Annotated in this window: 57 protein-coding genes, 1 tRNA gene, 1 pseudogene and 1 riboswitch (2 of these 60 running past the window's edge); of the genes and pseudogenes, 38 read left to right on the plus strand and 21 right to left on the minus strand. The window is 63.7% G+C overall.

The genetic code is table 11. The annotated features are described in order from the left end of the window. The 3 genes from MAFF_RS30400 to MAFF_RS30410 form a co-directional block, all read left to right on the plus strand. Window positions 1-411 carry the end of a DnaJ C-terminal domain-containing protein gene (locus tag MAFF_RS30400; RefSeq protein ID WP_010914862.1) on the plus strand. Its footprint begins 519 nt before the window's first position, so only the last 411 of its 930 coding nucleotides appear in the window; the start codon falls outside the window, past its left edge; it ends in the stop codon at window positions 409-411. 105 nt (window positions 412-516) lie between these two features. Beyond that, window positions 517-1,335: an enoyl-ACP reductase FabI gene (gene fabI, locus MAFF_RS30405; RefSeq protein ID WP_010914863.1), complete on the plus strand. Its 819-nt coding sequence runs from the start codon at window positions 517-519 to the stop codon at window positions 1,333-1,335. Between the two features lie 52 nt (window positions 1,336-1,387). Next, on the plus strand, window positions 1,388-1,975 hold the full coding sequence (locus MAFF_RS30410) for a histidine phosphatase family protein (RefSeq protein ID WP_010914864.1): 588 nt from the start codon (window positions 1,388-1,390) through the stop codon (window positions 1,973-1,975). A 48-nt stretch (window positions 1,976-2,023) separates the two neighbouring features. On the opposite strand, the gene MAFF_RS30415 is transcribed toward MAFF_RS30410, so the two are convergent. Beyond that, window positions 2,024-2,284, minus strand: coding sequence for a DUF1344 domain-containing protein (locus tag MAFF_RS30415; RefSeq protein WP_010914865.1), 261 nt, complete (start codon window positions 2,282-2,284; stop codon window positions 2,024-2,026). A 184-nt stretch (window positions 2,285-2,468) separates the two neighbouring features. Between MAFF_RS30415 and aroC the strand changes: the two genes are divergently transcribed. The 3 genes from aroC (at window position 2,469) to MAFF_RS30430 (ending at window position 5,337) form a co-directional block, all read left to right on the plus strand. Continuing rightward, a complete protein-coding gene (gene aroC / locus MAFF_RS30420) occupies window positions 2,469-3,584 on the plus strand; it encodes a chorismate synthase (protein ID WP_010914866.1) in 1,116 nt (371 codons plus the stop codon). 76 nt (window positions 3,585-3,660) lie between these two features. Continuing rightward, a complete protein-coding gene (gene ribB, locus MAFF_RS30425) occupies window positions 3,661-4,761 on the plus strand; it encodes a 3,4-dihydroxy-2-butanone-4-phosphate synthase (RefSeq protein ID WP_010914867.1) in 1,101 nt (366 codons plus the stop codon). Between the two features lie 33 nt (window positions 4,762-4,794). Next, entirely contained in the window at window positions 4,795-5,337 is a 543-nt protein-coding gene (locus MAFF_RS30430) for a GNAT family N-acetyltransferase (RefSeq protein WP_010914868.1), read from the plus strand. A 36-nt stretch (window positions 5,338-5,373) separates the two neighbouring features. On the opposite strand, the gene MAFF_RS30435 is transcribed toward MAFF_RS30430, so the two are convergent. Beyond that, window positions 5,374-6,597, minus strand: a complete 1,224-nt coding sequence (locus MAFF_RS30435) for an MFS transporter (protein WP_010914869.1) — start codon at window positions 6,595-6,597, stop codon at window positions 5,374-5,376. Window positions 6,598-6,716: 119 nt separating this feature from the next. Here MAFF_RS30435 and MAFF_RS30440 point away from each other — a divergent pair, with 119 nt between their 5' ends. Both MAFF_RS30440 and MAFF_RS39485 read left to right on the plus strand, forming a co-directional pair. Beyond that, window positions 6,717-7,325, plus strand: a complete 609-nt coding sequence (locus MAFF_RS30440) for a TetR/AcrR family transcriptional regulator (RefSeq protein WP_010914870.1) — start codon at window positions 6,717-6,719, stop codon at window positions 7,323-7,325. A 95-nt stretch (window positions 7,326-7,420) separates the two neighbouring features. Next, a complete protein-coding gene (locus tag MAFF_RS39485) occupies window positions 7,421-8,404 on the plus strand; it encodes a hypothetical protein (protein WP_010914871.1) in 984 nt (327 codons plus the stop codon). Between the two features lie 86 nt (window positions 8,405-8,490). On the opposite strand, the pseudogene bluB reads toward MAFF_RS39485, so the two are convergent. Continuing rightward, window positions 8,491-9,150: pseudogene (gene bluB / locus MAFF_RS40930) on the minus strand (5,6-dimethylbenzimidazole synthase); the annotation flags it as partial. Between the two features lie 48 nt (window positions 9,151-9,198). Next, window positions 9,199-9,378, minus strand: a riboswitch (cobalamin riboswitch). A gap of 121 nt (window positions 9,379-9,499) precedes the next feature. On the opposite strand from bluB, the gene MAFF_RS30450 reads away from it, so the two are divergent. The 6 genes from MAFF_RS30450 (at window position 9,500) to MAFF_RS30475 (ending at window position 14,465) form a co-directional block, all read left to right on the plus strand. Beyond that, entirely contained in the window at window positions 9,500-10,426 is a 927-nt protein-coding gene (locus MAFF_RS30450; RefSeq protein ID WP_010914873.1) for a histone deacetylase family protein, read from the plus strand. A gap of 3 nt (window positions 10,427-10,429) precedes the next feature. Next, complete coding sequence (locus MAFF_RS30455; protein ID WP_013532792.1) at window positions 10,430-10,681, plus strand: exodeoxyribonuclease VII small subunit; 252 nt, start codon at window positions 10,430-10,432, stop codon at window positions 10,679-10,681. A 99-nt stretch (window positions 10,682-10,780) separates the two neighbouring features. Further along, the gene (locus MAFF_RS30460; RefSeq protein WP_010914875.1) at window positions 10,781-11,047 is read left to right on the plus strand and encodes a DUF2277 domain-containing protein; all 267 of its coding nucleotides are present in this window, start codon (window positions 10,781-10,783) and stop codon (window positions 11,045-11,047) included. 40 nt (window positions 11,048-11,087) lie between these two features. Further along, window positions 11,088-12,008 carry a pirin family protein gene (locus MAFF_RS30465; protein ID WP_010914876.1) on the plus strand — a complete coding sequence of 307 codons (921 nt, stop codon included), beginning with the start codon at window positions 11,088-11,090 and terminating at the stop codon, window positions 12,006-12,008. 101 nt (window positions 12,009-12,109) lie between these two features. Continuing rightward, a complete protein-coding gene (gene dxs, locus MAFF_RS30470; RefSeq protein ID WP_010914877.1) occupies window positions 12,110-14,023 on the plus strand; it encodes a 1-deoxy-D-xylulose-5-phosphate synthase in 1,914 nt (637 codons plus the stop codon). Window positions 14,024-14,171: 148 nt separating this feature from the next. Then, the gene (locus MAFF_RS30475) at window positions 14,172-14,465 is read left to right on the plus strand and encodes a hypothetical protein (RefSeq protein ID WP_010914878.1); all 294 of its coding nucleotides are present in this window, start codon (window positions 14,172-14,174) and stop codon (window positions 14,463-14,465) included. On the opposite strand, the gene MAFF_RS30480 is transcribed toward MAFF_RS30475, so the two are convergent. Continuing rightward, the gene (locus MAFF_RS30480; protein ID WP_010914879.1) at window positions 14,462-14,863 is read right to left on the minus strand and encodes a GFA family protein; all 402 of its coding nucleotides are present in this window, start codon (window positions 14,861-14,863) and stop codon (window positions 14,462-14,464) included. The two genes, MAFF_RS30475 and MAFF_RS30480, sit on opposite strands and share 4 nt — an antisense overlap. Before the next feature lie 173 nt (window positions 14,864-15,036). Here MAFF_RS30480 and MAFF_RS30485 point away from each other — a divergent pair, with 173 nt between their 5' ends. From MAFF_RS30485 to MAFF_RS41530, 4 genes are all read left to right on the plus strand, one after another. Then, window positions 15,037-15,801 (plus strand): TlyA family RNA methyltransferase, encoded by a 765-nt coding sequence (locus MAFF_RS30485; protein WP_010914880.1) that lies wholly within the window; start codon window positions 15,037-15,039, stop codon window positions 15,799-15,801. Beyond that, complete coding sequence (locus MAFF_RS30490; protein ID WP_010914881.1) at window positions 15,798-17,036, plus strand: class I SAM-dependent RNA methyltransferase; 1,239 nt, start codon at window positions 15,798-15,800, stop codon at window positions 17,034-17,036. The genes MAFF_RS30485 and MAFF_RS30490 overlap by 4 nt, the downstream gene beginning before the upstream one ends. A 140-nt stretch (window positions 17,037-17,176) precedes the next feature. Beyond that, on the plus strand, window positions 17,177-19,546 hold the full coding sequence (locus MAFF_RS30495; protein ID WP_010914882.1) for a caspase family protein: 2,370 nt from the start codon (window positions 17,177-17,179) through the stop codon (window positions 19,544-19,546). Window positions 19,547-19,918: 372 nt separating this feature from the next. After that, on the plus strand, window positions 19,919-20,044 hold the full coding sequence (locus tag MAFF_RS41530) for a hypothetical protein (protein WP_425280322.1): 126 nt from the start codon (window positions 19,919-19,921) through the stop codon (window positions 20,042-20,044). 127 nt (window positions 20,045-20,171) lie between these two features. Here the strand turns inward: MAFF_RS41530 and MAFF_RS30505 are convergent, their stop codons facing one another. The 4 genes from MAFF_RS30505 to MAFF_RS30520 form a co-directional block, all read right to left on the minus strand. Beyond that, on the minus strand, window positions 20,172-20,876 hold the full coding sequence (locus tag MAFF_RS30505) for a transglutaminase-like cysteine peptidase (protein WP_244420653.1): 705 nt from the start codon (window positions 20,874-20,876) through the stop codon (window positions 20,172-20,174). Window positions 20,877-21,089: 213 nt separating this feature from the next. Continuing rightward, window positions 21,090-21,365 carry an AbrB/MazE/SpoVT family DNA-binding domain-containing protein gene (locus MAFF_RS30510; protein WP_010914885.1) on the minus strand — a complete coding sequence of 92 codons (276 nt, stop codon included), beginning with the start codon at window positions 21,363-21,365 and terminating at the stop codon, window positions 21,090-21,092. 25 nt (window positions 21,366-21,390) lie between these two features. After that, window positions 21,391-22,803, minus strand: coding sequence for a metalloprotease TldD (tldD, locus tag MAFF_RS30515; RefSeq protein WP_010914886.1), 1,413 nt, complete (start codon window positions 22,801-22,803; stop codon window positions 21,391-21,393). 173 nt (window positions 22,804-22,976) lie between these two features. Beyond that, entirely contained in the window at window positions 22,977-23,537 is a 561-nt protein-coding gene (locus tag MAFF_RS30520; RefSeq protein ID WP_032929369.1) for an invasion associated locus B family protein, read from the minus strand. Between the two features lie 376 nt (window positions 23,538-23,913). On the opposite strand from MAFF_RS30520, the gene coxB reads away from it, so the two are divergent. The 13 genes from coxB (at window position 23,914) to MAFF_RS30585 (ending at window position 34,178) form a co-directional block, all read left to right on the plus strand. Continuing rightward, window positions 23,914-24,798, plus strand: coding sequence for a cytochrome c oxidase subunit II (coxB, locus tag MAFF_RS30525; protein WP_080512127.1), 885 nt, complete (start codon window positions 23,914-23,916; stop codon window positions 24,796-24,798). 38 nt (window positions 24,799-24,836) lie between these two features. Beyond that, window positions 24,837-26,489 (plus strand): cytochrome c oxidase subunit I, encoded by a 1,653-nt coding sequence (gene ctaD, locus MAFF_RS30530; protein WP_010914889.1) that lies wholly within the window; start codon window positions 24,837-24,839, stop codon window positions 26,487-26,489. Between the two features lie 74 nt (window positions 26,490-26,563). Further along, window positions 26,564-27,508: a heme o synthase gene (locus MAFF_RS30535; RefSeq protein ID WP_010914890.1), complete on the plus strand. Its 945-nt coding sequence runs from the start codon at window positions 26,564-26,566 to the stop codon at window positions 27,506-27,508. Between the two features lie 2 nt (window positions 27,509-27,510). Next, window positions 27,511-27,669 carry a hypothetical protein gene (locus tag MAFF_RS38460; protein ID WP_080512128.1) on the plus strand — a complete coding sequence of 53 codons (159 nt, stop codon included), beginning with the start codon at window positions 27,511-27,513 and terminating at the stop codon, window positions 27,667-27,669. Further along, the gene (locus MAFF_RS30545; RefSeq protein WP_044549752.1) at window positions 27,669-28,301 is read left to right on the plus strand and encodes a cytochrome c oxidase assembly protein; all 633 of its coding nucleotides are present in this window, start codon (window positions 27,669-27,671) and stop codon (window positions 28,299-28,301) included. Before MAFF_RS38460 ends, MAFF_RS30545 begins: the two co-directional genes overlap by 1 nt. Before the next feature lies 1 nt (window position 28,302). Then, window positions 28,303-29,181, plus strand: coding sequence for a cytochrome c oxidase subunit 3 (locus MAFF_RS30550; protein WP_010914893.1), 879 nt, complete (start codon window positions 28,303-28,305; stop codon window positions 29,179-29,181). Window positions 29,182-29,273: 92 nt separating this feature from the next. Beyond that, window positions 29,274-29,765 carry a L,D-transpeptidase family protein gene (locus tag MAFF_RS30555; protein ID WP_010914894.1) on the plus strand — a complete coding sequence of 164 codons (492 nt, stop codon included), beginning with the start codon at window positions 29,274-29,276 and terminating at the stop codon, window positions 29,763-29,765. Window positions 29,766-29,786: 21 nt separating this feature from the next. Then, a complete protein-coding gene (locus tag MAFF_RS30560; protein ID WP_032929373.1) occupies window positions 29,787-30,173 on the plus strand; it encodes a DUF983 domain-containing protein in 387 nt (128 codons plus the stop codon). Beyond that, the gene (locus tag MAFF_RS30565; protein WP_010914896.1) at window positions 30,170-30,925 is read left to right on the plus strand and encodes an SURF1 family protein; all 756 of its coding nucleotides are present in this window, start codon (window positions 30,170-30,172) and stop codon (window positions 30,923-30,925) included. Before MAFF_RS30560 ends, MAFF_RS30565 begins: the two co-directional genes overlap by 4 nt. A gap of 105 nt (window positions 30,926-31,030) precedes the next feature. After that, window positions 31,031-32,041 carry a 4-hydroxy-3-methylbut-2-enyl diphosphate reductase gene (gene ispH, locus MAFF_RS30570; RefSeq protein WP_010914897.1) on the plus strand — a complete coding sequence of 337 codons (1,011 nt, stop codon included), beginning with the start codon at window positions 31,031-31,033 and terminating at the stop codon, window positions 32,039-32,041. Between the two features lie 5 nt (window positions 32,042-32,046). After that, complete coding sequence (locus tag MAFF_RS30575) at window positions 32,047-33,009, plus strand: homoserine kinase (RefSeq protein ID WP_010914898.1); 963 nt, start codon at window positions 32,047-32,049, stop codon at window positions 33,007-33,009. Window positions 33,010-33,019: 10 nt separating this feature from the next. Then, window positions 33,020-33,553 carry a ribonuclease HI gene (gene rnhA, locus MAFF_RS30580; protein WP_010914899.1) on the plus strand — a complete coding sequence of 178 codons (534 nt, stop codon included), beginning with the start codon at window positions 33,020-33,022 and terminating at the stop codon, window positions 33,551-33,553. Window positions 33,554-33,593: 40 nt separating this feature from the next. Next, window positions 33,594-34,178, plus strand: a complete 585-nt coding sequence (locus MAFF_RS30585) for a histidine phosphatase family protein (RefSeq protein WP_010914900.1) — start codon at window positions 33,594-33,596, stop codon at window positions 34,176-34,178. Window positions 34,179-34,182: 4 nt separating this feature from the next. Here the strand turns inward: MAFF_RS30585 and MAFF_RS30590 are convergent, their stop codons facing one another. From MAFF_RS30590 to MAFF_RS30600, 3 genes are all read right to left on the minus strand, one after another. Further along, window positions 34,183-34,659, minus strand: coding sequence for a DUF2938 domain-containing protein (locus MAFF_RS30590; protein WP_044549758.1), 477 nt, complete (start codon window positions 34,657-34,659; stop codon window positions 34,183-34,185). Window positions 34,660-34,752: 93 nt separating this feature from the next. Then, window positions 34,753-35,235: a peroxiredoxin gene (locus tag MAFF_RS30595; RefSeq protein ID WP_010914902.1), complete on the minus strand. Its 483-nt coding sequence runs from the start codon at window positions 35,233-35,235 to the stop codon at window positions 34,753-34,755. A gap of 87 nt (window positions 35,236-35,322) precedes the next feature. Beyond that, window positions 35,323-36,129 (minus strand): protein-disulfide reductase DsbD domain-containing protein, encoded by an 807-nt coding sequence (locus tag MAFF_RS30600; protein WP_010914903.1) that lies wholly within the window; start codon window positions 36,127-36,129, stop codon window positions 35,323-35,325. Window positions 36,130-36,300: 171 nt separating this feature from the next. Here MAFF_RS30600 and MAFF_RS30605 point away from each other — a divergent pair, with 171 nt between their 5' ends. After that, window positions 36,301-36,909: a YqgE/AlgH family protein gene (locus MAFF_RS30605; RefSeq protein WP_027046619.1), complete on the plus strand. Its 609-nt coding sequence runs from the start codon at window positions 36,301-36,303 to the stop codon at window positions 36,907-36,909. 21 nt (window positions 36,910-36,930) lie between these two features. Here MAFF_RS30605 and MAFF_RS30610 read toward each other — a convergent pair whose 3' ends face one another. From MAFF_RS30610 to thrC, 4 genes are read right to left on the minus strand one after another with little or no spacing between them, the layout of a single operon-like run. Continuing rightward, entirely contained in the window at window positions 36,931-39,819 is a 2,889-nt protein-coding gene (locus MAFF_RS30610; RefSeq protein ID WP_032929377.1) for an EAL domain-containing protein, read from the minus strand. Between the two features lie 3 nt (window positions 39,820-39,822). Then, window positions 39,823-40,419 (minus strand): GNAT family N-acetyltransferase, encoded by a 597-nt coding sequence (locus MAFF_RS30615; RefSeq protein ID WP_010914906.1) that lies wholly within the window; start codon window positions 40,417-40,419, stop codon window positions 39,823-39,825. Between the two features lie 15 nt (window positions 40,420-40,434). After that, a complete protein-coding gene (locus MAFF_RS30620; RefSeq protein WP_010914907.1) occupies window positions 40,435-41,727 on the minus strand; it encodes a M16 family metallopeptidase in 1,293 nt (430 codons plus the stop codon). Between the two features lie 14 nt (window positions 41,728-41,741). Then, window positions 41,742-43,139: a threonine synthase gene (gene thrC, locus MAFF_RS30625; protein WP_010914908.1), complete on the minus strand. Its 1,398-nt coding sequence runs from the start codon at window positions 43,137-43,139 to the stop codon at window positions 41,742-41,744. A gap of 128 nt (window positions 43,140-43,267) precedes the next feature. Between thrC and MAFF_RS30630 the strand changes: the two genes are divergently transcribed. After that, window positions 43,268-43,996 carry a hypothetical protein gene (locus MAFF_RS30630; RefSeq protein WP_044549762.1) on the plus strand — a complete coding sequence of 243 codons (729 nt, stop codon included), beginning with the start codon at window positions 43,268-43,270 and terminating at the stop codon, window positions 43,994-43,996. A gap of 42 nt (window positions 43,997-44,038) precedes the next feature. Here MAFF_RS30630 and MAFF_RS30635 read toward each other — a convergent pair whose 3' ends face one another. After that, window positions 44,039-44,728 (minus strand): HAD family hydrolase, encoded by a 690-nt coding sequence (locus MAFF_RS30635; protein ID WP_010914910.1) that lies wholly within the window; start codon window positions 44,726-44,728, stop codon window positions 44,039-44,041. Window positions 44,729-44,904: 176 nt separating this feature from the next. On the opposite strand from MAFF_RS30635, the gene MAFF_RS30640 reads away from it, so the two are divergent. Next, complete coding sequence (locus MAFF_RS30640; protein WP_010914911.1) at window positions 44,905-46,038, plus strand: site-specific DNA-methyltransferase; 1,134 nt, start codon at window positions 44,905-44,907, stop codon at window positions 46,036-46,038. A 41-nt stretch (window positions 46,039-46,079) separates the two neighbouring features. On the opposite strand, the gene MAFF_RS30645 is transcribed toward MAFF_RS30640, so the two are convergent. Then, entirely contained in the window at window positions 46,080-46,718 is a 639-nt protein-coding gene (locus MAFF_RS30645; protein ID WP_010914912.1) for an HAD family hydrolase, read from the minus strand. Between the two features lie 9 nt (window positions 46,719-46,727). Continuing rightward, window positions 46,728-47,861 carry an A/G-specific adenine glycosylase gene (gene mutY, locus MAFF_RS30650; RefSeq protein ID WP_080511979.1) on the minus strand — a complete coding sequence of 378 codons (1,134 nt, stop codon included), beginning with the start codon at window positions 47,859-47,861 and terminating at the stop codon, window positions 46,728-46,730. Between the two features lie 55 nt (window positions 47,862-47,916). On the opposite strand from mutY, the gene MAFF_RS30655 reads away from it, so the two are divergent. The 3 genes from MAFF_RS30655 (at window position 47,917) to smc (ending at window position 52,900) form a co-directional block, all read left to right on the plus strand. Next, a complete protein-coding gene (locus tag MAFF_RS30655) occupies window positions 47,917-48,426 on the plus strand; it encodes a DUF721 domain-containing protein (RefSeq protein WP_032929382.1) in 510 nt (169 codons plus the stop codon). Between the two features lie 154 nt (window positions 48,427-48,580). Beyond that, window positions 48,581-49,324: a DsbA family protein gene (locus tag MAFF_RS30660; protein ID WP_032929383.1), complete on the plus strand. Its 744-nt coding sequence runs from the start codon at window positions 48,581-48,583 to the stop codon at window positions 49,322-49,324. A 117-nt stretch (window positions 49,325-49,441) separates the two neighbouring features. Continuing rightward, window positions 49,442-52,900: a chromosome segregation protein SMC gene (smc, locus tag MAFF_RS30665; RefSeq protein ID WP_010914916.1), complete on the plus strand. Its 3,459-nt coding sequence runs from the start codon at window positions 49,442-49,444 to the stop codon at window positions 52,898-52,900. A gap of 48 nt (window positions 52,901-52,948) precedes the next feature. Here smc and MAFF_RS30670 read toward each other — a convergent pair whose 3' ends face one another. The 3 genes from MAFF_RS30670 to MAFF_RS30680 all read right to left on the minus strand — a co-directional run bounded on the left by MAFF_RS30670 (window position 52,949) and on the right by MAFF_RS30680 (window position 53,981). Then, the gene (locus tag MAFF_RS30670) at window positions 52,949-53,317 is read right to left on the minus strand and encodes a hypothetical protein (protein ID WP_044551543.1); all 369 of its coding nucleotides are present in this window, start codon (window positions 53,315-53,317) and stop codon (window positions 52,949-52,951) included. 117 nt (window positions 53,318-53,434) lie between these two features. Then, window positions 53,435-53,509 (minus strand) — tRNA-Gln (locus MAFF_RS30675). 127 nt (window positions 53,510-53,636) lie between these two features. After that, the gene (locus MAFF_RS30680) at window positions 53,637-53,981 is read right to left on the minus strand and encodes a VOC family protein (protein WP_010914918.1); all 345 of its coding nucleotides are present in this window, start codon (window positions 53,979-53,981) and stop codon (window positions 53,637-53,639) included. Window positions 53,982-54,206: 225 nt separating this feature from the next. Between MAFF_RS30680 and ppdK the strand changes: the two genes are divergently transcribed. Beyond that, window positions 54,207-54,850: the 5' end (the start) of a pyruvate, phosphate dikinase gene (gene ppdK, locus MAFF_RS30685; RefSeq protein ID WP_010914919.1), read on the plus strand. The gene runs 2,035 nt beyond the window's last position; 644 of the gene's 2,679 nt are visible here — the first part of the coding sequence; the start codon lies at window positions 54,207-54,209; its stop codon lies beyond the right edge, outside the window.

The following is a 54,850-nucleotide window of genomic DNA, read 5'->3' on the forward strand; positions in this document are numbered from 1 at the left end:
GATGGCCGCAAGGTGGCGGTCAAGCTGCCGGCCTTTGTCGAAGATGGCCAGACCATCCGGCTGAAGGGGCAGGGCGAGCAGGGGCCGGGCCAGCCCGGCGACGCGCTGGTCAAAATCCATATCCGCCGGCATCCGCGCTACCGCATCGAGGGTCGCGACCTGCATGCCGATGTGCCGGTGTCGCTGGCGGATGCGGTGCTGGGCGCCAAGGTGCCGGTCGAGACACCGACAGGCAGGCTGGCGGTCAACGTTCCCGCCTGGTCGAGCTCGGACAAGGTCCTGCGGCTCAAGGGCAGGGGCCTGCCGGAAAAGGCCGGCGGCCATGGCGACCTCTACGCCCATGTCCGCATCATGCTGCCGGAGGGCGGCGACAGCGCTCTCGAGGCGTTGCTGCGTGGTCAAAAAGGCTGATCCAGCGCTCTTGTCCCCCGAACTGTCCGGTTTGAGCGCTTGAAGGGGCTGTGTGCCTGTGCGATAGGCACTCCACAAAGCACAAACCTTGCGGAGAGCGCTCACATGGCGGGTGGACAGGGCCTGATGGCCGGCAAGCGCGGCCTTATTCTTGGCATCGCGAACAACAGGTCGATTGCCTACGGCATCGCCAAGGCATGCGTCGACCATGGCGCCGAGATTGCGCTGACCTATCAGGGCGAGGCGTTCAAGAAGCGCGTCGAGCCGTTGGCGGCGGAACTGGGCGCCTTTGTCGCCGGCCATTGCGACGTCACCGATTCGGCGAGCCTCGACGAGGTTTTCGCCAATGTCGCCAAGCATTGGGGCAAGCTTGATTTCCTCGTCCATGCCATCGCCTTCTCCGACAAGGACGAACTGACCGGCCGCTATGTCGAGACGACGCGCGACAACTTCCTGCGCACCATGGACATTTCGGTGTTTTCCTTCACCACCATCGCCAAGCGTGCCGAGGCGCTGATGACCGAGGGCGGTTCATTGCTCACGCTGACCTACTACGGCGCCGAGAAGGTGATGCCGCACTACAACGTCATGGGCGTCGCCAAGGCCGCGCTCGAAGCCAGCGTGCGTTATCTCGCCGTCGATCTCGGCGGCAAGAAGATCCGCGTCAACGCCATATCGGCCGGCCCGATCAAGACGCTGGCGGCCTCGGGCATCGGCGATTTCCGCTACATACTGAAGTGGAACGAATACAATTCGCCGCTGAAGCAGACGGTCACGCAGGAGGAGGTCGGCGATTCCGGCGTCTATTTCCTGTCCGACCTGTCGCGTGGCGTCACCGGTGAGGTGCACCATGTCGATTCCGGCTATCACGTGGTCGGTATGAAGGCGGTCGACGCGCCTGATATTTCGACGGTCAAGGAATAACGCCCTCCGCTCATCCTCCGCCAAGGCCCTGGCCCGACCTCCGGAAGACCTGATGTACCCGCTGGTTTATATCGTGCGCCACGGCCAGACCGCGTGGAACGCCGAGGCCCGGCTTCAGGGGCAGGCCGACACCGATCTCAATGCCCTTGGCCGCGAGCAGGCGACCGGAAACGGGCGTCGGCTGGCCGAACTTGTCGGCGATCCCGGGGATTTCGATTTCGTCGCCAGCCCGATGCGGCGGACGCGCGAAACGATGGAACGCATCCGCGCCGCGATGAAGCTCGATCCGCTCGCCTATCGAACCGATACCAGACTGATTGAAGTCAATTTCGGTGACTGGCAGAGCTTTACCTTTGCCGAGCTGGAGACGCAGTCTCCCGGAGCCAAGCGGTCACGCGCACGGGACAAGTGGAACTTCCAGCCGCCCGGCGACGGTGCGGAGAGCTACCAGATGCTGCTCGAACGGGTGAAACCCTGCTTCGACGAGATCGACCGCAAGACGGTCTGCGTGACGCATGGCGGCGTCATGCGCACCCTGTTCCGTTTCGTGCTTGATATGGCCGAGGACGAGGCCGCGAACCTGGAAATACCGCAGGATCGCGTGCTCAAACTTGAAGGCCAGAGCCTCGAGTGGCTTTAGAGGCGCAACGCCAAGCGCTCTCGAAGTCCATTCAAATAGGTTAAAACCCTAGTTCGTGTCGCTGTCCGGCAACTGCATATCGGTCACGACATTCTCGCCATTGGTGACGTCGTAAGCGATGACGATGTCCATGCCCGGCTTCAGCGAGTCGAGATCGGTTTCGGCGTTCAGCTTGTAGGATTTGCCGTCGTCCAGCGTCAGGGTCAGCGCGTCCTTGTCGATCTTCTTGATCAGGCCTTCGGTCTGTCCGGCGAAGGCGGCGGTGGAATAGAGCAGGGTGGCGGCAACAGCGCCAATCAGGGTACGCATGATCGTCCTCTTTGGTCATTGCGCCGGCACTGTGGCGGCGGATCCTCAACGGCGGATGGAAGAAAGCAGAAACCAGCCGAATGTGTCAAAACTTAAACGGCAGGGATGACAGTTTGACCACCGCAAAAAACGCCAATAGAAGGCAGGCATCAACCGGCTCCGCTGCCGGGCAGGGCACTTTTCCATGTCTCACAACACGTTCGGCCACCTTTTCCGCGTCACCACCTGGGGCGAAAGCCATGGCGCAGCGCTTGGCTGCGTGGTCGACGGCTGCCCGCCCGGCATCCGCTTCACGCGTGATGAAATCCAGGCCGAACTCGACAAGCGCCGGCCGGGCCAGTCGCGCTTCGTGACCCAGCGCCGCGAACCCGACGAGGTGAAGGTGCTGTCGGGTTTCGTCCTCGACGAGGACGGCGAGACGATGATCACCACCGGCACGCCGGTCTCGATGCTGATCGAGAATGTCGACCAGCGATCGAAGGACTATGGCGAGATCGCCCGCCAGTACCGGCCGGGCCATGCCGACTACACCTATGATGTCAAATACGGCATCCGCGACTATCGCGGCGGCGGCCGCTCCTCCGCCCGCGAGACCGCGGCCAGGGTCGCCGCCGGCGCGCTCGCCCGTAAGGTGGTGCCCGGCATGGTGGTGCGCGGAGCCCTGGTCTCGATGGGCGAAAAATCGATCGACCGCGCCAATTGGAACTGGAATTTCATCGGCGACGCGGAGAATCCGTTCTTCACGCCCGATCCCGCTTCGGTTCCCGTTTTTACGCAGTATCTCGACGGTATCCGCAAGGCGGGATCTTCGGTCGGCGCTGTGATCGAGATCGTCGCCGATGGCGTTCCGCCAGGGCTCGGCGCGCCGATCTATGCCAAGCTCGACCAGGACATTGCGTCGGGCCTGATGTCGATCAACGCCGTCAAGGGCGTCGAGATCGGCAATGGTTTCGAGGCCGCCCGCATCACCGGTGAGCAGAATGCCGACGAAATGCGCATCGGCAATGACGGCAAACCGGTGTTCCTCTCCAACAATGCCGGCGGCATCCTCGGCGGCATCTCGACCGGTCAGGCGATCGTGGCCCGCTTCGCCGTCAAGCCGACCTCGTCGATCCTGACGCCGCGAAAGTCGATCGACAAGGACGGCAACGACGTCGAGGTGATGACCAAGGGCCGCCATGATCCCTGTGTCGGCATCCGCGCCGTGCCGATCGGCGAAGCGATGGTTGCCTGCGCGATTGCCGATCACTATCTGCGGCATAGGGGACAGACGGGGAAGGGAATAGGCAGTAGGGAATAGGCAGTAGGCCGCCCGAAACAGCCTTTTTCTTCCCTACTGCCTACTCCCTAATCCCTGCGAGCGAAGCGAGCATCCCATGCCTTACGACCAGAAGAAGATTGTCGAAGCCATCCGCGCTTTCGAACGCGGCGAGATCGTCGTCGTCATGGATGATGACGGGCGCGAGAATGAGGGCGACCTGATCGTCGCCGCCGTTCACTGCACGCCGGAAAAGATGGCCTTCATCGTGCGCAACACCTCCGGCATCGTCTGCACGCCGATGCCACGCGAGGAAGCCAAGCGGCTCAACCTGCAGCCGATGGTCGCCGACAATGATTCAGCCCACACCACCGCCTTTACCGTCAGCGTCGATTTCAAGCATGGCACGACGACAGGCATTTCGGCCGACGACCGCACGCTCACCGTGCGCAACCTCGCCAACGGCAATGTCGGCGCCTCCGATTTCGTCCGTCCGGGTCACATCTTTCCGCTGATCGCGCGCGAAGGCGGCGTCCTGATGCGTTCGGGCCATACCGAAGCGGCGGTCGATCTCTGCAAGCTCGCCGGCCTGCCGCCGATCGGCGTCATTTCCGAACTGGTCAATGATGACGGTACCGTCAAGCGCGGCCCCCAGGTGCAGGCTTTCGCCGAAGAGCATGGCCTGAAGCAGGTATCGGTCGCCGACCTCATCGCCTACCGCCAGCGCAAGGAAACGCTGGTCGAACGCGTCGCCTGCTCCGATATCGACACGCTTGGCGGCAAGGCGCAGGTCTTCACCTACACGCTGCCCTGGGACACGATGCATCACGTTGCCGTCGTCTTCGGCGACATCCGCGATGGCGAGGAGGTGCCGGTGCGGCTGCATTCCGAGGATGTGGTGACCGATGTCTTCGGCACCAGTCATCGCCTGGACGGCATCATGAAAGCGATGGGCGAGCGCAAGCGCGGCGTCATCGTCTATCTCAGAGAGGGCTCCGTCGGTGTCGCGCATCAGGAGCGCAAGCGCCCGCTGAGCGGCGACCGCGAGGATCATGAAGAGGCCCGCCGGCGCGAGAACGAATGGCGCGAGATCGGCCTCGGCGCGCAGATCCTGAAGGATCTCGGCATTTCCTCGATCAACCTGATCGCCTCGCGCGAGCGTCATTATGTCGGCCTCGAAGGGTTTGGCATCCACATCGCCAAGACCGAGATCCTCTGAGGGGTAACCGACCCCTTGCCGGGAGATGACGGCATGAACGCGTCATTGCCTCTGAGCCAGCGCAACGGACGGCTTTTGCTGCGCCGACCAACGAAGGCCGATCTGGATTTCCTGGTGGATCTCTTTTCGCGCCATGAACTTGTTGCCCATCGCCCCGATCCTGTTGCGGACACGCCTCAGCAGAGCGCCGCCAGGCTAGCCCGCGACATCGGCCATTGGGACAGGCACGGCTTTGGCCGCTGGGCGGTCGAGGTCGAAGGAAAGCCGGTCGGCTTCGGTGGCGTCACCGTATCGGCGGATTTTGACGGCCTGAACTTGTCCTGCCACCTTCATCCCCAGAGCTGGGGACATGGCTATGCCACCGAACTGGTCAGGGCGGCGCTGGATGCCGCGTTCGGCCCCCTGCATGCCGAGCGGGTCATCGGCCTCGTTCGGGTCGCCAACCCGGCATCACGTCGGGTGCTGGAGAAATGCGGCTTCGCCTTCGAGCAGGAGGTGATGTTGCACGGCGCGCCAACGATGCTTTTCGCGCTGCCACGACCGCACTGGATGCGTATTTCCGATCCTGCCGCATAGGGCGGAACACCCGGCCCGCAGCAGGAGCCGAGCGCGCTATTCCGCGGGAACGGCGGCTGCTTCGCATCCGTCCATGTCGCATTTGTGGGTGGCCAGGATGCGCTGGCCGAGCAGCACGGTGGCGAGCGCGATCGTGCCTGATGCCACCGAGACCCAGAACCCGTTCTGGGCGCCGAACGCATCCACCACGGCGCCCGCGGCGAAGGAGCCCAGCGCCATGCCGATGCCGATCCCGGTGGTCACCCAGGTGATGCCCTCGGTCAGCATCGCTTCGGGCACATGCCGTTCGATCAGGCCGAAGGCCGTAATGAAGGTTGGCGAGATCGCCACGCCGCTGATGAAGACAGTCAGCGCCAGAAGCGGCACGCTGCTGGCGGTGAGCGGCAGCAGCGTGCCGAGCGTGACGAGGGCGACCGCGATGGCAAGCTGGCGTTGCAGCGGTGCCTTCAGGTTGAGCGCGCCGACAATGATGCCGAGCACGAACGACCCCAGCGCGTAGACGCCGATGACGAGGCTGGCGGCGCCGGGCTGGCCGAGCTCTTTTGTGATGGCCACCGTGCTCACTTCCGTCGTCGCGAAGGTGGCGCCGATGAAGATCAGGGCAAAGGTGATGATCTGCACTGGCCGCAGGCGGATCGCCGAGCCGCTCGAGCCATGGTCCACCGGGCGCACTTGCGGCTCGGTCGATCTCTGCAGGATGAACGCGGTCGAGCCCAAGGCGAGGAACAGTGTGCTCGCCAGCATGCCTGCTTCCGGGAACAGGGCGGCGCTGAGGCCGACCGACAGCGATGCCCCGGCGATATAGACCAGTTCATCCGCCGCCGATTCGAAGGCGAAAGCGGTGTTCATCTCGGGCTGGCCCCGGAAAAGCTCGGTCCAGCGCGCGCGCACCATGGCAGGCATACTGGGCATGGCCGCCGCCAGCAGCGCCGACACGAACAGCGTCCAGACCGGCCAGTCCTGATTGGCGGCCGAAACCAGCGTGATGAAGGCGAGCACGGAGATGATTGTCGTGGGCACGACGATCCGCGTCTGGCCAAGGCGGTCGACCAGTCTTGATATCTGCGGCGCCAGGAATGCGTTGGCAAGCGCGAATGTCGCCGAGACAGCGCCCGCCAGCCAGTATTCGCCGCGCGTCTGCGACAGCATTGCCACGATGCCGATCGGCGCCATGGCGATCGGGAGGCGCGCCATGAAGCCGGCGGCTGCAAAGCCCTTGGCTCCAGGGGCGCGGAAAATTTCCGAATAGGGGTTCTGCATGGGGTTCCTCGACAAAGGACGGTTTGACAATTACATACGAAGCGTATGAGGATTAGATAGAGCATACGTCGCGTATGTCAATTGGCATACGAAGCGTATGTGAATAGGACCAGACGGAAATGCACAGACCCCGCAAGGAAATGATCGCCGAAACGCGCGCCAAGCTGATCGCCGCGGCCCGCCAGGCCTTTGGCACGATCGGATATGCCGAAGCGTCGATGGATGATTTCACGGCATCGGCCGGGCTGACGCGCGGCGCCCTCTATCACCATTTTGGCGACAAGAAAGGACTGCTGGAGGCGGTTATCGCCGAAATCGACGGCGAGATGGCGGCCCGGGTGAATGAGGTGGCGTCGAGAGCGCCGACCCGCTGGCAGCATTTCGTCGACGAATGCACGACCTATATTGAAATGGCGCTGGAGCCGGAAATCCAGCGCATCATATTCCGCGACGGTCCGGCCGTGCTGGGCGATCCGGCGCAATGGTCGAATGCCAATGCCTGCGTCGGCTCAATGACCGATCATCTGACCGCGCTGCAGCGGGAGGGGGTGGTCGTCCCGGGCGTCGACCCCGAGACCGCCGCACGGCTGATCAACGGGGCGAGCAGCCAGGCGGCGCAGCGGATCGCCAATTCGAACGACCCCGAAGCGACGTCGAAGATCGTGGTTGCAGCGTTCAAGCAACTGCTCGAGGGACTGCTCAGAAAACCAGCTTCGCAACAGAACTAAAACCCCCGTCGGGCGCTCCGCTAATCACAGCCCGCGATTGACAATCCCGGGGGTGAGCGCATCCTTCCCAGCCATCTCTGAGGGGAGATTCGGGCATGTGGGATTTCGATATCGGCAGGTCGGTGTCCATCATGATGCGGACCTGGCCTTTCATTGTCTTTCGCATGATCATCTATTTCGGCATCACGCTGGCCTATATCGTGGCGACCGGCACCGGTGCGTCGGTCGGCTATGGCGTCGGCCATATCTCCACCGATCCCGACGGGCCGATGTCCTTTGCCCTATGGGGCGGCGTGGTCGGCTTTGGCGTCGTCTCGATCGCCGTCTACTGGATCCGCGAATACATCCTCTACGTCGTCAAGGCGGGCCATATCGCCGTCATGGTCCATCTGATCGACGGCCGGGATGTTCCCGACGGCCAGAACCAGATCGCCTATGCCAGGCAGGTCGTGACCGAGCGTTTCGCCGAGGCCAACATCCTTTTCGTCGTTGACCAGTTGGTCAAGGGCGCCATCCGCGCCATCACCGGCCTGCTCGGCGGCATCGCCGCCTTCCTGCCCATTCCGGGCCTGAGCGGCCTCGTCTCCTTCATCAACACGGTGATCCGCCTGTCGCTCACCTATGTCGACGAGATCATCCTCGGCTACAACATCCGCATCAATTCGTCCTCGCCGTTCGAGACGGCCCGGCAAGGCGTCGTGCTCTACGCGCAGAACGGCAAGACCATGGTCAAGAACGCCGTCTGGCTGGCGGTCATCATGTGGGGCGTCTCATTCGTCATCTTCCTGCTGATGCTGGCCCCGGCCGCCGCTATTCTTTTCCTCATGCCAGGGCAACTCGCCGGCTGGGCTTTCGTGCTCGCCATCGTCTTTGCCTGGGCCTTCAAGGCCGCGTTCATCGAGCCCTTCGCCATCGCTTGCCTGATGCAGGTTTATTTCAAGACCATCGCCGGCCAAGTGCCTGATCCGGCCTGGGATATCAGGCTGGCCGAGGCGTCGTCGAAGTTCCGGGAGTTGAAGGACAAAGCGCTGGCCTCCTTCGGCGGCTCGCGCTGGGGCACGGCCGGCGCGACGCACTGATCGGCGGGATTCGCCTGCGCAGCAGCAACGGTGTTGAGGCGCGCCACCGCCGACTTGAGTGGCGCTTCACCTTGCCCGCAAAAAGTCTCGCTCATGATCAGTTCGGGCAGCGGCAGCCGCCGGCCCCAGCCATGTGTTTCCAGGTCCGGTTTGGGTGCGAACTCGGAAACCCGGCCGACGCAGAGATAGGCGATCGGCGTCACGTGCTCGGGAATGGCCAGCAGGCTTTTCAACGCTTGCGGCTCGATGATGCTGACCCAGCCGACGCCGACGCCTTCGGCGCGTGCGGCCAGCCAGAAATTCTGCACCGCGCAGACCGTGCTGTAGAGATCCATCTCCGGATTGTGCCAACGTCCCAGCGGCGAGTTTTTTGAGCGCTCGCGGTCGCAGGTGATGCAGATGTTGAGGGCGCTTTCGCAGATGCCTTCAAGCTTGAGCTTGCGGTAGAGCGCCCGTCTTTCCACATCGATTTCAGGCAATTCCTGTTCGCGCGCGGCCAGGAACAGGTCGCGCACCTCAGCCCGTCGTGCGGCGTTGCGAATGACGATGAAGTTCCATGGCTGCATGAAGCCGACCGACGGTGCATGGTGGGCGGCAAGCAGCAGCCGCGCCAGCACCGCGTCGTCGAGCGCGTCGGGCAGGAAATGGCTGCGCACGTCGCGCCGGGTGAACATGGCGCGGTAGACCGCGTCACGCGCCATCTGGTCAAATCCGTCACCGACAGGAGCGGTCATGTGTTCCGGCATCGCTCGTCCCCTTGCGATTGCAATCAATGTCGTCCGCCTGACCATGCGGATGACGATGCCTGCCAGGCCGGTCTTCTGGCTCGGGATCAACCCGCGTCCGGTGCCTTCCCGTCATCGACAGTGGCATTTACCGGCGCGGTCCCCCTTACAGCGTTGGGCACGCCACGGAGTTCAACCGTGTTCCCGATTCTCCCGCTTGCGGCGGGCACCAGGCAGTGGCGGCGACCTTACGCCGAAGCCGCGGCCGCGCCAATCCCCGCAGCGACGCCAATGGACGCAGGCGCGATTTTCCCCAGTCATCAGGCTGCAATGCATGGCCATCGCGGCGCCGGGGCACTAGATAGGGAGCATGACAACCCGTCTCTACACGCATCCGATCTTCCTCGAACACATCACACCGCCCGGTCACCCCGAGCGGCCGGACCGCTTGCGCGCCATCGAGCGCGTGCTCGACGACGAGGCCTTTGCCGCGCTCGATCGCGTCAAGGCGCCGGAGGGCGACGAGGCCACCATCCTCTACGCGCACCCCGCCGATTTCGTCGCCCGTGTGCGTGCCGCCATTCCCGAAGAGGGCATTGCCCGCATCGATGCCGACACCACCGCCAGCCCGAAGAGCTGGCAGGCGGTGATCGCCGCGATCGGCGCCGCCAACGCGGCCGTCGACGACGTCTTCGCAGGCCGCGCCGACAATGTCTTCGTTGCCGCGCGGCCGCCTGGCCACCATGCCGAGAAGACGACGGCCATGGGCTTCTGCTTCTTCAACACAGCGGCGATTGCCGCGCGCTATGCGCAGAACAAGCATGGCGCCGAGCGTGTCGCCGTCGTCGACTGGGATGTGCATCACGGCAACGGCACGCAGGATATTTTCTGGGACGATCCCTCGGTGCTCTATTGCTCGACGCACCAGATGCCGCTCTATCCGGGCACGGGCGCGAAGACCGAGACCGGCGCCGGCAACATCGTCAACGCGCCCTTGGCGCCGCAGACCGGCAGCGAGGTGTTTCGCGATGCCTTCCTGTCGCGGGTGCTGCCGTCGCTCGACAATTTCGCGCCCGACCTGATCATCATCTCGGCCGGGTTCGACGCGCATCACCGCGACCCGCTGGCCGAGATCAACCTGACCGAGGACGATTTCGACTGGGCGACCGGCCAGCTGATGCAGCGCGCCGCGCGCCACAGCGGCAACCGGCTCGTCAGCCTGCTCGAGGGCGGCTACGATCTGCAGGGACTGGCATTTTCGGTCGCCGCTCATGTCGGGCGACTGATGAAAGGATGAATGATGGCTGGTGAAACCAACGAAGACGTCAAGGCGATGAGCTTCGAACAGGCACTCGACGCGCTGGAGAAGATCGTCGATGATCTGGAGCGTGGCGACGTGCCGCTCGACCAGTCGATCCGCATCTACGAGCGCGGCGAGGCGCTGAAGGCGCATTGCGACCGGCTGCTGAAGGCCGCCGAGGACAAGGTCGAGAAGATCAGGCTGTCGCGCGACGGCAAGCCGGTCGGAACCGAGCCGCTGGACGCGGATTGAGGCACGGAACAGCCTTACCGGTTTTTGGACACGATCGTGGTTGAGGATTAAGCTCGTCCCGATTGAAACGGCTCCAGGACAAGAGGAGATACGGAAGCGATGTGCAGAAACATCAAGACCCTGTTCAATTTTGATCCGCCGGCAACCAATGACGAAGTCCGCGACGCGGCCCTTCAGTTCGTCCGCAAGCTGAGCGGAACGACACGGCCGTCGAAACAGAACCAGCATGCGTTTGACCACGCCGTCGAAGCCATTGCGGCATCGGCGCGAGAGCTTCTCGATTCGCTCGAAACCAACCAGCATCCACGCAATCGCGAAGAGGTGGCGGCCAAACTGCGGGCAAAGGCGGCGATCCGCTTTGCCTGATGCGGCCAGAGCGGTCATCGACCGCTGACGAGGAGAGTTCATGAGCTTCTTTCCCGGGAAAGACCCTGAAGCCGGCGACGCCTTTGCCAGCGACCAGATCGAGTTGATGGTCATCCCGAACGCCAAGGACATTGGCGGCTTCGAGGTGCGCCGCGCTCTGCCGACCGCCAAAAGGCGGCTGGTCGGGCCTTTCATCTTCTTCGACCGCATGGGCCCGGCGATCCTGCGCGCGGGCCAGGCGCTTGACGTCCGTCCGCATCCGCATATCGGGTTGTCGACGGTGACCTATTTGTTCGACGGCAAGATCCGGCATCGCGATTCACTCGGCACCGAAATGGTCATCCAGCCCGGTGACGTGAATTTGATGACCGCCGGCCGCGGCATCGTGCACTCCGAGCGCACGCCGGAGGAATTGCGCGGCGCGCCGATGTCGATCTCCGGCCTGCAGACATGGCTGGCATTGCCTGACAACAAGGAGGAAGTCGCGCCGGTGTTCGAGAACACCGCTGCCTTGCGGTTGCCCGAGATCGATGCCGAAGGCGTCCGCGGCCGCATCGTCATCGGGGATTTTCAAGGGTTGCGCTCCCCGGTACGGGCCGACACCGAGACGCTTTACGCCGACCTCAGACTGGCGCCTGGCGCCAGCGTGAAGATTGCCGCCGATGCGGAAGAGCGCGCCATCTACACGCTAGAAGGCGAGGTTGCGATTTCGGGCGACGTCTTCCCGGCTGAACGGCTGCTGGTGTTCCGGCCCGGTGATGAGATCATCATATCGTCGCAAACCGGTGCGCACTTCATGCTGTTCGGTGGCGCCTCGCTCGGCTCGCAGCGCTATATCTGGTGGAATTTCGTCTCCTCGTCCAAGGAGCGCATCGAACAGGCTAAGCAGGAATGGAAGACGGGCCGCTTCGATATCGTTCCTGGAGATGAGAAAGAGTTCATCCCGCTGCCGGAAAGCTGAGGAAGTCGGCGAGGGGACCTGATTGATCCGCGTCATCGACACGCATTTACTTTCGCCGGCCGGCGGCCTATCTCGCCGTTGAACAGAAAGCCTGAGCTCCCGTGAACGCAACGCCGCATACGCCGCTTCTCGACAAGGTCCGCATCCCGGCGGATCTGCGCGCGCTTGACGAGAGCGAGCTGCCGCAACTGGCGTCCGAGCTTCGCCTCGAACTGGTCGACGCGGTGTCCCGCACCGGCGGCCATCTCGGCGCCGGCCTCGGCGTGGTCGAACTGACGGTGGCGCTGCACTACGTCTTCAACACGCCGGACGACCGGCTGATCTGGGATGTCGGCCACCAGGCCTATCCGCACAAGATCCTGACCGGCCGCCGCGACCGCATCCGCACATTGCGCCAGGAGGGCGGCCTGTCCGGCTTCACCCGCCGCGCCGAGAGTGAATACGATCCCTTCGGCGCCGCCCATTCCTCGACGTCGATATCGGCTGGCCTCGGCATGGCCGCCGCTCGCGACCTCTCCGGCGGCCGCAACAATGTCATCGCCGTCATCGGCGACGGCGCCATGTCGGCCGGCATGGCCTATGAGGCGATGAACAATGCCGGTGCGCTCGATGCCCGGCTCATCGTCATCCTCAACGATAACGACATGTCGATCGCGCCGCCCACCGGCGCCATGAGCGCCTATCTGGCGCGCCTCGCCTCGGGCAAGGCCTATGCCGGCCTGCGCGATTTCGGCAAGAAGCTGACATCCTATCTCGGCAAGCGCGCCGATCGTGCGATCACAAGAGCGGTCGAGCATGCGCGCGGCTATGTCACCGGCGGCACGCTGTTCGAGGAGCTCGGTTTCTACCACATCGGCCCGATCGACGGCCACAATCTCGAGCATCTGATCCCGGTGCTGAAGAATGTCCGCGACAATGGCGAAGGCCCGGTGCTGATCCATGTCGTCACCCAGAAGGGCAAGGGCTATGCGCCGGCGGAGGCTGCGGCCGACAAATACCACGGCGTCAACAAATTCGACGTCATCACCGGCGCGCAGGCCAAGGCGCCGGCCAACGCACCGGCCTACACCAAGGTGTTCGCCGAAAGCCTGATTAGAGAAGCCCGCGAGGACGACCGGATCGTCGCCGTCACCGCCGCCATGCCGAGTGGGACGGGGCTGGATCTGTTCGGCGAAGTGTTCCCGTCACGGACCTTCGACGTCGGCATTGCCGAACAGCATGCGGTGACCTTTGCTGCCGGTCTCGCGACCGAAGGCTACAAGCCGTTTGCGGCAATCTATTCGACCTTCCTGCAGCGCGCCTATGACCAGGTCGTCCATGATGTCGCCATCCAGAAACTGCCGGTGCGTTTCCCGATCGACCGCGCCGGCTTCGTCGGTGCCGATGGCGCCACCCATTGCGGTGCTTTCGACACAACTTTCCTGGCAAGCCTGCCGGGCTTTGTCGTGATGGCGGCCGCCGACGAAGCGGAGTTGCGCCACATGGTGCGCACGGCGGCAGCCTATGATGACGGCCCGATCGCCTTCCGCTATCCGCGCGGCAATGGCGTCGGCGTCGACATGCCGGAGCGCGGCGAGGTTCTCGAACTCGGCAAGGGCCGCGTCGTTCGGGAAGGCAGCAAGGTGGCGCTGCTGTCCTTCGGCACGCGCTTACAGGATTGCCTGATCGCTGCTGAGGAACTCGGCGCGGCGGGGCTTTCCACCACCGTTGCCGATGCCCGCTTTGCCAAGCCGCTCGACGAGGATCTGATCCGGCGGCTCGCCCGCTCGCACGAGGTTCTGGTGACGGTGGAAGAGGGCGCCATTGGCGGCTTCGCCAGCCATGTGCTGCAGTTCCTCGCCCATGAAGGACTGCTGGAAAGCGGCTTGAAGGTGCGCCCGCTGGTGCTGCCTGACGTGTTCACCGATCACGCCAAGCCGGAAAAAATGTATGCCGATGCCGGGCTCGATGCCGCCGGCATCGTGCGCACCGTTTTCACCGCGCTCGATCATACGGCCCGCGCCCAGCGCGCCTGACTCAAAACCTCTAGCGCTTGAATCAGTTTGCCGGCTTGATTTCGTAACGCATTGTTAACACTGCTGTTTGGCGTTTTGCTTACCGTGTCCCTTGGCCGTTTTTCAACGGCGCCCTGCTAGATCGGCGTCAGGCAGGGAGACAAAAACAATGAAGACGCTTCTGTGCGGCGTGGCCCTCTTGGCCACTATAGTCGCGCCGGCCGCCGCCGAGACGCGCTATGACCGCAATCTCGAAAAGGCGGCGCTGGGCATCATTGCCAGCAAGATGGGCGATATTCGCGGTGGCTTTTCCTACAAGCAGGTGCCGCAGCTTGTGGTCCTGCCGGATCCTGTTCCGCCGCCCGCCATCGCCACCGAGCATCCTGCCGTGCAGGCATCAGGGGGTCGCGACGACGGTTTGTCCCCGGCCGTCGAGCGCCAGGTGTCCCGCACCATCTTCTAGAACCACATATCGCGCACGCAACGCCCGTCGCGGGGCAGGTCGTCATATGTGTCCAGGCCATCTAAATGATCGATCGGCAGATCGGCGACCGCCTCGGGCGGCGCCAGCCGCACATTGACGGCAATGCGTGTTCGACCAGATTCCTCGGCGCGCAAACCACGCCAGGCGAGCACGCAGGCGCAGGTCGGGCAGAACAGGATTTCGAGTGACGGCGTGTTCTTTCCGGCGCGCGTGTAGCTGCCCATCGGCCCTGAAACGCGAATGCGTTCGTCGACATAGTCATAGGCCCAGAGCACGCCATAGCGACGGCAGAGCGTGCAGTTGCAGGCCGTCACCGGTCCGGGATCGCCTTCCAGGGTCCAGTGGGTTGCGCCACAATGGCAGGTTCCCGTCAGCATTCGTTCTCCTCCGAGTTCTGACAGCAAACGGCTCTCCCCCTTAACATTGTGCCGGACGCAAAGCGATTCCTGTAGGCCGCGGAGCGGCTTGATGCATTCGATTGCGTGCGGCGATGTTCTTCGTTCCGTCCCAATGTCCTTGCCTTCGCTGCCGGCTTTCGCCATGAAGGCAGATGAACTCGCCTCTGCCAGCCAGCACCCGCCAGCGGCTCGACGACCTGCTCGTCCAGCGCGGCCTGTTTGCCAGCCGTTCGCGTGCCCGCGACGCGGTTGAGCGCGGCACGGTGACGGTTGACGGGGTCATGGCCCGCAAGCCCGGTCAGAACGTTTCGCCGCAATGCCTTGTTGCCATCGATGATCCGGCGCAGGGCTATGTCTCGCGCGCGGCGCTGAAGCTCATCGGCGGGCTCGATCACTTCAGCCTCGACCCAGCCGGCCGCGAGGCACTCGACATCGGCGCTTCGACCGGCGGCTTCACCCAGGTGCTGCTGGAGCGTGGCGCATCCCATGTCATCGCGATCGATGTCGGGCACGGCCAGATGCATCCCGATGTCGGCAAGGACCCGCGCGTGACGGTCGTCGAAGGGTTGAATGCCCGCGATCTCACCGCCGCGGATCTTGCCGGCCGCAATCCAGATTTCATCGTCTCCGACGTCAGCTTCATCTCGCTGAGACTGGCGCTGCCGCCGGCGCTTGCCCTCGCTAAGCCTGGTGCTGCCGCGGTCTTTCTGGTCAAGCCGCAATTCGAGGCGGGTCGCGAAGCGATCGGCAAGGGCGGCCTGTTGAAGGACCCCTTCGATGCCGCCCGCGTGGCCGGCCTGCTGCAGGATTGGCTGGATGCAGTTCCCGGCTGGCGTTCGCTCGGCCTGCATCTGTCGCCGATCGAAGGCGGCGACGGCAATCGCGAATTCCTGCTTGGTGGGATCAAGGATCGATGAGCGCGCGCTTCACCGTAAAAAAGCTTGGCGCCCAGGGCGACGGCATTGCCGAGACCGAAAGCGGTGACCTGTTCATCCCCTTCACGCTGCCCGGCGAGAGCGTCACCGCAGCGCGCGAACGGGATCGCGCCGCGTTGATGGCAGTGCTGGAGGCCTCGCTGCTGCGTATCGAGCCCGCCTGCCGCCATTTCACCGAATGCGGCGGCTGCGCCCTCCAGCATTTCGAGGCCGAAGCCTATCGCCAGTGGAAACGCGACAAGGTGGTGCACGCCCTGAAGGGCATCGATTGCAGCATCGACGAACTGGTCGCCTGCGCGCCGCACACGCGCCGCCGTGTCGTGCTTGCCGCCCGGCGCAGCGAGACGGGCATGCTGCTCGGCTTCAACCGTCATCTGTCGCCGGAAATCATTTCCATATCGGAATGCCCGATCTCGCTGCCCGAGATCGTCGCGGCGCTCGACCGGTTGAGGGCGCTCGCCGATTTGATTTGCGCCACCACCAAATCGTTCCGGATGGCGGTCACCGTGACGGGTTCGGGCCTCGATGTCGCGGTGTACGAGTCCGGCAAGCTCGGCGAACACCAGCGCCGCATCGCCTCCAATTTTGTCCTGGCGCAAGGCTTTGCCAGGCTGTCCATCGATGACGAGATCATCATCGAACCGAGGAAGCCCGTGGTCATGTTCGGCAGCGTTGCTGTCGCCGTGCCGCCCGGCGCCTTCCTGCAGGCGACCGAGGCAGCCGAGCAGGCCATGGCCGAGATCGTCGGCACACATCTGAAACGCGCCAAGAAGGTCGCCGATCTTTTCGCCGGTTGCGGCAGCTTTGCCTTGCGGTTGGCCGCGAAGTCGGAAGTCCATGCGGTGGAGGGCGATGCGGCGGCTCTCTCGGCGCTTGATCGGGGGGCACGATTCGCGACCGGCCTGAAGCGGGTGACGGGCGAGCGCCGCGACCTGTTCCGCCGGCCCCTAACGTTCAAGGAGTTGAACACCTTCGACGGCCTTGTCTTCGATCCGCCGCGCGCGGGTGCCGAGGACCAGTCGAAGCAGATCGCCCGCTCGGATGTTCCCTTCGTTGCCGCGGTGTCCTGCAATCCGGTGACGCTCGCTCGCGACCTGCGCATCCTCATCGACGGCGGCTATCAAGTGAAGAGCGTGACGCCGATCGACCAGTTCCTGTGGTCGTCCCATGTCGAGGCGGTCGCCCTGCTGGATAAGCCCAGGAGAAGGCGCGGCTGAGACCGGCCGTGATCACGTTTCGTTGAGGCCGGGCACTTCGGCCTCTCCCGGCCCAAACCGGCCGGATTGACGCCGCAAAGCCGCCTTCTTGTACCAGCCTAGTCCGGCCGGGCGGAAGCATCGGCACTCTTACCTGACGGATGATCGTAATGCGGACGGTCTCGAAACTCCTCGCTTTCTTCCTTGCCCTCGCCATTTTCGCGTTCGGGTCGACAGCCCTGGCGCTGGCGCAAAGCCAAAAGCGCCTTGCCTTCGTCATCGGCAACGCCGCCTATCCCTCGGGCTCGCTGGCGACGCCGGCCAACGACGCCGGCCTGATCGCCCAGACATTGCAGGCGGCGGGGTTCGACGTGGTCGGCGCGCGCGACGTCGACCAGGAATCGCTGCGTGGCGCCTATCGGGATTTCCTCGCCAAGGCGACGGCAGCCGGTCCCAACGCCGTTGTGTTTGTCTATCTGGCCGGCCAGGGCTTGCAGTTCGAGGGCGAGAACTATTTCGCACCCGTCGATGCTCAGATCGCCAACGCCGCTGACGTGCCGATGGCCGCGGTGCGGATCTCCGACCTCACCAAGCCGCTTGCAGCGCTGCCGACCAAGGTCAATATCGTCGTGCTCGACGCGGCGCGGCCAAACTCCTTCGCGAAGTCGAACCAGCCGCTGGCCGGCGGCCTTGCGCTGGTCGATCCCGATCCGAACATGCTGATCGCCTTCAACACTGCCCCAGGCACTGTCGCGCCGGAAGGCAAGGGCCCGTACGGCGCCTATGCGCAGGCGCTTGCCGAGATGATCAGGGAAGGCGGCCTGCAACTGGGCGACGTCTTCGACCGCACGCGCCTGCGCGTCAACGAGGTGACGCAGGGCGCGGAATTGCCCTGGAACGCCTCCAAGATCACGCTGCCTTTCCTCTTCTTCGACCGCGGGCCGGACGCCCCGCCGCCGCAGGTGTCGTCAGCCGAGGTCGGCACCATCCGGACCAGGGATATCCGCGACTTCGATGCGCATGATGCCTATATCGCGGCTCTCGATCGCGACACGATGCGCGGCTACGAGGACTTTCTGGTCGCCTATCCCCACGACCCCATGGCCAGGCGCGCGCGCGCGATCCTGGCGGCGCGGCGCGAGGCGATCACCTGGCGCCAGACCTGGCTGAGGGACACGCCCGAAGCCTACTGGTCCTATCTCGATCGCTATCCGCATGGCCCGCACGCCTGGGATGCTCGCCGCAGGCTCGAGCATTTCGATGCCGCGCTTGAACCGCCGCAGGGTTTTGCCGTCTACGCCTACGACGTGCCGCCGCCATCGCCCGATGAGATCGTCTATGTCGACCGGCCCGTGCTCTATTTCGACGACCCGGAGTTCGACTTCGCGCCACCGCCGCCCGTGGCGGTCATCTTCCTGCCGCCGCGGCCGCGCGACTTCATCGAACTGGCGCCACCGCCGCCGCCGGCCGGAATCTTCCTGCTGCCGACGCCTGTTTTCGTGCCGGTGCCTGCCTGGGTGAATCCGCCGCGTGATATCTCCCCGCCGCCGAACGACGTCATCTTCAACAACATCCACAACACCACGATCGTCAACAACACGACGATCAATGAGAACAACAACCGGGGCGGTGGCCTCACCACCGGCCAGAAACTCACTGCTGGCGCGGTGGGCCTGGGTGCGGCCGCGCTGGCAACAAAGGTGGCGTTGCCGGCCTTCCTGCAGAAAAAGGAAGCCGTGCTGTCCAAGCAGAATCCGGGTGGCCTCCCGCTGAAGCCGGGGCAGGGTGGCCAGCAGCCGGGCGGTGTCACGCCCCCGTCGAAGACATTGCCTGCCAACGAGCTGACGGGTCATGCCTTGCCTGGCGCCGACGGTAACACGCTGCCGCTGGTCAATGGCAAGCCGGTGCTCAATGGACAGAACCTGCCCAACAACCCGAACCTGCCGAAGAACAAGTCCAGGAAGCTCCTGAACAATCAGGCCACGGCAGGTGGAAACGCCGTGACCGGCAACCCGGTGGTGAATGGGCAAGGCGGGGCCAATGGCCAGGGCAATGGGCAAGGCTGGAATGGCACCGGCAAGACCGGCAAAGATGCCAAGTTGCGCAAGATCCCGGGCGCCAATGGCACGCCCGCGGCGAATGGGGTGAACAACCCATCGGCGCTGAATGGCCAGAATTCAGGCCAGAACCCGCCCAACGGCAAGTTCAAGAAGCTTCACAATCAGGGCGGCGGCCAGGCGAACGCCCAGGCCAATGGGCGAGGCAATGAGGCCCAGGGCAATGGCAACGGGCCGAAATTCCACAGATTGCCTGCCAGCGGAAACGGTGGTGGCAATGTCCAGCAGAAATTCAAGGTCAACAACGGCAACCCGCAGCTGAGGGTGCAGGGTCAGCCCAAGCCGCGGAGGCCGGAGTTCCACGCCCAGCCGAACCAGCCGGTGCAGCGGCAGGCACAGCCAAGGCCGCCGCAGCCGCCGGCCGTCAAGAAGCCGTCTTGCGGGCACACCAATGAGCCTGCTTGCAAGAAATAGCGCATGTCGCCCAGAGGTGGTCCGGCTTGGGTCGGGACACGCATGAGACAAAGGCTTGAAACCCGTCGCGAGTCGCCTTGTGTGAGGTGACCCGGCCGTGTCGGCCGGCGACAAACATGGCTGAGCCGCGGCGGCTATCCGCGATCAGATCACAACTGCGTGGTTGGCCACGGCCAAGATTGCGCAGTGCCTCGGCTCGCTGATACCCAGTCAGCGCCGGGGGGCTTCAACGGAGTGAGCACAATTGCAAGCCTTCTGACGTCCATCGCCCTGGCCGGGTTCATTGCGACGGGAGTCGCCGCAGCGACGACCACGACTGCCCCGGCCGCCGCCACAACGGCCGCCCCGGCGAAGAAGCCAGCGGCGTCTGCCATGACGCCGCAGAAGACCGCGATTTCCAAGCAATGTTCCGCACTTGCGGACGCCAAGAAGCTCCACGGCAAGGCGCGCGAGAAGTTCCGGGCCGACTGCAAGAAGAACGGTGGCAAAGCCACCTGATCAACAGCTGATTTCGGCTGTCGCCCGCCTGCCCTGGCGAGGAGGCTGGCGGCAGTTCCCCAAAATATGAATCGGGTTTTCGTCTTGAGCTGGGTCTGGCGCCTGGACCGCTGCGGTGAAAGGTTGCTCAGTCTACGAGCTTGGCAACGTTCGTGAGGGTTTGCGGCGTACCGCCCCGCCGGTTGATCGACACCCAGATATTCGGGTTCTGCTGCGACTGGCGTTTCACGAAGTAGTAGCCGGTCGCGTTCCACGGCCTGATTTCGTCGACCAGATTGTCGAGGACCAGATCGCCCTTGTCGGTTTTCACCGTCAGGATGGTGTGGCCTTCATTGTCGAGGTCGTGCACCACTGTCATCAGCAGCGCCTGCCGGGGAAATCCAGCCTCCTGAAGAAGCTTGCGCTTGTAGAGTGCGTAGATCTTGCAGTCGCCCTTGCCGTCAACCGGGTAATCCCAATGGTCGGCCATCGTGCCCCAGTGGTCGAAATTGCTGACGGGCTTGATGGAACTGTTCGCCTTCTGATTTATCCGCTTCAGAGTGCGCAAGTTCTGCGCCGTCAGCTTGACATTCGTGGCCGGCAGCGCAGGGACCCTGCACTCTTTTGGCCGGCGATGGCAGAAATCCACCCAGCCGTAGGGGACGCTGGTGGGGCCGCCAACCGCGACGCTGAGTGACCCAGCCGTGGATGGCTGCGTCTTCCCGAACAATGTCGACTGCTTGGGCAGGGTGGATTGCGCTGACGCCGGGCTGACATCCAGCGAGGTTGCGCCGATCAGCGAAACACAACCCAGCAGGAAAGAGGAAGTCAGGACGCCGAGGGAACGCAGCACTGGCAACACCACCGCACGAGAGCACCGGTCAAAGGTAATGTGGCGACGGCGCGGCATCAATTAAACATTTAAGAAGGCGTTAACATGTTCGTGTTCGCGGCCTGCGAACGCGCCGTCGCGCCGGCACAAGGCAGTGCGCTAGGCCGTCATCGCACACTTCTTGCACGTCCCAAGCCCCCGTCGCTTGCCAGGGACCGAAAGACGACATTGGCATCAATCGCGGGCTTGCCGCCGCCGTGTCTCGGCGAGAACGCCCGCATCCATCTCCTCAAGCGTCTTCGGCCTGCCGCTGTGGGGCAGGGAACCAAAGACGTCCTGAGGCCGGGTTGCGGCGAAGGTAGGTGCCGGCTTCAAGAGAACGCCTTCAGGCGTGTCTTCGACCACCAGGCGGGTACCGGCGCCCCATTCCCTGCGTTTGCGGATGGCGCTCGGCAGGATCACTTGCCCCTTGGTTGAGACGGTGGTGGTGAGCTTTTCGGAGTCGGCCATCAGAGTTTATCTCGATGCATTCCCATCAAACCCTGGTGCCGCCCACCGTCATTTGGTTCATCCTCAGATGCGGCTGGCCGACGCCGACCGGCACGCCCTGTCCGGCCTTGCCGCACATGCCGATGCCATTGTCGAGTTTCATGTCGTTGCCGACCATCGAGACGCGGTGCATGGCGTCAGGCCCGTTGCCGATCAGCATCGCGCCCTTGATCGGCTGCGTCACCTTGCCGTTCTCGATCATGTAGGCCTCGGTGCAGCCGAATACGAATTTGCCCGACGTGATGTCGACCTGGCCGCCGCCGAAGGAGACGGCGTAGATGCCGTTCTTGACCGAGGCGATGATCTCGTCCGGCTCCATGTCGCCCGACGTCATGTAGGTGTTGGTCATGCGCGGCATCGGCTGATGCGCATAGCCTTCGCGCCTTCCGTTGCCGGTGGCCTTCATGCCCATCAGCCGGGCGTTCTGCCGGTCCTGCATGTAGCCGACCAACTTGCCGTCCTCTATCAGCACGTTGCGGGCCGATGGCGTGCCTTCATCGTCGACGGTGAGCGAGCCGCGCCGCTCCGGAATGGTGCCGTCGTCGACGACGGTGACGCCCTTGGCGGCGACCTGCTGGCCCAGCAGGCCGGCGAAGGCCGAGGTCTTCTTGCGGTTGAAATCGCCTTCCAGCCCGTGCCCGACGGCTTCGTGCAGCATCACGCCCGGCCAGCCGCTGGACAGCACGATGTCGAATGTGCCGGCCGGAGCTGGGATGGCCTCGAGATTGACCAGCGCTTGCCGCAGCGCTTCCCTGGCGGCATGCTTCCAGCTGTCCTCGATCAGGAAGTCGCCGAACGCCTTGCGTCCGCCCATGCCGTAGGAGCCGCTTTCCTGGCGGTCGCCGTCGCCGACCACGACCGAGACGTTGATGCGGACCAGCGGCCTGATATCGCGTACCACCTGGCCGTCGGCGCGCACGATCTCGACATGCTGCCAGGACGCGGCGAGCGAGGCCGTCACCTGGCGCACGCGCGGATCCTCGGCACGCAGCCAGGCGTCGATTTCCTGCAGCAACTTCGCCTTGGCCTCGAAGGAGGGCGAGGGGATCGGGTTCTCGTCGCCGTAGAGATGGCGGTTGGTGCGGGCAGGCGCGGCGGCAAGCGTACCGGAATAGCCGCCCTTGACGGTCGAGACCGCCGCGGCCGCGCGCAGCAGCGAGGCTTCGGAGAGGTCGCTCGAATGGGCGTAGCCGCTGGCTTCACCCGCGACCGCACGCAGGCCAAAACCCTGGTCGGTGTTGAAATTGGCGGTCTTCAGCCGGCCATTGTCGAACATCAGCGCCTCGCTCTCGCTGTATTCGAGAAACAGTTCGCCGTCATCGGCGCCGTTGATGGTGTCGGCAACGATCTGCTTGATGCGATCGTCGGAAATATCGAATTGGCCGATCAGGCTGTTCATGGCGCGTCCGTCCGTGGGAAGATTGCTTTCCCCCGATGTAGGCGCGAAGCCGCGCCCGCACAATCGGCAATGACGATCGGCGTCGGCGAATGACGACGGCCAGCCGATGCGGCATTCAGATGCGGCATTCAGGAGAGCTGCGTCAGAACCTGGTTCTGCGCCAAGCTCCCGGATCAGGGAAGGGCGGCGAAGCCGTCGGCGAAACCCTTGAGGTCGACAGGGATGCCGATGCCTTCTTCAGGCGTCTGGAAGACGATGAACGTCGCCGACGTACCGGTCTTCAACGTGTCGAGCAGCGGCTTTTCGAGGATGACCTCGGCATAACAGCCGTCCTGGAAGCAGCGCACGAAATAGGCGCGGCCGATGTCCTTGCCGTCGACATTGAGGCCGAGCCCGTTCGGCAAAAGCACGCCGAGCGGCGCCAGCACGCGCAGGATCTCGGCCTTGTTGTCGGCGGTGCGCAGCACGACCACCGACAGTCCCATCTCCGGACGGTCCTCGGCGACGACATTCTGCATCATCACGCATTGTTCAGAGGTGGCGCCGGCCGGCGTGTCGCAGATGATCGACCAGGCGCCATGCGTCGAGCGCACCGTGCCGCTCGGCTGGGCGGCATTGGCCTGACCGGCGACGAACAGACCAGCCGCGGACAAGGCGGCAAGAAACATGGCCTTGACCAAGGTGCTCGAAAGCCCCGGTCTCGTATGCCCCAGTCTCGAAAGCCAAGAGTTCATGACGGCTCCATTGCGAATCACGGCACTTTAAGCCGCGCCAATGCCAAGTAAAGGACGAGACCGCTGCCGAACTGTCCCGAAACAGGCAATACAGCGCTTTTCCCTGCCAAATTCGCCTGAATTACGACGCATCGCGCACCATGCCAACATGAGGCGGGCGGCCTGCCGAACATACGCGATTCGCCGCCATCGCCGCTGCCCCGGAAGAGCCATCTCAGCTTGCGCGCAAAAATGCCGCACAGTTTCCTCCGCTCCTTTCTTGCGGAGGGAAAAAGAGTATGGTTTGAACCAGCTTGAGACTGTCGGGATTCCCGTCCCGGCATTGTTCGTTATTCTCGTTGGCACGGCCGCGAGGAACTGGGAGACGAAGAGGGCGATGAGAAATTTCCTAGCAGACGCCAAGTTTCTAGCCAGTGCTGGGGCTGCCACCGCGCTTTTCGCGGGCACGTCCGCCCATGCAGACCAGCCCGTGGCGTGGGAGACGACTTTCCAGGCGCCGGCGACCGACATGATGCGGCAGATCGAATGGTTCGGGAACTACACGATGTGGTTCATCGTCCCGATCACCATTCTGGTGCTGCTTCTCCTCGCCTACTGCATCGTCAGGTTCCGCGCGAGCGCAAACCCGGTTCCCTCCAAGACCAGCCACAACACGCTGATCGAGGTGATCTGGACCGTCGGCCCGGTCGTGATCCTGCTCTGCCTCGCCATCCCCTCGTTCCAGCTCCTGACTGCGCAGTACACTCCGCCGGAAGAAGCCAAGCTGACCGTCAAGGCGACCGGCAACCAATGGAACTGGGACTACGAATACCAGACCGACAACACGCTCTCCTTCAATTCGGCCATCCTTCAGGATGGCGATCGCGCCAAGGCCGGCAAGGAAGACCGCAAGGTCTATCCGCGCCTGCTCGCCGTCGACAACGAGCTGGTGGTGCCGGTCAACACGATGACGCGCGTGCTCGTCACCGCGACCGACGTGATCCACTCCTTCGCCATGCCGTCCTTCGGCATCAAGATCGACGCCATTCCGGGGCGCACCAACGAGACCTGGTTCAAGGCGGAGAAGGAAGGCCTCTATTATGGTCAGTGCTCGCAGCTTTGCGGCAAGGACCACGCCTTCATGCCGATCGCCATCCGTGTCGTCTCCGACGCGCAGTTCAAGACCTGGCTGGCTGCGGCCAAGACCGATCTGCCCGGCGCCAACAAGACGCTGATGGCCGAGGTCGATGGCCAGAACAAGGTAGCGGCCGCCGGCAATTGATGCCGCGGGTTAGCAAGATTTAGGGAACGGAGCGGAACATGGCAGACGCTGCAGCTCACGACGGCCACGACCACAAGCCTTATCATGGCTGGGTGCGCTGGGTCTATTCGACCAACCACAAGGACATCGGCACGCTCTACCTGATCTTCGCGATCATGGCCGGCATCATCGGCGGCGCGCTGTCGGTCGCCATCCGCATGGAGTTGCAGGAGCCTGGCATCCAGATCTTCAGCGGTCTGGCGCAGATGGTCTACGGCATGAACGGTGACGCCGCGATTGATGGCGGCAAGAGCATGTACAATGCCTTCGCCACCGCGCATGCGCTGATCATGATCTTCTTCATGGTCATGCCGGCGTTGATCGGCGGCTTCGCCAACTGGATGGTGCCGATCATGATCGGCGCGCCCGACATGGCGTTCCCGCGCATGAACAACATCTCCTTCTGGCTGCTGCCGCCGGCCTTCATCCTGCTGCTCACCTCGATGTTCGTGCCGAGTGCGCCGGGCGCCTTCGGCGTCGGCGGCGGCTGGACGCTCTATCCGCCGCTGTCGACCTCGGGTCAGCCCGGACCGGCCATGGATCTGGCGATCCTGTCGATCCACATTGCCGGTGCCTCGTCGATCCTCGGCGCCATCAACTTCATCACCACCATCTTCAACATGCGCGCTCCGGGCATGACGCTGCACAAGATGCCGCTGTTCGCCTGGTCGGTGCTGGTCACCGCCTTCCTGTTGCTGCTGTCCCTGCCGGTCCTGGCCGGCGGCATCACCATGCTGCTCACCGACCGCAATTTCGGCACCACCTTCTTCGCCCCCGATGGCGGCGGCGATCCGCTGCTGTTCCAGCACCTGTTCTGGTTCTTCGGTCATCCGGAAGTGTACATCCTGATCCTGCCGGGCTTCGGCATCATCAGCCACATCGTCTCGACCTTCTCGAAGAAGCCGGTGTTCGGTTATCTCGGCATGGCCTACGCCATGGTCGCGATCGGCGCCGTCGGCTTCATCGTCTGGGCGCACCACATGTATACGACCGGCCTGTCGCTCGACACGCAGCGCTACTTCGTCTTCGCCACCATGGTCATCGCGGTGCCGACGGGGGTGAAGATCTTCTCCTGGATCGCGACGATGTGGGGCGGGTCGATCTCGTTCAAGACGCCGATGCTGTGGGCGCTGGGCTTCATCTTCCTGTTCACCATCGGTGGCGTCACCGGCGTTCAGCTGGCCAATGCCGGCCTCGACCGCTCGCTGCATGACACCTATTTCGTCATCGCCCACTTCCACTACGTGCTGTCGCTGGGCGCGGTGTTCGCCATCTTCGCCGGCTGGTACTACTGGTTCCCCAAGATGACCGGCTACATGTATTCGCCCGTCATCGCCAACACCCACTTCTGGGTCACCTTTGTCGGCGTCAACCTGATCTTCTTCCCGCAGCATTTCCTTGGCCTCGCCGGCATGCCGCGCCGCACCATCGACTATCCGGACGCGTTTGCCGGCTGGAACTACGTGTCGTCGATCGGCTCCTATATCTCGGCCGTCGGCGTGGCGATCTTCCTCTACGGCGTGTTCGAAGCCTTCCAGAAGAAGCGCATCGCCGGTGCCAACCCATGGGGCGAGGGCGCCACCACGCTCGAATGGCAGCTGCCTTCGCCGCCGCCGTTCCACCAGTGGGAGCAGTTGCCGAAGATCAAGTAAGGCGGCTCCCGCCCGAATACGAAACCGCCGGCCCGCCGGCGGTTTTGGCCAACGGAATGATGGACTGAGTACGCATGGCCCTAGTCGACGAAACCAGCATTGACGAAGCGGGCTTCCGCATGTCGGAAGCGACGGCGGGCGATTTCTTCGCCCTGCTGAAGCCGCGCGTCATGTCGCTGGTGGTGTTCACGGCCTTTGTCGGGCTGGTCGCCGCCCCGGTGACCATCAACCCGCTGCTGGCGGTGATCGCCATCCTGTCGATCGCCATCGGTGCCGGTGCCTCGGGCGCGCTCAACATGTGGTACGACGCCGACATCGATGCGGTGATGACCAGGACCGCAAGCCGTCCGGTGCCGTCCGGCCGCATTCAGCCGCACGAGGCGCTCAGCTTCGGCCTGGTGCTGTCGGTGCTGTCGGTGATGACGCTTGGCGTGTTGGTCAACTGGCTTTCGGCGACGCTGCTGGCCTTCACCATCTTCTTCTATGCCGTCGTCTACACGATGTGGCTGAAGCGCTGGACGCCGCAGAACATCGTCATCGGCGGCGCGGCCGGTGCCATTCCGCCGGTGATCGGTTGGGCCGCGGTGACCGGATCGGTCAGCCTCGAAAGCATCGTCCTGTTCCTGATCATCTTCCTGTGGACGCCGCCGCATTTCTGGGCGCTCGCGCTGTTCAAGTCCGGGGACTATGAGCGTGCCGGCATCCCGATGATGCCCAATGTCGCCGGCCACGCGTCGACCCGCCGTCAGATCTTCGCCTATGCACTGGTGCTGGCCCCGGTCGGCGTGGCGCCGTGGCTGCTCGGCTATACGACGCCTTTCTATGGCGTGGCCGCCATGCTGCTTGGGCTTGGCTTTGTCTGGTATGCGTGGAAAGTGCTCGGCATGGCCGATGACGACCGCGCCATGAAGCCGGCCAAGGCGCTGTTCGCCTATTCGCTGCTTTATCTCTTCGCCATCTTCGCTGCCTACCTGGCCGACAGCGTTGTCGAACGCGCGCTTGCCATGGGTGGGGCATGATCATGGTCGAGGAAAAGCTTGAGACGGTCACCTTGACCGAGCGTCAGAGGAAGGCCCAGCGCAGCCGGTCCATCGCGATCGGCGTGGCGCTGGCGGTGCTTGTCGTCATTTTCTACATCGCCACGATCATCAAGTTCGGCCACAATCTGGGCACGATGTGATGAGCGTCGAGATGTCCAAAAAGCCGGCCGGCAAGAACAGCAACCGCATCGTCGCGGCGGTGTGCCTTGCCTTCTTCACCGGTATGATCGGCATGGCCTATGCCGCCGTGCCGCTCTACAAGATGTTCTGCCAGGCGACCGGCTATGGCGGCACGACGCAACGTGTCGAGAAGCAATATGCCGGCCGCGTGCTCGACCGCGAGATCACCGTGCGCTTCGACGCCAATATTGCCGGCGTGCCGTGGGAATTCCAGCCGGTCCAGCGCTCGATGACCATGAAGATCGGCGAGACCGTGCAGGCGCATTATCAGGCGACCAACAAGTTCGATCGCCCCGTCACCGGTCGCGCCACCTTCAACGTGCAGCCGGAACTGGCGGGTCCGTATTTCAACAAGGTCGAGTGTTTCTGCTTCACCGATACGTCGCTGAAGCCCGGCGAGACGGTGGACATGCCGGTCCTGTTCTATGTGGACCCCGATATCGTGAATGTGCCGGAACTGAAGGACGTGAAGACGATCACGCTGTCCTACACGATGTTCCCGGTCGAGAAGAACAAGCCGGTTGCCTCTTCGGAGCCGGTCCAGGGCACCAGCAAGATAATTTCAGATACCGAAGCAAATCTCGGGGGTTGATATGGCAGACGCGCACGCAAAACATCACGACTATCATCTCGTCGACCCGAGCCCGTGGCCTTTCCTGGGCTCAATCGGCGCGCTCGTCATGGCCTTTGGCGGTGTCGCCCTGATGGAATATCTGAAGGGCGGATCGTTCCCGATCTTCGGTCACAACATTGCCAATCCGTGGCTGTTCTTCATCGGTCTGGTGATCGTCCTCTATACCATGTTCGCCTGGTGGTCGGACACCATCAAGGAAGCGCATGAGGGTCACCACACGCGCGTCGTGTCGTTGCATCTGCGCTACGGCATGATCATGTTCATCGCCTCGGAGGTGATGTTCTTCGTCGCCTGGTTCTGGGCCTATTTCGACGCCAGCCTTTTTGCCGGCGAGGTGCAGAACTATGCACGCCACACATTTACCGGCGGTGTCTGGCCGCCGAAGGGCATGGAGGTTCTCGATCCCTTCCATTTGCCGCTCTACAACACCATCATCCTGCTCCTGTCGGGCACCACGGTCACCTGGGCGCACCATTCGCTCATCCATGGCGATCGCAAGGGCCTGATCAACGGCCTGGTGCTGACCGTCGGCCTGGGCATGCTGTTCACCATGGTGCAGGCCTATGAGTACATACACGCTCCGTTCGGCTTCAAGGATTCCATCTACGGCGCCACCTTCTTCATGGCGACCGGCTTCCACGGTTTCCATGTCATCATCGGCACCATCTTCCTGCTGGTTTGCCTGATCCGCGCGATGAAGGGCGATTTTACCCCCAAGCAGCATTTCGGCTTCGAGGCGGCCGCCTGGTACTGGCACTTCGTCGACGTGGTCTGGCTGTTCCTGTTCTCAGCGATCTATGTCTGGGGATCGGCTGGCGCGGTGATCGAAGGCCACTGATCCAATCTTTAGGATTTCGATTTTCGGGAAGGCGGCCGCGGCGACGTGGCCGTCTTCTTCTTTTCGGCGCAATGATCGCCGATCGATTGCCGATGCGGCTGACAATTCGCTGGACAATTTGCGCATTCATCCTCCTGGCGTTTCCGGCCCTTGCGGCCGAGAAGGTCGATTTGGTGCGTGTCCACAAGGCGGAGCGGCGGCTGGAACTGATCGGCGACGGCAAGGTCCTGCGCAGCTACGGCATTGCACTTGGCAGTGATCCCGTCGACCACAAGCACCAGGAGGGCGACCAGCGCACGCCCGAGGGGCGCTATATGCTCGACTGGCGCAACCCCAACAGCATCGCGCACAGATCGATTCACATCTCCTATCCCAATGCCGACGATCTGGCGGCGGCGAAGGCGCGCAATGTCGACGCCGGTGGCATGATCATGATCCACGGCCAGCCCAATGGTTTCGGCTGGTGGGGCTGGCTGCTTCAATTGGTCGACTGGACGGATGGCTGCATTGCCGTTACGGACTCCGACATGGACGAAATCTGGGCAATGGTGGCCGATGGGACACCGATCGAGATCGAGCAATAGCGATGAGTGGCGGCCCTATCCATGAGTGAAGACAAGGCGATCTGGCCTCCGATCGATCCGATTTCGGCCGGCCTGCATGGCCGCTGCCCGCGCTGCGGCGAAGGGCGGCTGTTTTCCGGCTTCCTCACTGTCGGCAAACGCTGCGTCAATTGCGGCCTCGATTATTCCTTCGCCGATGCCGGCGACGGACCGGCGGTCTTCGTCATCCTGATCATCGGCTTCATCATCGTCGGCCTGGCACTCTGGGTTGAGGTGACGCTGAGCCCGCCGCTGTGGCTGCATCTGCTGGTCTGGATCCCGCTGGCCCTGGTCCTGTGCCTGACGGCGCTGCGGCTGATCAAGGGCGTGCTGCTCACTCTCCAATATGCCAACAAGGCGGCCGAAGGCCGGCTGGACCACGGCGAATGAGCGAGGCATCCATCAGGAGTGCCGGCCGTTCGCGGCCACGATCGGCATTGCTGCTCGGCCTTGGCCTGGTGCTGCTTTTGATCCTGCTGGTGCTCGGCACCTGGCAGGTCCAGCGCCTGCACTGGAAGGAAGGTCTCCTGCAGACCATCGACCAGCGCACGCATTCGGCGCCGCTGCCGCTGGCCGAAGTCGAGAAGGAATTCGCCTCGACCGGTGACGTCGACTACACGCCGGTCACGGTCTCCGGCACGTTCCTGCATTCGGGCGAACGGCATTTCTACGCGACCTGGGAAGGTGACGCGGGCTTCAACGTCTACACGCCGCTTGCCCTCGACGACGGCCGCTTCGTGCTGATCAATCGTGGTTTCATACCCTATGATCTGAAAGACCCGGCCAAGCGCGCCGAGGGGCAGATCCAAGGCAAGGTGACGATCACCGGGCTTGCCCGCAATCCGCTGCCGGCAAAGCCGTCGATGATGCTTCCCGACAATGACGTGGCGAAGAACATCTTCTACTGGAAGGACCGCGACGCCATGGCGGCGAGCGCCGGCCTGCCGGCCGGGTTCACGCTGGTGCCGATCTTCATCGATGCCGATAAGACGCTCAATCCCGGCGGTTTGCCGATCGGCGGCGTCACCATCATCGACCTCCCGAACAGCCATCTGCAGTATGCGATGACCTGGTATGGGCTTGCAGCAGCACTCGCCGCCGTGCTCATCCTGCGGCTTCGCCGTCCCGCGAAAGAGGAATGAACGCAAGCAGCGCCCCCCTTTCTACCGACACCCTTGACAGGGCCTGCTCTTGACAGAACGGGGGTAGGCACCTCATTTCGGCGCTGACGAACCGGCCAGGATTTAATGCTTCAGACAACCAACAAGCCTCCGCTGACGATCCGGCTCTGCCAGCCGCGCGGTTTCTGCGCCGGCGTCGACCGTGCCATCCAGATCGTCGTGCTGGCGCTGAAGAAGTACGGCGCGCCGGTCTATGTCCGCCACGAGATCGTGCACAACCGTTACGTTGTCGAAGGGCTGCAGAGCCTCGGCGCCGTCTTCATCGAGGAACTCTCCGAGATTCCGGCTGAACACCGGCGGTCGCCGGTTGTCTTCTCGGCGCACGGCGTGCCGAAATCAGTGCCGGCGGACGCGCAGGCGCGCAACCTGTTCTATCTTGACGCCACCTGTCCGCTGGTCTCCAAGGTGCACAAACAGGCAATGCGCCATCAGCGGCTTGGCCGCCATGTGCTGTTGATTGGCCATGCCGGGCACCCCGAGGTGATCGGCACGATGGGGCAATTGCCGGAGGGCGCTGTAACGCTGGTCGAGACCGAGGCCGATGCCGCCAGGCTCGTGCCCGCCGATCCGAAGGCGCTTGGCTTCGTCACCCAGACCACGCTGTCGGTCGAGGACACAGCCGGCATTATCCGTGCGCTGCGGGAGCGCTTTCCCGATCTGCAGGCGCCGGCGGCGGAATCGATCTGCTACGCCACCACCAACCGCCAGGAGGCGGTCAAGGACACCGCCCCGGGCGCTGATCTCTATCTGATCGTCGGCGCCCCCAATTCCTCCAATTCGCGCCGCCTCGTCGAAGTGGCGGAGCGTGCCGGCGCCACGATGTCGCTTCTCGTGCAGCGCGCCGCCGAAATTCCGTGGAATGACATCGGCACCATTTCGACGCTCGGCCTGTCGGCGGGGGCATCGGCGCCGGAGATCATCGTCGACGAGATCATCGACGCGTTCCGCCAGCGCTTCGATGTCACCATCGACCTGGCCATCACGGCCACTGAAACAGAGGATTTTCCGGTCATGCGGGTACTGCGCGATGTCGAACTGACGCCGGCCGACATGGCCTTCGTCAATGGGGCCGCGTAAGGCAGATGGCGGTCTATACCGACGTTGCGGAGGGCGAACTTGGCGCTTTCCTGAAACACTACCCCGTCGGCGATCTCCTGTCCTACAAGGGCATCGCCGAAGGCACCGAGAATTCGAACTTCCTGCTGCACACCTCCAGCGGCTCCTACATATTGACGCTCTATGAAAAGCGGGTCGAGAAGGCGGATCTGCCGTTTTTCCTCGGGCTGATGGGCCATCTCGCCAACAAGGGCGTGTCCTGCCCGCTGCCGGTGACCGCGCATGACGGCAGCGTCATCGGCACGCTGGCCGGCCGGCCGGCCGTCATCATCACCTTTCTCGAAGGCCTCTCACTGCGGCGGCCGACGGCGACGCACTGCGCCGAGGTCGGCAAGGCGCTGGCCGCCTTGCACCTGGCCGGCGCCGATTTTCCGATGACCCGCCCGAATGCGCTCGCCATCGACGGTTGGCGCAAGCTGTGGAACGCGGCCCGCGACCGGGCCGACGAGGTCGAACCGGGCCTGGCGGCCGAGGTCGACGCCGACTTCGCCGATTTCGAGCGGAACTGGCCGAGGGGCCTTCCTGCAGGCATCATCCATGCCGATCTGTTTCCGGACAACGTCTTCTTCCTGGGCGAAAAGCTGTCCGGCCTGATCGATTTCTATTTCGCCTGTGACGACCTCTACGCCTACGATGTCGCCACCTGCCTCAACGCCTGGTGTTTCGAGAAGGATTTCTCCTTCAACCTCACCAAGGGCAAGGCACTGCTCGCCGGCTATCAGAGCGTGCGCCCGCTGAGCGGAGAGGAAAAGGCGGCATTGCCCATGCTGTCGCGCGGTTCGGCGCTGCGTTTCATGCTGACCCGGCTCTACGACTGGCTGACCGTTTCCGATGGCGGCCTGGTCATGAAACGCGACCCGACCGAATATATCAGGCGGATGCGGTTCCATCGGGCGATCAAATCGGCTTCGGAATATGGATTGGCCTGATATGGGTATCATGAGCAAACAGGTTGAAATCTTCACCGACGGCGCCTGTTCGGGCAATCCCGGCCCTGGCGGCTGGGGTGCCATCCTGCGCTTCAACGGGACCACCAAGGAGCTTTCCGGTGGCGAGGCCGAAACGACCAACAACCGCATGGAGTTGCTGGCCGCCATCTCGGCGCTGAATGCGCTGAAGGAGCCTTGCACTGTCGAGCTTCACACCGACAGCAAATACGTCATGGACGGCATTTCCAAGTGGATCCATGGCTGGAAGAAGAACGGCTGGAAGACCGCCGACAAGAAGCCGGTCAAGAACGGCGAACTGTGGCAGGCGCTGGACGAAGCCAACCGGCGTCACAAAGTCACTTGGAACTGGGTCAAGGGGCATGCCGGCCACACCGAGAACGAACGCGCCGACGAGTTGGCCAGGGAAGGCATGGCGCCGTTCAAGAAGGGCTCGTTCAAGCCGGCGGCATCGGCGCCGAAGCCGGATGCCCAGCTGAAGCAGCCGGTAGCCACGAAAGCGCGTCGTTCGACTCAGAGCTATTGAGTTTCGGCGGCCGGTCCGCTTTCAGGCAGGAACCTCGATCATGCCGATCCTCTACTATGTCACGCATCCCCAGGTTCAGATCGACGCCGCCATTCCCGTGCCGGAATGGGAACTGTCCGAAGTTGGACGAGCAAGAGCCGTCGCCATTCTCGATCAGCCATGGATCGGCGCAATCCGGCGCATCGTGTCGTCGGGCGAGCGCAAGGCAATAGAAACGGCCGAAATCCTGGCAAGCCATCTCCACCTTGCGGTCGAGGTCAGGGAACGGATGCATGAGAATGACCGGTCCGCGACCGGCTTTCTGCCGCCGCCGGAGTTCGAAGCGGTCGCCGATCAGTTCTTCGCCGACCCGCATGAAAGCGTTCGCGGATGGGAGCGGGCCATCGATGCGCAGCACCGTATCGTGAGCGAAGTCGCAGCCGTGCTCTACGGCAATGACGCTGGTGACATCGCTCTTGTGGGCCATGGAGGCGTTGGGACACTCTTGCTGCTGTCTCTCAGCGGGCGGGAGATCAGCCGCGAGGCGGATCAGCCCGCGGGCGGCGGCAATTTTTTTGCCTACGATATCGGTGCGCGCCGCGTCGTCCATGGATGGCGGCCGATCGACAGGCCGGAACAGTCCTAGACCCTCAGCGGATCAGCAGCGCCGTGCCCCAAAGCCCGAGCGCGAAGACCGTGTGGGAGACCAGGTTGAGCGCACGGATCCGCATGGGATTGGGCCGCTTCGAGGCTGCCCATCCGGCACCCATGCCTGGCGCCAGCAGGAACCAGCCGGCGCCGACGGTTACGATCCCGAGGATGAAGGCCGGCAGGAAGGTCGGTGCGGCCAGCCAGCCGGTTCCGGCCAGCACGACCAGGATGATGCCGTAGACGATGCCGACGAAATAGTGAAACACCCAGCCCAGCGCCACTTCATGCGCGTAAGGCTCTGCCTCGCCGATATCATCGTGAAACACCTTGTCGCCGAGATGCCAGACCCAGCGCCCGACCGGTCCCCAGTTCGGCCGTGGCTGGCCGAATGCCTTGTGAAGCAGGATCGCCCAGAGATCCATCAGTACCGTGGCGCCGATGCCGATCGCGACAGCGCGCCAGAAGACGTCAAACATCGTTGGAATCCCCCCGAAAGCGGGCATTCTCAAGCGCAAGCGGTCGTCGGGCGAGGCCGGCCGTGCGGTCTCGTCCGACGCGACCGTTGAAGCTTAGAGCTGCCCGAGAATATGGGCCGCGCCGGACTCGTCGACGCCGGGCTTGGTCTCGATATTGAGCGCGGTGACCTTGCCGTCGTCGACGATCATCGAAAACCGCTTCGAGCGTAGCCCCATGCCGCCTGCGGAAAGGTCGTTGTCGAGGCCGACCGCCTTGGCGAAATCAGCACTGCCGTCGGCGAGAAACAGGATCTTGTCCTCACCGCCGGTGAAACGTGCCCAGGCGCCCATGACGTGAACGTCGTTGACCGAAACGACGGCGATGGTGTCGACGCCGCGGGCCAGGATGGCGTCATGGTTTTCGAGATAGCCGGGCAGATGGTTGTTGCTGCAGGTCGGCGTGAAGGCGCCGGGAACACCGAACAGAACCACCTTCTTGCCCGGGAAAATCTCGGCCGAGGTGATCGCCTTGGCGCCGTCGGCGGTCATCGTCTTGAAGGTCGCTTCAGGCAGCTTGTCGCCAACGGAAATGGTCATGAGTTCCTCGCTTGGGGAATGGGAAGGAAGAATGCATGCTTGCGTAGCGAACTCGGCGGCGTCCTGCAACCGTTCGGGCAAGCTGGATCAAGGGAAAGGCAGCAGCCCTTCGACGGCGCCCGCCGAACTCGTCAGCGTGTAGTGAAGCCCGCCATCCGTTGGCGTTGCCGAGGGGCGGTCGAGGATCGGCACGGTGAAGATCAGCTTGCCGTCCTTTTCGCTGCGCGAAGGGGCGCCGAACATGTAGTCCCGCTCGCCGGCGACGAAGAAATCCGCGGCCTCGGGGTCACCGGGAAAACTCGCCTCGACAACCAGCGTCTCGTGATCGCCCGGCAGGACATTGATGCCGAAATCCGATCTCGCGGGTGCCGGCAACGCCGCGAAACTCGCCTTCACCAGGGCCGCGTCGTCCGCATTGTCGGGGTCGGAACCAGGGTCGACCGTCAGCCGCGTCTGCACCGGTATGCAGATCGTTTCGCAAATGCCGAGGAAGACGTCGGCGTCGATGACGGCCGAATCCTTCGCCGTCGACAGCGTGAACACCACAGGCAGCGAGACCGGATAATTGTAGCCTGCCCATTTGCCATAACCATCGTCGTGGCGTTGGGGTGCCGGAAACGAGAGTGTGGCATCGGCAATATTGGTGCTGGCCGAAACATTGAGCTGCGGCGGCACACCGGCGTCGCCCGGATCGCGCCAATAGGTCTTCCAGCCCGGCTTGAGCGCGATGTCGAGAACGCCCTGGATGCGGCCGGCCTCGTCGGGTTTGCCCGATGTCACCAGCCGCACCTTGCCGCCTTCGCTATTGTACCAGGCGGACGAGGAGGCGGAGGCGGGGAGAACGCTCGCCGATCCGATGGCGGCGCCGAGCAGCAGGATTTTCAAGCTTTGCATGGCGGTGATTTGATCGTCCGTTCGTGGCCGCGCAATGTTCTCACGGCTTTGTTGATATCATATTTGCGTGACCTTCGCGGGCAAGCCGTCGCGGCCTAGCACCATGAGCTTTGGTCGAATCCGGCGCGGCGCATCTTTTCGGCGCCCGGGAAACACGGTACCCTCCCTGTCATGGATTTGTTGCGCCACAAAAAGACGGCTGCTGGACGCGGCTTTCTCGACGATCAGTTCCTGATTGCCATGCCCGGCATGAAGGACGACCGTTTCACGCGCTCGGTCATCTACATCTGCGCGCACAGCGATGAAGGCGCGATGGGCCTGATCATCAACCAGACACAGCAGATGCTGTTTCCGGATCTGTTGGTTCAGCTCGGCATCATGAACGAGCAGGAGGCGATCCGCCTGCCGGCGCAGGCGCGCGATTTCGTCGTGCGCAACGGCGGGCCTGTCGACCGCAGCCGCGGCTTTGTCCTGCATTCGGGCGATTACCGCGTGGAATCGTCGCTGACCGTTTCCGACGATATTTGCCTGACCGCGACGGTCGATATATTGCGCGCCATATCGTCGGGCCGCGGCCCGCGTCACGCGCTGATGGCGCTCGGTTATTCCGGCTGGGGCGCCGGCCAGTTGGAAACCGAGATCGCCGAGAATGGCTGGCTGACTTGTCCGGCCAGTCCCGAGCTTCTCTTCGACGCTGACATCGAGCGCAAATACGATCGTATCCTCGCCTCGATCGGCATCGATCTGGCGCATCTCAGCCTGGCCGCCGGACACGCCTGACCTATCACGCCGACGCAGCCTCTAAGCCTGCGTCAGCGGATACTGTTCCTTCAACGTCTTCAGCACCTGATCGCCCGGCATTGGCGCGCCGAACATGAAGCTCTGCACATATTCGCAGCCCATCTGGCGCAGTTCCAGCGCATCGCGTTCGTCCGAAATGCCCTCGGCGACCACCGACAGGCCGAGCTCATGCGCCATGTTGACCATGGATTTGAGCAGCACGGCGCGCTTGGGCGTGTTGTCGTCGACAAAACTCTTGTCGATCTTGATCGTGTCGAACGGGAAGCGCGTCAGGTAGGCGAGCGAGGAATAGCCGGTACCGAAATCGTCCAGCGACAGGCCGATGCCGAGCTGCTTCAGCTTGGTCAGCACATGCGCGGTCTGTTCGGGATTGTCCATCACCAGCGACTCGGTCAGTTCGAGCCGGAAGCAGCGCGGCTTCAGATTGGCCCGCGCGATGACCGAGCGGACATCGCTGACCAGGTCGCGACGGATGAGCTGGCGGCTGGACAGATTGACCGATACCGACAGCGGCGCGTCGCCGATCTGCTTTTGCCATCCGGCCAGGTCCTCGGCGGCCTGCTGCATGGCGAACAGCCCGAGCTGCACGATCAGCCCGCAGCTTTCGGCGACCGGAATGAAATCCGCCGGCGGGATCATGCCGCGGCGCGGATGGTCCCAGCGCAGCAAGGCTTCGAAGCCGGCGACGCTGCCGTCCTCCAGCCGCACGATCGGCTGGTAGGCAAGGGTGAATTCGCGCCGCTCGATGGCGCGCCGCAAATCGGATTCGAACTGCAGCCGGTCGGTGCCGACGGTGCGGAAAGCCGGGCGGAACGGCTCGATCCTGTCGCCGCCGAAACGCTTGGCCTGGTGCATGGCAAGTTCGGCGTCCTTGACCATGTCCTCGGCCGAAGTCTGCGCTGATGTCCAGGTGATCAGGCCGATCGAGGCGGTCAGCACGATCTCGCGCTTGGCGAAGGTGATCGGGTTGTTGATCGCATGCTTGATGGCGTCCGCCACACCGGCGATGCGGGCGGGGTCCTGTTCGGACAAAAGCATCAGCGCGAACTGGTCGCCGGCAAAGCGCGACAGCGAATCCTTCGGCTTCAACAGCCGGTGCAGGCGCCGAGCGATGGTCAGCAGGATGGTGTCGCCGGCCGAGATGCCGAGCCCGTCATTGACCTGCTTGAAGCGGTCTATGTCGATGACGAAGACGGTCGGGCGCACCTTCTCTTCGGTGCGGGCGATCGAGATGATCGCTTCCAGCCGGTTCATGAACAGTTCGCGGTTTGGCAGGCCGGTCAAATTGTCGTGCACGGCGTCGTGCAGCAGCCGCTCCTCTGACTTCTTCTGCTCGGTGACGTCGACCATGGTGCCGACGCAGCGGATGACCTCGCCGTCCGATCCGATGACTGGCCGCGCCCGCAAGGCGAACCAGTGATAGTGCCCGTCGGCGCCGCGCAGGCGGAAATTCTGCGCCACCCGGCCGCGCCGGTGCTCCAGCACCACGTCGAGCGTCGTGCGGAACGTGTCGCGGTCGTCGGCATGCAGCACCGGCAGCCAGTTGCGCGCGGCACCACCAAGGCTGTTGGGCGCCAGGCCGAGCTGGATGCTGACATCAGGCTTGGTGACGACGCGGTCGCGCAGAACGTCCCAATCCCACACCGTGTCGCCCGACCCGGCCACCGCCAGCGCCTGGCGTTCGAGGTCGGAGAACAGCCCCTGATGCAGCGCGCCGCCGGCAAAGGCATGCTGCATGACGGTGAAGCCGATCAACAGGATGATCAGGATCAGCCCGCCGCCGAGCGCCGGCTGGGCGATGTCATTGTCGAGCATGCCGGTGATCGCCATCCACGACCCGCATAGCCACAACAGCACCATGACCCAACTGGGCACCAGCATGATGGCGCGGTCATAACCACGAATCCCGAGGAAGATGATCAGGCCGAGCCCGGTCAAGGCGGTGGCGGCAAAGGAGATGCGGGCAATGCCGGCGGCGACCGCCGGGTCGACGATGGCGACGCCGGCAATCAGCACCAGGCCGAGGATCCAGACCAGCGCTCCATAGCTGAAATGGCCGTGCCATCGGTTGAGGTTGAGATAGGCGAACAGGAAGACCACAAAGGTCGCCGCAAGCGCCACCTCCGTTCCCGCTCGCCACATCTGTTCGTTTCCGGGCGAGATTTCGATGACCTTGTTGAGGAAGCCGAAATCGACGCAGATATAGGCAAGCACCGCCCAGGCAAGGGCCGCGGTCGCCGGGAACATCGAGGTCCCCTTGACCACGAAGAGGATGGTCAGGAACAGCGCCAGAAGGCCCGCAATGCCGATGACGATGCCGCGAAACAGCGTGTAGGAGTTGACGGAGTCCTTGTAGGCTTCCGGCTCCCACAGATAGACCTGCGGCAGCTTGGGTGATGCCAGTTCGGCGATGAAGGTGATCACCGTTCCTGGGTTCAGCGTCACCCGGAACACATCGGCGTCAGGGCTGGTCTGGCGGTCGAGCGCGAAGCCCTCGCTGGGTGTGATCGCTGCAATGCGGGTGGCGCCGAGATCCGGCCAGAAGATGCCAGAATTGACCAGCCGGAAATGCGGCGCCACGATCAACCTGTCGAGCTGCTGGTCGGTGGTGTTGGCCAGCGCGAACACCGCCCAGTCGCCGGTCGAGCGCGCGTCATTGGCCTCGACCTCGATGCGCCGCACGATGCCGTCCGGCCCGGGCGCGGTCGACACCTGAAAGTTCTCACCCTGGTTGCGGTAGATCTCGAAGGCGCGCGACAGGTCGAGCGCGACGTCGTCGCGGGCAATCTTGATCGGTTCGACGGCAAAGGCCGACGAAGCCGCGCACAGCGTCAGGATTGCCGCGAGGACAAAGGCGAACAGCGGCCCGTTTCGCAGGAAATTCGTCAAAAATCAGTCCTTCGTTCCTGCGTCCAGCGGATCGTCCGCGATCCGGGCGTAGAGGTAATGGTCCTGCCAGATGCCGTTGATCCTGAGATAGGATCTTAACAGTCCTTCGCGCCGGAATCCGGCTTTTTCAAGCACGCGGATCGACCGGATATTGTCGGGAATACAGGCCGCTTCGATCCGGTGCAACCTCAGCGTATCGAAGGCGAAGCGGGCAACGACCTTGACCGCGTCGGTCATCAGGCCGCGGCCGCCGAAGCGCTCGCCGATCCAGTAGCCGACATGGCCGCTTTGCGAGACACCGTGGCGTATGTTGCCGAGCGTGATGCCGCCGGCGAGCTTGCCGCTCGACTTCTCGAAGATGAAGAAGGCGATCGCGGTTCCCTGCGCATAGTCCTCGCGGTAGCGGCTGATGCGCAGGCGCCAAGCCGTGCGGTCGAGTTCGTCGGGGGTCCAGCGTGGCTCCCACGGCTCCAGGAAAGCCCGACTTTCGCCACGCAACGTCGACCATTCCCGATAGTCATTGGTGTATGGCACGCGCAAGGTGACGAGATTGCCCTTCAGCGCCGGCAGGTCACGGCGAAAGAAAGGGAGCGCGAACACGGCGCTTTGGGGGGCTTAGACGGCGAGCCTGCGGGCCGTGGTCTGCGTACCCGGAAGCGAATCGAGGATCGCCTCATATGGTGCCAGCGTACCCACGGGCCCGACAGCGGTAAGCGTCGGCTTGGTCGAGAACATCCGCGACGACAGGTCGGTCAGCCGCTCCACCGTCAGCGCCGACAGGCGCTCCATCAATTCCTCCTTGGCGATCGGCCTGCCGAACAAAAGCAGCTGCCTTGCGATCTGCGAGGCGCGGCTGGCCGGGCTTTCGGCGGACATGATCAGTCCGGCGCGATACTGGGCGCGCGCACGGTCGAGCTCTTCCTGCAGGATGTTCTCGCCGGCCTTCTGCAACTCGTCGATGATGACAGGCACGAGTTCGGCGATGTCGCTCTGGCCGGTCGCGGCGTGGACGCCGAAGATGCCGGTGTCGGAAAAGCCCCAGTGGAAGGCATAGACCGAGTAGCACAGGCCGCGTTTCTCGCGGACTTCCTGGAACAGGCGCGACGACATGCCGCCGCCGAGGATCATCGACAGCACCTGCGAGGCGTAGAAGTCGCGCACGTGGTAGGCGCGGCCTTCGAAGCCCAGCACGATCTGCGCGTCCATCAGGTCGCGGTCCTCGCGGAAATCGCCGCCGACATACTGCGCATATTGCGGGATGGTGCTGTCGGCCTTGCTGCGGAAGCCGCCGAGCTGCTTCTCCACCTCGCGCACGAAATTGTCGTGCTTGATGTCGCCGGCGGCCACGATCACCATCCGCTCGGCGCCATATTGGCGTTCGATGAAATCGTGCAGCTGCTTGGACGTGAAGGATTTGACGGTGTCCGGCGTGCCCAGGATCGAGCGCCCTATGGTCTGGTGGCGAAAGGCCGTCTCGGTGAAACGGTCGAAGACGATATCGTCTGGCGTATCGTGCGCGGCGCCGATCTCCTGCAGGATGACGTGCTGCTCGCGCTCGAGCTCCTGCGGGTCGAATTCGGACTCCTGCAGGATGTCGGCGAGGATGTCGACGGCCAGCGGCACGTCGTCGCTGAGCACCCTGGCGTAGTAGGATGTGGTCTCGACACTGGTGGCGGCATTGATCTCGCCACCGACATCCTCGATTTCCGAAGCGATTTCGAAGGCCGTCCGCCGCTTCGTGCCCTTGAACGCCATGTGCTCGAGCAGGTGGGCCATGCCATGCTCTTCATCACGCTCATTGCGGGCGCCGGACTTGACCCAGGCACCCAAGGCAACCGATTCGATACTTGGAAGGGTTTCGGTGGCGACTGTCAGGCCGTTCGACAGACGGCTTACCTCAACACCCATATGGTTCGTACTCCCTAACGCGCCGCTCGCGCACGGCGGCTGACATAATCTTCCACCATTTTCAGGTCGGATGGAAGTACCGTGTATTTTTCCTCAAATGTCATCAATCCGCCTAGCCATGCGGGCAGGGCCGGCGAGACCCCGCTGGCGGCCTCGACGGCGGCCGGAAATTTTGCCGGGTGCGCCGTGCCCAGCACCACCATCGGCACGGCGCCCGATGCCTTGCCGGCCGCCACATGCATGGCTGCCGCGGTGTGCGGATCCAGAAGATAATTGCTGGCCGCGAGCGTCGAACGGATGGTGGCGGCGACCTCGTCCATGGTGGCGCGGCCGGCGTCGAATTCGGACCGCATCCCATTGATTTCGCGGGATTCTATGGTGAAGGCGCCGGACTGCTTCAGGCCGTCCATGTAGCGCCGCACGGTCGCCGCGTCACGGTTGGAGGCCTCGAACAGCAGGCGTTCGAAATTCGACGAAACCTGGATGTCCATCGACGGTGAGGTGGTCGCAAAGACACCCTTGGTGCGGTACTCGCCGGTGGCGAAGGTGCGCGCCAATATGTCGTTGTCGTTGGTGGCGATGACCAGCCGCTCGATCGGCAGGCCCATCTTCTTGGCGGCGTAGCCGGCGAAGATATCGCCGAAATTGCCGGTCGGGACGGTGAACGACACCGGCCTGTCCGGCGCGCCGAGCGACAGTGCCGAGGAGAAATAATAGACGATCTGGGCCATGATGCGCGCCCAGTTGATCGAATTGACCCCCGACAGCGCCACCCGGTCGCGAAAGGCGTGGTCGTTGAACATGTCCTTGAGCAGGCCCTGGCAGTCGTCGAAATTGCCTTCGATCGCCAGCGCATGGACGTTCTCGGCCTTCGACGTCGTCATCTGGCGCTGCTGCACCGGCGAAACGCGGCCATGCGGGAACAGGATGAAGATGTCGGTGCGGCTGCGCCCGGCAAAGGCGTCGATCGCCGCGCCGCCGGTGTCGCCTGACGTGGCGCCGACGATGGTGGCATGCTGATCGCGTTCGGCAAGCACATGGTCCATCAGCCGGGCGAGCAGCTGCATCGCCACATCCTTGAATGCCAGCGTCGGCCCATGGAAGAGTTCGAGGACAAAGGTATTGGTGCCGGTCTGGACAAGCGGGCAGACCGCCTCGTGACGGAACGTGGCATAGGCTTCGCGCACCAGGCGTTCGAAAACCGGCGCCGGAATTTCACCGCCAAGGAACGGCGACAGCACGCGGATCGCGAGATCGGGATAGGCAAGGCCACGCATGGCGCGGATCTCGGAAGCTGAAAACTGCGGCCACTCGCGCGGCACGTAAAGCCCACCATCGCGCGCCAGCCCAGCCAGCACGGCATCGGAAAATCCAAGCGCGGGTGCTTCCCCGCGCGTACTCACATATTGCATGTCTCAGTCCCGTTGCCGCTTGGCTTTCCGTTCACCACAAGGTGGTTAATTTCTGTGCCGGCTCCAGTCGCATTTTTGCCGCGGCGTTGATATACGTCACCAGCTTTACGAGAGGGAAGTGCAGTTTCATGGCGTTTCGTACACTCAGTGGCCGCTTTTTGGCGGGTCTTGCGCTCACCGGCTTTATGCTCGCCGCCGCCGGCTGCCAATCGGGCGACAATGGCATCCTTAACCTCGGTTTTGGCAAGAAGGACCCGACGGCACCTCCACCGCCGCAGGATCCCAAGATTCTCGCCAGCCAGCTGAATGCCTATTGCCCGCGGGTGACCGTGCGCGACGGCACGGCCTTTTTCAACACCTATGCCAACGAGGTCAAGAAGGCCAAGCCGAAGCTCAAGAAGACCGGCGACGCCGCCGCGGATGCCGCGGCCCAGGCCGCGGCTGACGCCGCCGCTGCCACGCCGCCCGACGATTCCGCGAGGATCATTTACCAGGCGTCGATTGCCGACGTGACCCGAGACTGCAGCCGCGCCGACGGACAGCTGGCGATGAAGATCGCGGTTGCCGGCAAGATCGTGCCGGGACCGAAGTTTACGCCCGGCACCATCACCATGCCGATCCGCACAGCGGTGATGCACGGTACCGACGTGCTTTACTCGCAAATTCACCAATATCAGGTCCAGGTCACCGATCCCTCGGTCGCCACCCAGTTCGTCTTCACCGATTCCAATGTCGTCGTGCCGGCGCCGACGGCGCAGGATTATCAGGTCTATGCCGGCTATGACGAAACCGCGCCGAAGGCGACGACCGACAAGCCGAAGAAGACTCATAGGAAGAAGGCCGCCACGACGAACTAAGCGTCCATGGACGTAGCGTGTGCCCAGCCGGGCACACGGTGCTCAGGCGTCGGCCGACCATTCCGACAGCGCCGCGATCACGCTTTTCAGCTCTGCCCAGCGGCGGATCACCGTTTCGGCGCCGGCCTCGGTCAGCGCGTCGGCATGGCCGGGATAGCTGTGGCTTGCGCCGGTGAAGCCGATCACACGCATGCCGGCTGCCCGGGCGCCGGCGACGCCGTGCACGGAATCCTCGATGACGAAAGTGTTGGCTGGGTTCGCGCCGAGTCTTTCCGCCGCGAACAGGAACACGTCCGGCGCGGGTTTGGTCTTTTTGCTCGGTATTTCCAGCGCCGAGAAGATGCGGCCGGCGAAAAACGGCAGCAGATGCACTTTCTCCAGCATGAATTCTATCCGCTCCGAGCGTGAATTGGAGCAGATACAGCGTTGCGCCGTGACCGAGGCGACCGCTTCGCGCACGCCCTCGATGGCACGCACATCGCTGCGCAGTTTCCGGTCGACGAGCTCTTCGGCGCGGTCGATCAGCGACGCCTGGAACGGAATCTTGGACTTCTCCTCGATCCGCATCAGGATGTCCTTGAACGTCAGGCCCGCATAGCTTTCGGCAATCTCCTCGGCCGAGATTTCATATCCGGCGAGCGTTATCAGCTCGGCCTCGACCCGCGCGGCGATGATTTCGGAATCGACGAGCACGCCGTCGCAATCGAAGATGACAAGGTCTGGCTGGGGCATGGTGATCCGGACAAAGAAAGGATGAAGCGGCCAGGAAGGCCTCAGGCGGCGCGGCATACACCAATGGCCCGGCCTTCGCAAACCTGGCAGGCGATCGCGCCGGCCTTCACCGAATATTTACGCTGATCGGTAACCATAACGGGGAGTAAACAGTAACGCGTGCCTTGGGTGTAAAAATGTCTGCCGTGCGTCTTCTCCACGAGTTGTCCCACGCTCCCCAGCAATCCGAATGGCTGGACACGATCCTCAAGGGCGACTGCGTCGCGGCCCTCGACCGCCTGCCGGAAAAGTCGGTCGACGTCATCTTCGCCGATCCGCCCTACAATCTGCAGCTTGACGGCGATCTGCACCGGCCCGACCAGTCCAAGGTCGACGCGGTCGACGATCACTGGGACCAGTTCGAGAATTTTGAGGCCTATGACGCCTTCACCCGCGCCTGGCTTTTGGCGGCGCGCCGCGTGCTGAAGCCCAACGGCACCATCTGGGTCATCGGCTCCTATCACAACATCTTCCGGGTCGGCGCCAAGATGCAGGATCTGGGCTTCTGGATCCTCAACGACGTGGTCTGGCGCAAGACCAATCCGATGCCGAATTTCCGTGGCCGCCGTTTCCAGAACGCGCATGAGACGATGATCTGGGCTTCTCGCGACCAGAAGGGCAAGGGCTACACCTTCAACTACGAGGCGCTGAAGGCGTCCAACGACGATATCCAGATGCGTTCGGACTGGCTGTTCCCGATCTGCACCGGTGGCGAACGGCTGAAGAACGACAACGGCGACAAGCTGCACCCGACACAGAAGCCGGAAGCGTTGCTCGCCCGCATCATGATGGCCTCGACCAAGCCCGGCGACATCGTGCTCGACCCTTTCTTCGGCTCTGGCACGACAGGTGCGGTCGCCAAACGCCTCGGCCGTCATTTCGTCGGCATCGAGCGCGAGCAGGCCTATATCGACGCCGCCAACGAGCGTATCGATGCGGTGCGGCCGCTGGAGGATGCCGATCTGACGGTATTGACCGGCAAGCGCGCCGAGCCGCGCGTCGCCTTCGTCAGCCTGATCGACACCGGGTTGATGACGCCCGGCGTCACGCTTTACGACGCCAAGAAGCGCTGGGCCGTCAAGGTGCGCGCCGACGGCACGGTCGCGATCGGCGACAGCGCCGGCTCGATCCACAAGATCGGCGCCGAAGTGCAGGGGCTGGACGCCTGCAATGGCTGGACCTTCTGGCATTATGAGCGCAGCGGCGGGCTGACCCCGATCGACGAACTGCGCCGCATCGCCCGTCTCGGCATGGAGCGGGCAGGGGGCTGACCCCCCCGCTGAATTATCGCGTATTGCGTTGAATCAAAATCTCAGCGGATCGCCGCAAGCGATTCAGATCGCGACTTGATTCCCAAGCGTTCAAGATCGGCTTGAAGCGTCCTGGCATCAGTGAACAGCACGGCTTGCCAGCCCGCGGCCTTGGCGCCGTCGACATTCTTCTGGCTGTCGTCGATGAACAGCGTCGCCGAGGGTTCGAGCCCGAACGCAGCCACGTGATGATCGTAAATGTCACGATCCGGCTTGATCTTGCCGATCTCGCCGGAGATGGTCACACCGCGTGGCCGATTTAGGAAATCGAAGCGTTTGCGGGCTTCCGCCAGAGTGTCGGACGCGAAGTTGGTCAACATCGTCACGTCGTGGCCGCTTTCGATCAGGCCAAGCATGATGGCGACGCTGTCGTCATAGGCATGCGGCACCATGTCGTGCCAGTGACGGCGGAAATTGCGGATGTTTTCCGCATGGTCGGGATGGTCCGCAATCAGCAGCGCCTCTGCCTCTTCCCAGCTCCGGCCGCGATCCTGCTCGATGTTCCAGTCATGCGTGCAGACATTGTCGAAGAACCACTTTCTCTCTTCGGCATCGGGGATGAGGCGGCTGAACGGAATATTGGGATCGTAGTGGATCAGCACGCGGCCGATGTCGAAAACGATGTGGCGGATCTCGGTCATGAAGCCTCTTCAATGCGGGCGTTGCTTTTTCGTCGCGCCGGGTATCGCAGCCTCGATTGCCTTTTTCATGACAGTGGGCAGGGCCTCTCCGGAAATCTCGTGGGCGTGCGACCAGAAATGCCCTGCCGGCGCATCCCCTTTGATGTGGGCGTGAAAGACTTCGAGCTCGAGCGCGAAATGGGTGAAGACATGCGTGATTGTCCCGGCGCGCCGCCATTCGCCGGGAAAGGGCGCCGCCGCCTGCGTGGTGGCTCCGTCCACCCGCGCCGTCCAAGCCGTTGTCGGCACCTCGGTCATGCCGCCGAGCAGACCTTTTTCCGGCCGTTTGCGCAGAAGCATGGCCCCATCCTCACGGATGGCGACGAAAGCAGCGCCGCGCCGCTGCGGTTTGTCGGCTTTGGGCAGCCGCACCGGGAAGTTTTCGGGATCGCCTGAAACGACGGCGCTGCAGTTCTCGCGCAGCGGGCACAGCATGCAGCGCGGCCGGCGCGGGGTGCAGATCGTGGCGCCGAGATCCATCATGGCCTGGGCGAAATCGCCCGGCCTTGCCGCCGGCACCATGGCCTCGACAAGGGCTCGTATCTCGGTCTTGGCTTCGTTGAGTGGCGTCCTGATCGAAAACAGCCTCGATATGACGCGTTCGACATTGCCATCAACCACGGCGGCGGGGCGGTCGAAGGCGATCGCCGTGATCGCCGCCGAAGTGTAGGCGCCGATGCCGGGCAGGTCTCTCAAATCGGCCTCGGTATCGGGAAACCGGCCACCACGCGCCGCCACCAGATCGGCGCAGGCCTTGAGGTTGCGGGCGCGGGAGTAATAGCCGAGCCCCGCCCAGGCCTTCATGACGTCCTCGGTCGGCGCCGCGGCCAGCGCCTCGACATCGGGCCATTTCTCGACAAAGGCGCGAAAGTAGGATTTCACCGCCTCGACCGTGGTCTGCTGCAGCATGACTTCGGACAGCCAGATGCGATAGGGGTCGGGCCGCACGCCGCGTGCATGCTCGCGCGGGCTCACCCGCCACGGCAACTCGCGATGATGCACGTCGTACCAGGCGAGCAGGCGCGACGCGGTGTCGTCCGGCATTGCCTTAAGTGTCTGGGCCTTGCGTGTCTGGGCCTTGCGGGTCTGGTCTGCTGGTGCCATTGATCGTGTGTTGGCCTGGCCGGTAATCTGCTGGGGTCGTGGCTGGAGAACGTACATGGCAGGGAGAACGCCCTACGGCAATCCCGTCCCGGTGAGCGATCTTGCCACCAAAATCCTCGACCCTGTGCTGCGCAAACGGGCAGGCATTTCGATTGGTCTCGTCCAGTCCTGGGAAGAGATCGCCGGCCCGCGCCTGGCCAGCCGCTCGCGGCCCGAGAAGATCCAGTGGCCGCGCCGCCTGCATGAGGACGATCCGTTCGAACCGGCGGTGCTGGTCATTGCCTGCGAAGGCATGGCCGCACTTCATCTGCAGCACGAGACCGGCGAGATCATCAACCGGGTCAACGCTTTCCTCGGCTTTACGGCAATAGGCCGCATCAGGATCGTGCAAAAACCGGTGACGACGGACAAGGGACGGCCTAAACCGACCTTCAGGCCTTTGACGGCGGCGGAGCAGGCCAAATTGTCCAGTACGGTCGAACTGATCGAGGATGACGGGCTGCGCGCCTCGCTGGAAAGGCTTGGCGCAACCATTTTGGGTGAAAGGAAGTCAAAAACTCCTTGAAGACATTCATGGATTTGTCTTCAACATCTCGCATTCGTGATCACCTTGGTCAGGTTTCACGATTGGATTGGGGATGGAGATGCCTTAATTCGCGCCAACTCTCGCCTTTTCGTGCCTTTGCATTGCAAAATTCAACCCTTGTCAGGTGATTCGTATGAACCGTCCCCCGTTCGGCAAAAGTCTGTCTCGCAGAAACGTCCTGTCTTCGCTGGCTGCCATTCCGGCGGTGGCTCTGCTCGCCGCCTGCAGCGACTCCGGCGAACAGGCCAAGGCGGCGGATGTGAAGCCCGCGGACCCGGCCGCTCCTGCAAAGCCCGCCACGCCAGCCGCCGCCAAGGTTCCAGAGTCCCAGGGCACCGTCGACATGGCGGAACTGCTGAAGCCCGGCGCACTGCCCGACAAACAGCTCGGCAAGGATGACGCCAAGGTCACCATCGTCGAATACGCCTCGATGACCTGCCCGCATTGCGCGCATTTCGCCGAAACCACCTTCCCGGACCTGAAGACGAAGTACATCGACACCGGCAAGGCGCGCTATATCCTGCGCGAGTTCCCGTTCGACCCGAGCGCGGAAGCCGGTTTCATGCTGGCGCGCTGCGCCAAGGATAACTATTTCCCGATGGTGGACGTGCTGTTCAGGCAGCAGCCGAACTGGGTTGGCGTGTCGAACACCAAGGATGCGCTGCTGCAAATCTCGAAGCTCGCCGGTTTTACACAGGAGTCGTTCGAGGCCTGCTTGACGGACCAGAAACTTCTGGACGATGTGAGATCGGTCCAGAAGCGCGGCGCCAATGAATTCAAGGTCGACTCGACACCGACCTTCTTCATCAACGGTAAGACCTACAAAGGGGCGATGTCGATTGAGGAAATGTCGGCTATCATCGACCCTCTGCTCTGACGCTCGCGCAGCGCTGAAGCGGCAGCGCTTCGGCGTGCCCATCCATTTGCCTTGTCGCGGGCTCTATTCGCAAAACCGCGGGACACTTTTGCGGAACCCGCTTGCGGGGCGGCGCGAATGAAGTTTTCGCGCCTTCGCCTCCTCGGTTTCAAGTCCTTCGTCGAGCCCGGCGAGTTCGTCATCGAACGCGGCCTGACGGGTATTGTCGGGCCGAACGGCTGTGGCAAGTCGAACCTTGTCGAGGCGCTGCGCTGGGTGATGGGCGAAAGCTCCTACAAAAACATGCGCGCGTCCGGCATGGACGACGTCATCTTTTCCGGCTCGGGCACGCGGCCCGCCCGCAACACCGCCGAAGTCACGCTTTTCCTCGATAACAGTGATCGTTCGGCGCCCGCCGCCTTCAACGACGCCGACGAGTTGCAGGTGTCACGCCGCATCGAGCGCGAGGCCGGCTCGCTCTACCGCATCAACGGCAAGGAAGCGCGCGCCAAGGATGTGCAGCTTCTGTTCGCCGACCAGTCGACCGGCGCACGCTCGCCGTCGATGGTCGGGCAGGGCCGCATCGGCGAACTGATCCAGGCCAAGCCGCAGGCGCGCCGCGCCCTGCTCGAAGAGGCCGCCGGCATTTCCGGCCTGCACACCCGTCGCCACGAGGCGGAACTGCGGCTGAAGGCGGCCGAACAGAATTTGGAACGCCTGGACGACGTCGTCGGCGAACTGGAAAGCCAGATCGAAAGCCTGAAGCGCCAAGGGCGCCAGGCCTCGCGCTTCAAGAACCTGTCGGCCGATATCCGCAAGGCCGAAGCGACATTGCTGCACCTGCGCTGGACGCTGGCCAAGACGCAGGAAGGCGAGGCGCGTTCTGCGCTGGCTGTTGCCACGGCGCTGGTCGGCGACCGCGCCGCCGCGCAGATGAACGCGGCCAAGGAGCAGGGCATCAGCGCTCATCGCCTGCCCGATCTGCGCGACGCGGAGGCTGCCGCTGCCGCCGCCTTCCAGCGCCTGTCGATCGCCAGGTCGCAGATCGAGGAGGAGGCCGGGCGCATCCGCAACCGCCAGGCCGAAATCGAGCGCCGCTTGCAGCAGTTCGACGGCGACATCGCCCGCGAAGAGCGGATGGTGCGTGACAATGCCGATGTCCTCGAACGCCTGCGCACCGAAGAGGCCACGCTGAATTCCGAAAACGCTGGTGCGGCTGAGCGCGAGGCCACCACCCGCGCTGCGTTCGAACAGGCGGCATCGACGCTGGCGCAAAGCGAAGCCAGGCTCGCGGCGCTGACCGCCGAACGGGCCGAGGCCGCCGCTTCGCGCCACCAGATCGAACGGACTTTGCGCGAAACCGCCGAGCGCCGCGACCGCTTCGCCCGTCAGCTCGCCGAGGTCGACCGCGAATTGTCGGATATCCTCTCCAAGGTCGCCGGCCTGCCGGATCCGGCCGAAAAGCGCGTTCTGGTCGAACAGGCCATGGCGCTCCTGGAAGAATCCGAGGCCGCCGTGGCGCAGGCCGAGCAGTCGGTCATCGATGCCCGCACCGCTGAAAGCGGTGCCCGCCCACCGCTTCAGGACGCCAAGGCCGAGCTGGCGCGGATCGAGACGGAAGCGCGCACGTTGGCCAAGATCCTCAATGCCGCCAGTGGCGATCTCTTCCCTTCGGTACTGGAGCAGATCAGCGTCGAGCGCGGCTTCGAGACGGCGCTGGGCGCCGCCCTTGGCGAAGACCTCGATGTGCCGCTTGACCGCAGCGCGCCCGCGCATTGGGGCGAAAGCCAGATCCAGCCCGGCGACGCGGCCCTGCCGGAAGGCATCAAGAGCCTGGCCAGCGTGGTTCGCGCTCCGGCGCAGCTTGCCCGCCGCCTGGCGCAGATCGGCATTGTCGAGGTCGCGGACGGCCGCCGGCTGCAGGCGCTGCTTGCGCCCGGCCAGCGTCTGGTCAGCCGTGAAGGCGCGCTCTGGCGCTGGGACGGCCTGACCGCCAGCGCCGACGCTCCGACGGCCGCCGCACAAAGGCTGGCGCAGAAGAACCGGCTTGCCGAACTCGATGCCGAAGCAGTGCAGGCCACGCTCGTCCTACGCCAGGCCGAGGAGGCGCTGGCACAGGCCGAACAAGCGCTTCGCCAGGCGAGCGAGGCCGAACGCAACACACGCCAGGCCGGACGCGATGCCCAGCATCGGCTGGACGCCGCCCGCACTGCGCTGGCCGAGGCCGAAAAGGCCGGTGGCGAGCTGGCGAGCCGGCGCGCGGCACTCGATGAGGGGCGCGCGCGCATCGTCGACAGCCATGAGGAAACCTCGGCTGCTTTCGTCGAGGCCGAAATGCTACTGCAGGACGCGCCGGATCTCGGCGACCTGCAATTGCAGCTTGAACAGTCCACGGCCAATGTCTCGCGTGACCGCGCCGCGCTCGCCGATGCGCGGGCCGTCCATGAAGGGCTGCGGCGCGAGGCGGAGGCGCGTACGCGCCGGCTCGATGCCATCGGCGCCGAGCGCAGCAACTGGCTGGTCCGCGCCGAAAATGCCTCGACGCAGATTGCCTCGCTTGGCGAACGCAAGGCCGAGGCCGAGGCCGAGCGCGAGCGGCTGGCCGATGCGCCCGATGAAATCGACGCCAAGCGTCGCGCGCTACTGTCGCAGCTCACCGAGGCCGAGACCTTGCGCAAGGCGGCCGCCGACCGGCTGCAGGAAGCGGAAAACAGGCAGGCCGAACTGGACAAGCTGGCCACATCAGCCATCCAGTCGCTGGCCGAGGCGCGCGAGACCCGTGTCCGCGCCGAGGAAAGGCTGACGGCGGCCGATGAGCGCCGGCTCGAGGTCGAAGCGCGCATCCAGGAAACGCTGAACACGCCGCCGCATCTGGTCATCCGCCATACCGGGCTGGAAGCCGACGACCCGATGCCGGAGATGGCCGAGATCGAACGCCAGCTCGACCGGCTGAAGATCGAGCGCGAACGGCTCGGCGCCGTCAATCTGCGCGCCGAGGAAGAACAGAAGGAGCTTTCCGACCGGCTCGAAGCGATCGTTACCGAGCGCGAGGACATCATCGAGGCGATCCGCAAGCTCCGGCAGGCGATCCAGAGCCTCAATCGCGAAGGCCGCGAGCGGCTTCTGGCCGCTTTTGACGTGGTCAACAGCCACTTCCAGCGTCTGTTCTCGCATCTGTTCGGCGGCGGTACTGCGGAATTGCAGCTGATCGAATCCGACGATCCGCTCGAGGCAGGCCTCGAAATCCTTGCCCGCCCGCCCGGCAAAAAGCCGCAGACCATGACGCTGCTGTCCGGCGGCGAGCAGGCGCTGACGGCGATGTCGCTGATCTTCGCCGTCTTCCTGACCAACCCAGCGCCGATTTGCGTGCTCGACGAAGTCGACGCGCCGCTCGACGATCACAATGTCGAACGTTTCTGCAATCTCATGGACGAGATGGCCAAGACCACCGAGACGCGCTTCGTCATCATCACCCACAATCCGATCACCATGGCGCGCATGGATCGGTTGTTCGGCGTCACCATGGCCGAGCAGGGCGTCAGTCAGCTCGTATCGGTCGACCTGCAGGCCGCCGAGGCGATGCGCGAGGCGAGCTGACGCGTCGTCTGGTCGGGGTCCGGCCTGTGGGCCAGATGCGATTGGCCATCAGCCTTTGCGGTGCATGGCCCAATTTACACACAGCGCGACCACGAGCCCGCCCGCTATGCCGATGCAATCGGCAACCCAGTCGAACACGTCGAGGTCGCGGTCGATCAGTGTCGTGCCCTGAAGGACCTCGATCGCGGCCCCGACCAGCGCTAGGAAAATGACCAGCGTGATCTTGTGCCTGGGCCAGCCAAGACCCCCGAGTGCAGCCAGAGTCGCGAATGCGCTGGCGTGATTGAGCTTGTCATTGTCGAAACCGATATCGATCCCGAATTCCTGAAGCTCGGGCACTGGCAGCAGCGCGAGGACCAGAACCGCTAGGAGCGTGACAACAAAGGCGGTCGATGCGGCCACCGAATAAGATTTCACCTGCTCCAACCATCTTCGAAAATCCACAGGGCTGTCATCGGTCCGAAGCCTTGAGCAGCAGGACGCCCAAGCCGGGCGCGAACCATGCCGTGGCGCAACCATCCGGTCGCAATGAGATGGCTGGGGCGCCAGGATTCGAACCTGGGAATGTCGGTACCAAAAACCGATGCCTTACCACTTGGCGACGCCCCAATAGCCGTCAGAGTCGCTTGTGCGGCGCGTTATTAGCAGAGCAGCCGAAAAGCACAATGCTTATGAGCGACGGCAGGAACGCCCAGATCGAGCAATCCACAACGCCGCCGGATCCCATTCGGGTGGGCTATTGACCCCAGACAGCCAGCTCATTGCCAGCCGGATCGACGAAGTGGAAGCGCCGGCCGCCGGGGAACGGGAAGATCGGCTTGATGATCGTGCCGCCTGCGCTTTCGACGGCGCCGAGGGTTTCCTCGAGGTCGTCGCTATAGAGCACGGGCAGCGGCTTGGCTGGTGCTTCCGCGGCATCCGCCTGGAAACCGCCATCCAGGCCCTCGGCAAAGGCCGAATAGGTTGGCCCGTAGTCGGTGAACGACCACGCAAACGCGGCACTGTAGAAAGCCTTCAACCGGTCCAGCGTGCCGCCAGTCGCCGGCATTTCCAGATAGTCGAGTTTTCCAGTCAGTATCATGGGGCACCTCTTTGTTCCCTTTATGTTCTAGTCATCGAGTCGTGAGGTGGCAAGTCTTTTTGACGCATGCCCAAGCGAGGCTTTTTCTTAATCGATTGTAGCGGCGGGACGGCTCTGCCGGCGCTTGCCTTTCGCACTGCAGCATCATATCGCTCCAAAGTCGGACCAGGGTGGAACTTTCCGTTTCGCCAATCTTTCCAATCTCCTGCAACCGGAGAGCAAAGCATGACCAAATGGGTTTTCACCTTTGGCGATGGTGCGGCGGAAGGCCGTGCCGGCGACAAGAATCTGCTGGGCGGCAAGGGCGCCAACCTGGCCGAAATGTGCAGCCTGGGCCTGCCGGTGCCGCCAGGCTTCACCATCACCACCGAGGTCTGCAATGCCTACTATGCCAATGGCCGCGCCTATCCGGCGGGATTGGAAGCCGACGTCGCGGTCGCGCTCGATCACATCGGCCGGCTGACTGACCGCCGGTTCGGCGATCCGTCGAAGCTGCTGCTGGTGTCGGTGCGCTCCGGAGCTCGCGCCTCGATGCCGGGCATGATGGACACCGTGCTCAATCTTGGCCTCAACGACGAGACGGTCGAGGCGCTGGCCACCGATTCCGGTGATGCGCGCTTTGCCTATGACAGCTACCGCCGCTTCATCCAGATGTATTCCGATGTCGTCATGGGCCTCGATCACGAGGTGTTCGAGGAAATCCTCGAAGACCAGAAGGCCAGCCTCGGCCATGAGCTCGACACCGAACTGACGGCCATCGAATGGCAGGGCGTGATCGCGCTCTACAAGGCCAAGGTCGAGGAAGAGCTCGGCAGGCCGTTCCCGCAGGATCCGCAGGAGCAGCTCTGGGGCGCTATCGGCGCGGTGTT

Origin of the sequence: Mesorhizobium japonicum MAFF 303099 (assembly GCF_000009625.1) — a bacterium.
GTDB lineage: Bacteria > Pseudomonadota > Alphaproteobacteria > Rhizobiales > Rhizobiaceae > Mesorhizobium > Mesorhizobium japonicum.

What these genes read in the sequence shown, in the direction of transcription:
- smc (WP_010914916.1), top strand. Translation starts at nt 49,442, where the DNA reads ATGAAGTTTTCGCGCCTTCGCCTCCTCGGTTTCAAGTCCTTCGTCGAG.
- MAFF_RS30635 (WP_010914910.1), bottom strand. Translation starts at nt 44,728, where the DNA reads ATGCCCCAGCCAGACCTTGTCATCTTCGATTGCGACGGCGTGCTCGTC.
- MAFF_RS30550 (WP_010914893.1), top strand. Translation starts at nt 28,303, where the DNA reads ATGGCAGACGCGCACGCAAAACATCACGACTATCATCTCGTCGACCCG.
- MAFF_RS30575 (WP_010914898.1), top strand. Translation starts at nt 32,047, where the DNA reads ATGGCGGTCTATACCGACGTTGCGGAGGGCGAACTTGGCGCTTTCCTG.
- MAFF_RS30440 (WP_010914870.1), top strand. Translation starts at nt 6,717, where the DNA reads ATGCACAGACCCCGCAAGGAAATGATCGCCGAAACGCGCGCCAAGCTG.
- MAFF_RS30455 (WP_013532792.1), top strand. Translation starts at nt 10,430, where the DNA reads ATGGCTGGTGAAACCAACGAAGACGTCAAGGCGATGAGCTTCGAACAG.
- MAFF_RS30430 (WP_010914868.1), top strand. Translation starts at nt 4,795, where the DNA reads ATGAACGCGTCATTGCCTCTGAGCCAGCGCAACGGACGGCTTTTGCTG.
- MAFF_RS30645 (WP_010914912.1), bottom strand. Translation starts at nt 46,718, where the DNA reads ATGACCGAGATCCGCCACATCGTTTTCGACATCGGCCGCGTGCTGATC.
- MAFF_RS30475 (WP_010914878.1), top strand. Translation starts at nt 14,172, where the DNA reads ATGAAGACGCTTCTGTGCGGCGTGGCCCTCTTGGCCACTATAGTCGCG.
- MAFF_RS30600 (WP_010914903.1), bottom strand. Translation starts at nt 36,129, where the DNA reads ATGCAAAGCTTGAAAATCCTGCTGCTCGGCGCCGCCATCGGATCGGCG.
- MAFF_RS30660 (WP_032929383.1), top strand. Translation starts at nt 48,581, where the DNA reads ATGAACCGTCCCCCGTTCGGCAAAAGTCTGTCTCGCAGAAACGTCCTG.
- MAFF_RS30595 (WP_010914902.1), bottom strand. Translation starts at nt 35,235, where the DNA reads ATGACCATTTCCGTTGGCGACAAGCTGCCTGAAGCGACCTTCAAGACG.
- MAFF_RS30680 (WP_010914918.1), bottom strand. Translation starts at nt 53,981, where the DNA reads ATGATACTGACTGGAAAACTCGACTATCTGGAAATGCCGGCGACTGGC.
- rnhA (WP_010914899.1), top strand. Translation starts at nt 33,020, where the DNA reads ATGAGCAAACAGGTTGAAATCTTCACCGACGGCGCCTGTTCGGGCAAT.
- MAFF_RS30555 (WP_010914894.1), top strand. Translation starts at nt 29,274, where the DNA reads ATGCGGCTGACAATTCGCTGGACAATTTGCGCATTCATCCTCCTGGCG.
- MAFF_RS30560 (WP_032929373.1), top strand. Translation starts at nt 29,787, where the DNA reads ATGAGTGAAGACAAGGCGATCTGGCCTCCGATCGATCCGATTTCGGCC.
- MAFF_RS30465 (WP_010914876.1), top strand. Translation starts at nt 11,088, where the DNA reads ATGAGCTTCTTTCCCGGGAAAGACCCTGAAGCCGGCGACGCCTTTGCC.
- MAFF_RS30485 (WP_010914880.1), top strand. Translation starts at nt 15,037, where the DNA reads ATGAACTCGCCTCTGCCAGCCAGCACCCGCCAGCGGCTCGACGACCTG.
- MAFF_RS30545 (WP_044549752.1), top strand. Translation starts at nt 27,669, where the DNA reads ATGAGCGTCGAGATGTCCAAAAAGCCGGCCGGCAAGAACAGCAACCGC.
- MAFF_RS41530 (WP_425280322.1), top strand. Translation starts at nt 19,919, where the DNA reads ATGACGCCGCAGAAGACCGCGATTTCCAAGCAATGTTCCGCACTTGCG.
- MAFF_RS30620 (WP_010914907.1), bottom strand. Translation starts at nt 41,727, where the DNA reads ATGGGTGTTGAGGTAAGCCGTCTGTCGAACGGCCTGACAGTCGCCACC.
- MAFF_RS30565 (WP_010914896.1), top strand. Translation starts at nt 30,170, where the DNA reads ATGAGCGAGGCATCCATCAGGAGTGCCGGCCGTTCGCGGCCACGATCG.
- MAFF_RS30585 (WP_010914900.1), top strand. Translation starts at nt 33,594, where the DNA reads ATGCCGATCCTCTACTATGTCACGCATCCCCAGGTTCAGATCGACGCC.
- MAFF_RS30480 (WP_010914879.1), bottom strand. Translation starts at nt 14,863, where the DNA reads ATGCTGACGGGAACCTGCCATTGTGGCGCAACCCACTGGACCCTGGAA.
- MAFF_RS39485 (WP_010914871.1), top strand. Translation starts at nt 7,421, where the DNA reads ATGTGGGATTTCGATATCGGCAGGTCGGTGTCCATCATGATGCGGACC.
- MAFF_RS30460 (WP_010914875.1), top strand. Translation starts at nt 10,781, where the DNA reads ATGTGCAGAAACATCAAGACCCTGTTCAATTTTGATCCGCCGGCAACC.
- ctaD (WP_010914889.1), top strand. Translation starts at nt 24,837, where the DNA reads ATGGCAGACGCTGCAGCTCACGACGGCCACGACCACAAGCCTTATCAT.
- MAFF_RS30410 (WP_010914864.1), top strand. Translation starts at nt 1,388, where the DNA reads ATGTACCCGCTGGTTTATATCGTGCGCCACGGCCAGACCGCGTGGAAC.
- MAFF_RS30520 (WP_032929369.1), bottom strand. Translation starts at nt 23,537, where the DNA reads ATGAACTCTTGGCTTTCGAGACTGGGGCATACGAGACCGGGGCTTTCG.
- MAFF_RS30510 (WP_010914885.1), bottom strand. Translation starts at nt 21,365, where the DNA reads ATGGCCGACTCCGAAAAGCTCACCACCACCGTCTCAACCAAGGGGCAA.
- MAFF_RS30655 (WP_032929382.1), top strand. Translation starts at nt 47,917, where the DNA reads ATGGCAGGGAGAACGCCCTACGGCAATCCCGTCCCGGTGAGCGATCTT.
- fabI (WP_010914863.1), top strand. Translation starts at nt 517, where the DNA reads ATGGCGGGTGGACAGGGCCTGATGGCCGGCAAGCGCGGCCTTATTCTT.
- MAFF_RS30450 (WP_010914873.1), top strand. Translation starts at nt 9,500, where the DNA reads ATGACAACCCGTCTCTACACGCATCCGATCTTCCTCGAACACATCACA.
- tldD (WP_010914886.1), bottom strand. Translation starts at nt 22,803, where the DNA reads ATGAACAGCCTGATCGGCCAATTCGATATTTCCGACGATCGCATCAAG.
- aroC (WP_010914866.1), top strand. Translation starts at nt 2,469, where the DNA reads ATGTCTCACAACACGTTCGGCCACCTTTTCCGCGTCACCACCTGGGGC.
- MAFF_RS30640 (WP_010914911.1), top strand. Translation starts at nt 44,905, where the DNA reads ATGTCTGCCGTGCGTCTTCTCCACGAGTTGTCCCACGCTCCCCAGCAA.
- MAFF_RS38460 (WP_080512128.1), top strand. Translation starts at nt 27,511, where the DNA reads ATGGTCGAGGAAAAGCTTGAGACGGTCACCTTGACCGAGCGTCAGAGG.
- MAFF_RS30415 (WP_010914865.1), bottom strand. Translation starts at nt 2,284, where the DNA reads ATGCGTACCCTGATTGGCGCTGTTGCCGCCACCCTGCTCTATTCCACC.
- ispH (WP_010914897.1), top strand. Translation starts at nt 31,031, where the DNA reads ATGCTTCAGACAACCAACAAGCCTCCGCTGACGATCCGGCTCTGCCAG.
- MAFF_RS30590 (WP_044549758.1), bottom strand. Translation starts at nt 34,659, where the DNA reads ATGTTTGACGTCTTCTGGCGCGCTGTCGCGATCGGCATCGGCGCCACG.
- MAFF_RS30435 (WP_010914869.1), bottom strand. Translation starts at nt 6,597, where the DNA reads ATGCAGAACCCCTATTCGGAAATTTTCCGCGCCCCTGGAGCCAAGGGC.
- mutY (WP_080511979.1), bottom strand. Translation starts at nt 47,861, where the DNA reads ATGGCACCAGCAGACCAGACCCGCAAGGCCCAGACACGCAAGGCCCAG.
- coxB (WP_080512127.1), top strand. Translation starts at nt 23,914, where the DNA reads ATGAGAAATTTCCTAGCAGACGCCAAGTTTCTAGCCAGTGCTGGGGCT.
- ribB (WP_010914867.1), top strand. Translation starts at nt 3,661, where the DNA reads ATGCCTTACGACCAGAAGAAGATTGTCGAAGCCATCCGCGCTTTCGAA.
- MAFF_RS30535 (WP_010914890.1), top strand. Translation starts at nt 26,564, where the DNA reads ATGGCCCTAGTCGACGAAACCAGCATTGACGAAGCGGGCTTCCGCATG.
- MAFF_RS30495 (WP_010914882.1), top strand. Translation starts at nt 17,177, where the DNA reads ATGATCGTAATGCGGACGGTCTCGAAACTCCTCGCTTTCTTCCTTGCC.
- thrC (WP_010914908.1), bottom strand. Translation starts at nt 43,139, where the DNA reads ATGCAATATGTGAGTACGCGCGGGGAAGCACCCGCGCTTGGATTTTCC.
- MAFF_RS30630 (WP_044549762.1), top strand. Translation starts at nt 43,268, where the DNA reads ATGGCGTTTCGTACACTCAGTGGCCGCTTTTTGGCGGGTCTTGCGCTC.
- MAFF_RS30605 (WP_027046619.1), top strand. Translation starts at nt 36,301, where the DNA reads ATGGATTTGTTGCGCCACAAAAAGACGGCTGCTGGACGCGGCTTTCTC.
- MAFF_RS30490 (WP_010914881.1), top strand. Translation starts at nt 15,798, where the DNA reads ATGAGCGCGCGCTTCACCGTAAAAAAGCTTGGCGCCCAGGGCGACGGC.